The sequence below is a fragment of the Serratia sp. 3ACOL1 genome, from assembly GCF_003668775.1.
In the GTDB taxonomy this organism is placed as follows: Bacteria; Pseudomonadota; Gammaproteobacteria; order Enterobacterales; family Enterobacteriaceae; genus Chania; species Chania fonticola.
The window spans coordinates 4,149,506-4,207,176 of the sequence record NZ_CP033055.1 but is presented as its reverse complement, the minus strand read 5'-3'; the positions used below and the strand labels follow the sequence as shown (position 1 = coordinate 4,207,176).

Genomic DNA, 57,671 nt, shown 5'->3' with positions numbered 1-57,671 from the left:
GGTGGCCATTCTGCTGACGGTTTTGGCCTTTAACCTGATGGGGGACGGCTTGCGTGATGCTCTCGACCCCAAACTCAAGCAGTAACAGAGGAAGAGAGAATGGCGTTATTAAATGTAGACAAGCTTTCGGTGCACTTCGGTGACGAAGGTGCGCCGTTCCGCGCGGTAGACCGAATCAGCTACAGCGTAGAACAGGGGCAGGTGGTTGGCATCGTCGGCGAATCCGGCTCCGGTAAATCCGTCAGTTCGCTGGCGATCATGGGGTTGATCGATTTCCCTGGCAAGGTGATGGCTGACAAGCTGGAGTTCAACGGCCAGGATCTGCGGAAAATCTCGGAAAAAGAGCGCCGCCAACTGGTGGGCTCCGAAGTGGCGATGATCTTCCAGGATCCGATGACCAGCCTGAACCCGTGCTATACCGTCGGTTTCCAGATTATGGAAGCGCTGAAGGTGCATCAGGGCGGTAACCGCCGCACTCGTCGCCAACGCGCTATCGATCTGCTCAATCAGGTAGGCATTCCCGATCCGGCCTCGCGGCTGGACGTTTACCCTCATCAGCTTTCCGGCGGGATGAGCCAGCGTGTGATGATCGCCATGGCGATCGCCTGCCGGCCCAAGCTGCTGATTGCGGATGAACCGACGACCGCGCTCGACGTGACCATTCAGGCCCAGATCATTGAGCTGCTGCTCGAGCTGCAACAGCGCGAAAATATGGCACTGCTGCTGATCACTCACGATCTGGCGCTGGTGGCGGAAGCGGCACATCACATCATCGTGATGTATGCCGGGCAGGTAGTAGAATCCGGCAAGGCGGTAGAAATTTTCCGTTCGCCGCGCCACCCGTACACCCAGGCGCTGCTGCGCGCGTTACCGGAGTTTGCTACCGACAAGGCGCGTTTGGCCTCGCTGCCTGGCGTGGTGCCAGGCAAGTACGATCGGCCACAAGGCTGCTTGCTGAACCCGCGTTGCCCGTATGCTACACAACACTGTCGCGAAGAAGAGCCGGAACTGCGCAGCATTCCCGGCCGTCAGGTTAAATGTCACACACCGCTGGATGATGCGGGGAGGCCGACCGTATGAGCCAGAACCACCCTTTATTACAGGCCATTGACCTGAAAAAACACTACCCGGTCAAGAAGGGGCTGTTTGCCCCGGAACGACTGGTGAAGGCGCTGGACGGGGTTTCCTTTACCCTTGAGCGTGGTAAAACCCTGGCAGTGGTTGGGGAGTCTGGCTGTGGTAAGTCCACGCTGGGCCGCCTGCTGACCATGATCGAAATCCCTACCGGCGGTGAGCTGTACTATCAGGGGCAAGATCTGCTTAAGCCGGACGTGACGGCAGAGAAGCTGCGCCGCCAGAAGATCCAGATCGTGTTCCAGAATCCTTACGGATCGCTTAACCCTCGTAAGAAGGTGGGGCAGATCCTCGAGGAGCCGCTGTTGATCAACACCTCGTTGAGCAGCGCCGAACGGCGTGAGAAAGCGCTGGAGATGATGGCGAAGGTCGGCCTGAAAACCGAACATTACGACCGTTACCCGCATATGTTCTCCGGCGGCCAGCGGCAGCGTATAGCCATTGCGCGTGGGCTGATGCTCAACCCGGACGTGGTGATTGCCGATGAGCCAGTCTCTGCGCTGGACGTGTCCGTGCGTGCGCAGGTGCTGAACCTGATGATGGATCTGCAACAGGATCTGGGGCTGTCTTACGTGTTTATCTCCCACGATCTGTCGGTGGTGGAGCACATTGCTGATGAAGTGATGGTGATGTACCTCGGCCGCTGCGTGGAGAAGGGCAGTAAAGACGCCATCTTCAATAACCCGCGTCATCCGTACACTCAGGCACTGCTGTCCGCTACGCCGCGCCTGAACCCGGATATGCGCCGGGAGCGCATCAAGCTGACCGGTGAACTGCCAAGCCCGATGAACCCACCACCGGGCTGTGCATTCAACGCCCGCTGCCGCCGTGCCTTTGGCACCTGCACCCAGCTGCAACCGCAGCTTAAGCAGTATGGTGACCAGCAGGTGGCGTGTTTTGCCGTCGACCAGGATGAAGCTGCGGGGTCTTGAGACCACTAACCGGGCTCGCAACGTAGATACTCTGCATGTTGCGCCCGGTTACCTCAGCAACATTGCCACTCTATCTTCAATCAGACGCCGGTAGCGATACCGGCGTTTTTTATTGTGGTGCTCCAGGCTCACCGCGTAGGGGCGCTGCATGTGCCCGTTAACCTCTAGGCGCGAAGTGGTGTTAAGCACACACCGGCAGCACGGGTAATGTCGGTCAGTGTTTTGATAGTCGGATTACCTTCAGCAGACAACGCCCGGTAAATATTTTGGCGGGCAAGGCCTGAGCGACCGCCATTGGTATCAATCTGATGTGACACATCCAATAATTATGTAGAACATGAGGTTGGCTATGCTGCTTCCATTGCGTACTTATCGTTGGTTTGGTAATAATAGTCTCTTTCGGACAATGCAGTTACGCCAGAATTCAGGGAGTGAATGGCATGAAAGACATTATTGTGTTACTCGTTGTCGGTATTGTGTGTTTTCTGTTGATTGTTGCCAGGTTACGTAGTGGGATCACTTTAAAAAATACGCCCTTTTATTGTTTATGTGTATCCTTTATTTCAATCTTAGAGATAACCGATGCCATTTATGTCCCTTATTCATACCGTCATAATGCTTTATATAATAATGATGAATGGTTCCCCTACGATTATTATTATATTGCTACATGGGGAGTGGCATTGGCGACAGCGTTTTTCTTATTGGTCCACTCATTTTTAACGCGTAAGTCGTCGCGCTAACACCAATACTATATTTTTCGCACTTGGCATTGCTAACAATATGATTAATATTGAAATAACCTTGAGTGTGAGTGGCGTGAACCAACAAGAGTTCCCATGTTTACGATCCCCCAATGCAGATTTCAAAAGCATGCTAGCTCAATGTTTACCAAGGTAGGTAATGATGATTATCGAATATGAGGGTAATTTACATGATCGCCTAACAAAAATTATGGACCTGGAAGATCAGGGCGAGCTGCGGGTAACGAAGCTTATCGCCGCGGGGGCGGGTTATTACAAGTTGCAGGATCAGTATTATGGCGGAAAAGGTGTCTTTTTTAACCCCAATAGCGAAAACCGTTTCTCATTGCCCGATAAGTCTAAATGGCCGATGTAGCTGGCTGAGTCGCCTCATACCGCATGTAGTGAGTTCTATCAGAATGAGGAATTCATTGACCGTTCGGATTTTACAACGAACTGTATGGTGGAAATCTCGGTGCAAAAGCCGCTGAAGGTTTTTGACGAAACTCGGCTGGCTCCACATTTGAGGATCTCCGTCGGGGATTTGATGGGGCCAAGATCTGTCTACATTTTCACCCAAAAACTGTCGAAAGCGCTGGCTGATCATGCAGACGGACTAGAGTATTTGTCCCGGCATAATGGGCAGCCCTGTGTGGTACTTTGGTCCGATAAACTCGATGGGGGTGGGATATTGTTAACGACATCAGTGACTAGACTGAGTAAGTATGAACATCAGGGAAAAACCGCCAGGCAGATCCTCAAGTCCGAATGTAACTTACGGATCACAGGATAAATCAGGGGAAGCAGTGCCAAGTATGACTGGCACCGCATTAAACTGAGTTGTTGGTTCCGAAGTTGTCCGCCAGAATGCGCAGATGCGCCATTTCTTGCTCTGTAGCGCCCCGCCGTAATATATCCAGCACTGTAGTCTTTTCTGCGCAACCGGGTATCTCAATTTTTCGGGTGAAGAAGTTGCATTTACGTACGCTGCTTACATTATGCGTGATCCGTGCCAGTAACTCCTGTAAGCCTTTCAACATCCCATTATCACTAAATCTTTCATCGATAGAAAACTGAAATACTGGATACAATTTTTCGGCACCCCACTCTAATACAATGAGTTTATTGTGTTTTCCGTATTTATGAATAGTGGGAACCGATAACCCCAGTAGTCCTTTGACGGTCGTGGATTTATGGACACCGCCGTATTTTTCCAGGCTATTTAAAAATGCCAGCCTAGCTTCGGCATATTCTTCCTGCTCGTTTTTTTCCACGTCGGTGTTGTTTATCACCGACTGGGTGAGCGCCAGAATTTTCAGTTCTGACCAAAATTCACCATCGGACAGAGTGAGTAGTGACAGCAGCTTCTCTCCCTCTACGCTAGTGAGTGCGTCGACAAATTTTTTGCCGACGTTTTCTAGGCGTGTCTGGATCAGTGCTTTTTCGGTGTGCTCGGGGTTGAACCGGTGAGCACGAGTGCTTTTGTTCATGGTCATTGTCGTCATGATGACCTCGCCCCAAGTTTTTAAGATTTACATAATGTGATGATAGATTAAATCTTAAATACGAGCAAGTTTTGAACATTCACAAAGCGGATGATAAATTGACGGTAAATCTAGCCAAACAAAGAAGAGCCTCTAGTCGCAAAACATAAAGGCTCCCTTCACCAGTTACTGGGGATAAGGCACCCAGTCCCCACCATTAAGCCGAATATACGCCTTGCCCTGATACTGCATCACGATGGCATTGTCATTCTCAGAGATCACCGCCGTTTGCGGCAGGCCCTGCGTCAGCACTTGCCAGTCGACGCTTGGCGCAGTAAACACCTTGCCGTCCACCAACCGCGAGACCAGCTCGGACAGCGCCAGATAGCTGCTTGGCGTTTTAATGTCTACCGGGCTGCCCTGATGCGGGGCCTGCATACCAACCAGTTTTATACCCACCGGCGTATGGGTAATGTTCAGGCTTGGGATATCCCGCAGGCCAGACATCTGCATTTTGTCGCCCGTCAGCGCCGCACCGTGCTCCGGCACGATCACCACCATCACCTTACGCCCGGATTTCTGTAGCTCATCGAGGAAGGTGTTCAACTGATCGAAGAGTTGCTGTGCCCGGGGCTGGTAATCGGCGGTCTTTTTGCCACCCACAAAGCGGTTGCCGTCATGCAGTGGGATCAGGTTAAAGAAGGTCGCGGTGCGAGCATCACCTTCTTTTTTCTGTAGATCGAGCCAACGGTTGAGCAGTTGCAGATCGTTGTAGATCGGTTCACCGTCGAATGAAGCCAGCTCATTGCCGATCCCAGCCTGCGACATCAGCGGAGCCTGCATATCACCTTGCTCACGCAGCTCTTTCAGGAAGTCACCAAACACGCCGGAGTGGTCCAGCATCAGCTGCTCTTTGAAGCCTAGTTTAGCCAGGTTATCAAACAGGTAGCACTGCTGATTGGCGGGCTGATACAGATCGTGATGCGAAGGCTGGCCGCAGCTGGCGCGTAACAGGCGGATGGCCGCTGGGCCGCTGTACGCGGTGGCTGAGTTAAAGTTGGTGAACATAATATCCATCTTGGCCCACAGCGGATGGTTGCGCAGATTGACGGCGTCCAGATCGGCCCAGGCTAGCGAACAGATGTTGATGAACAGCACGTCAAACGGCTGGGCATCGGCGGGTAAGGCGGACGGGAAGGTGGTCGCTCGGGCTTTTTCCTGCTGGTAGAACTGTTCCAGGTAGGCCGTGAGGTTGGCATTGGTCGGTGGGCCATTGGCCGCAGGCAGATTGCCGCCTGGTGTCGTCGCCGTGGCCGGTGTTGACGGGGTATCCGTCACCGCTGCGGTGTTGGTGGCAGGCAGCAAGGAGACCGCCGGGCCAGCAATATTGACCACGTTCAACCACACCAGTGCTGCCACGGTAAACACCGTGATGCGTATCCATTGAGCCAGAAACAGGTAGGCAATCAGCAGCACGAAGGCGGCGCCAATCATCTGCCAGTTGATAAAGCGGTTAGTCAACTCCAGCAGGTAATCCGCGCTGAAACCGGTGAGCTGCGAGCCCTGGCTAAGGATGCTGTTAATCCCCGGCAGCCAGGTGTCGTGGTAGAACAAACCGATACCGATAGGAATGGCGATCAGGTGACGCCAGCGGTGCAAGCGCGGCGACGGGATCGGCATCAGTAAAAAGGCCATAAACACCAGGTTGGGCAGCGCATGGAAGTTCAGATAGCCGAACCACAGCAGGCCGAACTTGGCCAGGAAATAGAAGTTCCAGCCGCCAAGACCGCGCCAGTATCGCCATAAGGTATTGTCAGGTTGCGTTATTTTATCGTCACTCATGGTTATTTTTTACGCTTGATTTGAGAGGTGGAACCTGTGCGCACCCATAGCCCTGCCGACTTTAAATAGCGCGGTGATAACAACAAATTCTGCCAAGATCGCTGCCAGTTGGGGAAACGGCGATGCAGCAGGTATCCCGTAGGGATAAACACTATGGCGCACAGGATCACCAGTTGCACGATATCGTCGAGTGCGTTCATGGCTGTTCCTCCTGCCCGAGGCTCATCAGAGTGAAGGGAATGGGTTCCCGGCGTTCGGTCTGGTGCTCCGTTTCTACGGCGTGGGTTGTGACAGCGGCCGATTGCAGCTTGCTGGTGGGGAGCGAAAACTCGATATGCTGCCGCAACAACCTGATTTTATCGATAATATCCACATCCTGATGCCACACCACCCGATTACTGAACGCCTCGCTCACTGGCAGGCGGAAGACGAATTTCAATGCGGTATCCAGATCGTTAATCCGGCAGGTGGAAAGGAACAGGAACAGCCGATTCTGCGCCACGGTCATGATGTCGCCAAAACGCCGCAAATGGCACAGTGTCATCGATTGGCGGGCGCTCAACCCCGGTGCGGGGCGTAGGGCGACCATCACCCCTTTGCCATCTTCCGGCAACAACGTATTTTCCATCAGCGAAGTCACCGCCCGGTTGAAATCCTCCAACGGCAGGTAGCCTTTCAGTTGCAGTGGCCGCAGCCCGGCGAGCAGGTTATCGATATCCGCCGGGACATGGCGCGACAGCCGCTGGCCCTGGATACCTTCCAGCATGGTCAAAAAATTGGAAAGCGGTGCCACGTGGGGCACGATCAGATTGGCACCGCAGGCCAGCAGCAGGCGTTCGTCGCTGTAGCGCAAGCTGGCGCTCATCTCGCGCACCACAATCTTCAGCCCGTCGCCTCGGCTGCGGCGCAGGCTATGGATCTGATGGGCTAGTTCGTCAATTTCGTCACTTTGATACAGGGCGAAGATCAGCGTGGCGGCGATGGTCAACATGCCACGCTGCATCAACTTGGTATTGTTCTCAAACAGTTGCCAACTGGCCGATAGCGGCGGGGCGCCCTCGAGAATGCGTTGTTCCGCCAGGCACAGGCTCTCGTCGTTGCGTTCCGGGGTAGGGGAGGGCTGGTCGCTGTCGTCCGCTCCTTCCCAGCCTTCCGGGCCTTCGGTCAGAGTGAACAACTGGTTGGCATTGATACCGTTTTCCGTGCTCCACCAGTGCACCAGATACTGTGCACTGCCTTGCAGCCCCTGCAGGCTGGCCAGGCCGTTGAGAATGCGGTGTTCGGCGGCTAGCTGGCCTTTGAGTTTACTCACGCCGCTGCCGTGGCTGAGTATCACCAGCGTACACTGCTGTTGGTGTAACCATTGGCCGAGTTGAGCGGCCCATTTGCGCAATTCATCGCTGGTGAAGGTTTGCCACAGGCTGGCGTGGGCCAACAGGATCAGTAAACGGTTGCTGGGCTTTAGCTCGCGCATCAGATCGTCGGCCAAATGCAGCAGCGCCGCTTTTTTTTCTGGCAGGCTATATAAAGGGAGCTTTTTAATCGCAGGGGAAAGAGGCGTTGCCAATAAGGTGTCCGCCTGATTACCGCTACAAATCACGGCCAACTGGGCATCTTCTTCCTGGGCAGCGATGATCTGCCGGCAAAACAGGTTGGCATCGCTCTGGCGATCGATATTCACCCAGTAAAAACCTGGGGATTGCATAGCCGACAACTCTTGCCAAATCCGTCGGATACCTAATGAAAAAGAGTGCGCCATAGATTTATTCTACTTTCGTTGGAAGTGGCGTAGACCAAACCCGAGCTGGTCACATTAAAAGCGTAATGTCTGAGTTAGCATAGCAAATCTAGTCATAATAAGGATATTATCCGTTAAGATTCATCTTATTGGCCCAATTTTTTCCGAACGTTGCTATAGTCATTTAACATTAGCCTATTTTATGAGGCGGCAAGATGAATAATGATGCGCTAAGAGGGCTTCGTGAGAAAGCACCAGTAGAACCTCAGGACGACTTGCAGGCTTTGAGCCGCGCTTTTTCGTTGCCTAAGTTAAACTACATTGATATTTCGCGCCAGGAACGGCTAGCACAAATGATGGCCCGCTGGCCGCTGTTGGCGGAGCTAGCCAACAAGACGGGGAGTGCTTGATTCATGCCGATCATTGCACTGCAAGGGATTCGGGGCGGTATTGGCACCACGTCAATCACTGCGGCGTTAGCCTGGGCGCTACAGCAACTGGGCGAGTCGGTACTGGCAATTGATCTGTCACCGGACAACCTGCTGCGATTACACTTTAATATGCCCTTCGAACTGAACCGGGGCTGGGCTCGTGCAGAGCTGGATGGCACCGGTTGGCCGCAAGGGGCAATGCGTTACGGCAAAAAACTCGATTTTCTGCCGTTTGGCCGGTTAAGCGCGGCCGAACGGGTAAAAATACGGCAGCAACAGAGTGATAGCCCACAACGTTGGCATGATTTTCTGGCTCAGTTGCGTGCCTCTGGGCAGTATCGCTGGATCCTGCTGGATATCCCGGCGGGTGACGGTCCCCAGATTGAACAGCAGCTGGCGCTGGCCGACCAGGTTTTCCTGTTGCTCGGCCCCGATGCCAACTGCCATGCGCGCCTGCATCAGCAGCCGTTGCCTACGGGGTGCCACCTGCTGATTAATCACTACTCCTCGGCCAGCCCGTTGCAACAAGATTTGCATCAGTTGTGGCTGCAAACGCTGGCAGGTATGTTGCCGCTGGTGATCCATCGTGATGAAGCGCTGGCGGAAGCAATGGCGGTCAAGCAGCCGCTGGGAGAGTATCGGCCGGAAAGCCTGGCGGCCGACGAAGTGCTGACGCTGGCCAACTGGTGTCTGCTCAACCTGCAGGACGCCGAGGGATGAGCAGGATATTGAGCCTGCTGCTGGTGCCTCCCGTTCACCGGGCGGTGCAACAACGCTACCGCGCTTATCGCCATGCGGGGGCCCCGGCATTTACCGCTGGCCTCACGACCCTGATGGTGGCCATCGGCTGGCTGTTGCTGCGGTTTGAGTCCCCTAGTTGGCAAAAGGTGCAGGCAGGCCAAAGCTATTGGTTCCCCCATATTTCCCCCCATCGCCCACGCCCGGCAGACGTGCTGCGTTATTTGTTGCAGGGTTTTTGGCTGCTGGTGACCCATAGCGGCCCGGCCCCGATGGGGCGCTCCTACTTTGCCGGCTGGCACCGTTTGCAACTGCGCTATGCCAACTGGTTGCAGAGTTTACCGCAGCGTTTACAAGGGGCCGGTATGGAGGAACAGACGGTACAGCGCCTCAACCGGATGAATCACCGGGTACGGCGGGTGCTGTTTATTATTGCTGGCCTATTGGCCGGGCTGCTGGCTCTGCTGTGTATTTCTCAGCCCTTTGAACTGCCCGCCCAGTTTATTTTTGTGCTGCTGCTGTGGTGTATTGCCATGGTGGTGCGGCGTATTCCTGGCCGGTTACCCAGCCTGATGCTGATTGTGCTGTCGTTGACCGTTTCCTGCCGTTATTTATGGTGGCGCTATACCTCAACGCTGAACTGGGACGATCCGCTCAGCCTGACCTGCGGCCTGCTGTTGCTGGCGGCGGAAACCTATGCCTGGGTAGTGCTGGTGCTGGGATACTTCCAAACCGTGTGGCCGTTGAACCGCCAGCCGGTGCCGATGCCTGCCGACAGCAGCACCTGGCCGACCGTCGATCTGATGGTGCCCACCTATAACGAAGATCTGGGCGTGGTGAAACCCACCATCTATGCGGCGCTGGGCATCGACTGGCCGAAAGATAAAATCAATATCTATATTCTCGACGACGGTAACCGCCCAGAGTTTAAAGCCTTTGCTGCAGAGGTCGGGGTGAAGTACATCGCCCGGCCGACCCATGAACACGCCAAAGCGGGCAATATCAACAATGCGCTCAAGCATGCTAGCGGTGATTTTGTTGCCATCTTCGACTGCGATCACGTCCCCACGCGTTCTTTCCTGCAGTTGACCATGGGCTGGTTCTTTAAAGACAAGAAGCTGGCGATGCTGCAAACGCCGCACCACTTCTTCTCGCCCGATCCGTTTGAGCGCAACCTGGGGCGTTTTCGTCAGACGCCGAACGAAGGCACCTTGTTCTATGGGCTGGTGCAGGACGGCAATGATATGTGGGATGCCACTTTCTTCTGCGGCTCCTGCGCCATCTTGCGCCGTACGGCATTAGATGAGATCGGCGGTATCGCGGTGGAAACGGTGACCGAAGATGCTCATACCTCGCTGCGTCTGCACCGCCTTGGCCACACCTCGGCCTATATCCGTATTCCGCAGGCCGCCGGGCTGGCAACGGAAAGCCTGTCTGCCCATATCGGCCAACGTATTCGTTGGGCGCGCGGCATGGTGCAGATCTTCCGGTTGGATAACCCGTTACTGGGCAAAGGGCTGAAGTTTGCCCAGCGCCTGTGCTATGCCAACGCCATGCTGCACTTCCTGTCCGGTATTCCGCGCCTGATCTTCCTGACCGCACCGCTGGCGTTTTTGTTGATGCATGCTTACATCATCTTTGCGCCAGCCTTGGCGATTGCGCTGTATGTCCTGCCCCACATGATCCACGCCAGCCTGACCAACTCACGTATTCAGGGCAAATACCGCCACTCCTTCTGGAGTGAAATCTACGAAACCGTGCTGGCCTGGTATATCGCCCGGCCGACCACCGTGGCCTTGTTCAACCCGCATAAAGGCAAGTTCAACGTCACTGCCAAAGGCGGGCTAGTTACGCAAGAGCATGTCGATTGGGTGATCACCCGGCCTTACCTGCTGTTGGTGACACTCAATCTGGCAGGCCTGGGTTTTGGCGTGTGGCGCTTTTTCTACGGCCCGGCGGACGAGATGATGACGGTGGTTATCAGCCTGATTTGGGTGATCTACAACATGACCATCCTCGGTGGAGCGGTGGCCGTGGCGGTGGAGGCCAGACAGGTACGGCAGTCGCATCGCGTGGAGATCGCCATGCCTGCGGCGGTAGCCCGGGCTGACGGACATCTGTTCCCCTGTACGCTGCGTGATTACTCCGACGGTGGTGTGGGTATCGAAATGCGCGTACCGGATCAGTTGCAAGAGCATGACCAGATTGCGCTGCTGCTTAAACGTGGCCAGCAGGAGTTCAGCTTCCCTTGCGTGGTGACGCGATCCCATGGCCGCTCGGTGGGGGTCCGTTTGGTCGAACTCTCAACCCGCCAACATATCGAATTTATTCAATGCACCTTCGCCCGGGCCGATACCTGGGCACTGTGGCAAGACGCATTCCCGGAAGACCGGCCGGTGGACAGCCTGCGGGACGTACTGATGCTAGGTTTTCACGGCTACCGGCGCATGGCGGACTATGCGCCGCCAACGATGCGCAAGATCCTGGTCGGCCTGACCTCGCTGGCCACCTGGATCCTGTCATTTATTCCGCATGGCGTAGGAAGAGGCCGCGCTCCAACGGCCCCAGAGACGGTGGCATAGGCAACCGCCCGTTCGCATGCCCTGCGAACCGGCCCAAAAGATGATGATACGATGACGAGAAAAATAAACTGGTTTACCGCGCTGGCCTTAGGCATCAGTAGCTTATCTCAGGCGGAAACGGCCCCCACTCCAGCGGCTGGCGTGACTCCGCCTGCGAGCACCGTGGCCGAAGCTCCGGTCACCGTACCTATGGGAGTGGCGGTGCCGCAAGCACCCGATGCGCCGGTGCGTGATGTAAAACTGCCGTTTACCGAGGTGGCTCCACCGCCTGGCACCTTTATCCTGCGTGGCACTCGCCCTGAAGGCCAGATCGAGTTTGGCGTGCGCAGCGACGAAGTGGTTTCGCAGGCGCTGTTGGATCTGGAGTTTACCCCTTCACCGTCGCTGATCCCGGTGGAGTCGCACGTCAAGATCTACCTCAACGATGAGTTGATGGGTGTCACCACCATTACCAAAGAGCAGTTGGGTAAGCCTAATCGTGTCCAGTTGCCGATCGATCCGCGCTATATCACCGATTTTAACCGCATTCGCCTGGTGTTTGTCGGCCATTACCAGAACATCTGTGAGAACCCGGCCAACAGCACGCTGTGGCTGGACGTCAGCAAATCCAGTTCGCTGAGCCTGCGTTACCAGACGCTGCCGGTGAAAAATGAGCTTTCCCACTTCCCGGAACCCTTCTTTGACAGCCGCGACGATCGGCCATTAACGCTGCCGATGGTGTTTGCTGGCCAACCCGATCTGGAACAACAACGGGCGGCGGGGATCCTGGCCTCCTGGTTCGGCACCCAGGCGCAGTGGCGCGGTCAGTCCTTCCCGACGCTGTTTAACCGTTTACCGAGCCAGCACGCTATCGTGTTTGCCACCAATAAACAGCGCCCGGATTTCCTGAAGGATTACCCGGAGGTCAACGGGCCGACGGTGGAGATGATTAGCCACCCGGATAACCCCTATGTGAAGCTGTTGTTGGTACAGGGCCGTGATGATAACGACCTGATCACGGCGGTGAAGGGCATCGCGCAGGGTAATATCCTGTTCCGTGGCCAGAATCTGAGCGTGGATAAGGTTGAGCAGTTGGCCGTTCGCCAGCCGTACGATGCGCCAAACTGGGTGCGTACCGATCGGGCGATGAAGTTCAGCGAACTGCAGCAATATGCCGAGCAGTTGCAGACTAACGGCGTCGAACCCGGGCCGATCTCACTGTCGATGAACCTGCCGCCGGATCTGTTCCTGATCCACAGCAGCGGCATCGATATGCAGCTGAAATACCGCTACACCTCGCCGCGTATTGAGGATGGTTCTCGCCTGAGCATCAGCCTGAACAATCAGTTTGTGCAGTCCTATGCCCTGGTGCCGGAGCATGAGAAGGGCGCACAGCTGTTGCGTTTGCCGCTGGCTCAGGGATTGCTCGATTCCGACAAGGCGGTCAATATTCCGGTGCTGAAGTTGGGGGCGACCAACCAGTTGCGCTTTGACTTCGATTACACCACGCTGCTGGCCAGCGGTGCCGAAGGGCGTTGCGAAACCTATTCTTTGGTGCCGAACCATGCGGTGATCGACGGCAATTCCACCATCGATTTCTCCGGTTATCGCCACTTTATCACCATGCCCGATCTGCGCGCCTTCGCCAACGCCGGTTTCCCTTTCAGCCGTCTGGCAGATCTGTCGCAAACGCTGGTTCTGGTGAACAAACAGCCGCAGCCTGCCCAGGTGAGCGCCTTGCTCAACGCCATGGGTAACATGGGGGCGCAAACCGGCTATCCAGCGCTGGCTTTCTCGCTGTCCGATGACTGGTCGCAGGCCAAGGAAAAAGACGCCGATATCCTGCTGATCGGCACCATTCCGCCGGAGCTGCGTAATGACAAGAAAATCAACCTGCTGGTAGAAGCGACGCTGAGCTGGGTGAAAATGCCGATGCGCCAACTGCCGCTGCCGAGCATGGATGTACAGCAGGATGACGCTACGCCAGACAGCAAAACCACCATCAGCTCGGAAGGGGCGATGGCGGCGGTGGTCGGTGTGCAGTCCCCGTTCCACGATCAACGCAGCATTGTGGCCCTGCTGGCAGACAGCCCACGGGGTTATGAACTGTTGAATAATGCACAGCTAGACAGCGGCAAGCGTGCGGCGATGTTTGGTTCGGTGGCCGTGATCCGTGAGTCCGGTGTCGATAGCTTGCGCGTGGGGGATGTTTACTACGTTGGCCATCTGCCATGGTGGGAACGTATCTGGTATGCGTTGTCGACGCATCCGCTGTTGCTGGGCGCGATAGCCGCGCTGGTGGTGGTGATGGCGGCCCTGTTGCTGCGGCGTGGTCTGAAGGCCTTTAGCCGTCGTCGTCTGTCACCGGAAGATCGGGATTAATTGCCATGATGGGGATCTGCCTGCGCCGCCTGCTGCCTGGCCTGATGCTGCTGTGTGCGTTCAACACGGCGGCAACCTGTGATTGGCCTGCCTGGCAGCAGTACCAACAGTTTTATCTCAGCGAGGAAGGGCGGGTGATCGATCCCAGCAGCCCGAAGCGCATCACCACGTCCGAAGGGCAGAGCTATGGGATGTTCTTCGCGCTAGTGGCCAACGATCGGCCTGCCTTCGATAAGCTGTTGGCATGGACGGAGAACAATCTCGCCTCTGGTGACCTGAGTGCACATCTGCCCGCCTGGCTCTGGGGGCAGGACGATAACAAAGCCTGGAAGGTGCTGGACAGCAACTCGGCTGCCGATGCGGATCTGTGGATCGCTTACAATCTGCTAGAGGCGGGGCGGCTGTGGCAAAGCCGCCGCTATCAAACATTGGGCACGCTGTTGTTACAACGGATTGGCCGTGAAGAGGTGGCGAATATCCCCGGTTTGGGTCTGATGCTGCTGCCGGGCAAGATGGGTTTTGTGGCCGAGGATCGCTGGCGCTTGAATCCCAGCTATTTACCGCCGCAGTTGCTGGCCCGCTTTGCCCAATTGAACGGGCCGTGGCGAGCGATGCAGAAAACCAGCCAGCGGTTGCTGCTGGAAACGGCTCCGCAAGGATTTTCCCCAGATTGGGCCGAGTGGCAATCTGGCAAAGGTTGGCAGCCCGATCCCGTCAAACCCAATATCGGCAGCTATGACGCCATTCGTGTCTATCTCTGGGCTGGGATGTTGGCGGACGACGATCCCCATAAAGCGGCGCTGGTGAAGCAGTTCCAACCGATGATGCGCCTCACCGCCCAGCTTGGCGCGGTGCCGGAGAAGGTCGATACCGCCAGCGGGAAAACCAACGGTACGGGCCCGGTAGGCTTCTCCGCCGCACTGTTGCCGCTGCTGGCTGCACAACCCGATGCCCTGGCGGTGCAACGCCAACGTATTCAGGATAACCCTCTGGGTAATGATGCTTATTTCAGCGCCTCTTTGCTGCTGTTCGGCCAGGGATGGGATCAGCAACGCTATCGTTTCAATCGTCAGGGTGAACTTCAACCCGCCTGGGGTAGCCAATGCGCAACTTCACACTAGGCTGGCTAAGCCTGTTTCCTTTAAGCCTGGCTCTGTTGCCACAGGCGCAGAGTGCCGAGAGCGTTGCCCCGGAGCAATGGCTGCTGGAGCAGGTGCGCATCGGCGAAGCCAGCAACAAAGATGAGCTGGTGCGTCAATCGCTGTATCGGCTTGAGCTGATGGACCCGAATAACCCTGACGTGATAGCGGCGCGTATGCGCCTGGCCCTGCGGCAGGGTAATCAGGTTTTGGCGCAGCAACAGCTGGATAAGCTGAAGGGGGTGGCACCGCAATCGCCGGTGTTCCGCCAGGCAGAAATGAACATGCTACTGACCCAGCCGGAAACCCGCCAGAAGCTGCAACAGGCACGCCTGATGGCGGCCGCAGGGCGCTTGCCAGAGGCAAAAGCTCAGTACGATGAACTGTTCCACGGTAATCTGCCAACGCTCGATCTGGCGGTGGAGTATTGGCGTCTGGTGGCCAGGCTACCCGGCCAGGAATTAGCAGCGACACAGCAACTACAGGCGCTGGATCGGCAATATCCCGGCAACATCACGCTGCGCATGGCGCTGGCGCGGATGCTGTTCAGCCAGGATCGCGACGCTCAGGCCTATGAGTTGTTACAGCAAGTGGCGGCCGATCCCGCAGGCCGCAGCTCTGCGGCGGATTTGTGGTTGGAACAGGTCAAAGCGTTGCCGGTCAGCCCGCAGAGCGTGGCAGCGTTGAACCGCTTCCTCGGCGTGTTTGAAAGCGGTGAGCAGGCGCTTGGCGCACAGCAGGAACTGGCCCGCCAGCGGACGCTGTTGGCCGATCCGGCCTATCGCGCGCGCATGACCGGGCTGGCGCAGGTGAATAAAGGCGGCGGTCGTGCGGCAATCCCGGAACTGAAAAAAGCGTTATCGAGTGCGCCTAATGATGCCGAAGTGCTTGGCGCACTTGGCCTGGCCTATTCCCGTGCCGGCAACCGGCAGCAGGCCTTGAGCCTGTTCCAGCAGGCGCAGAAGGCGGACAAGGATAACTACGACAGCAGCAAATGGCAGAGCCTGATCAAAACCACCCGTTACTGGCTGGCGATCGATGCGGGCGACAAGGCGTTAAAGGCCAATAACCTGCCGTTGGCACAGCAACAGTACCAGCAGGCACGGCAGATTGATAACGGCGACAGCGATGCGTTGATCGGCCTGGGCGACGTTGCCGTAGCCCGTAAGGATGATGCTGCCGCCGAGCGCTATTATCAGCAGGCTCTGCGTCTGGATCCGGCCAGCGGTAGCGCGGTGCGGGGCTTGGTGAATATCTACCAGCGGCAGTCGCCACAAAAAGCGCTGGCCTACCTTAATGGTCTGCCTCGCGGGCAGCAGAACAAGCTGCGCAGCACCCTCGACGGGCTGCAACTGGATATGCTCAAACAGCAGGCCGACGAACTGGCACAGCGCCAGCAGTGGCCAGAGGCGGCGGAAAAGTACCGGCAGGCGCACCAGAAGGATCCTGATGACGTCTGGCTGACCTATCACTATGCGCAAACGTTGCGTCAGGCCGGGCAACCGCAGCAGGCCGACGTGCTGATGCGTCAACTGGCCGCGAAGAAGTCCGGCGATCCGCAGCAGGTTTACGCCTATGCGCTGTACCTGGCTGGCAGCGATCGTGATAACCAGGCGTTGGCCCAGTTGAATACATTGCCCAAAGCGCAGTGGAACGACGGGATGCGTGAAATGGCCCAGCGCTTGCAGATGCAGGCCACGCTCGATCATGCCGAACGGCTCCGAACAGCCGGTGATGAACCCGCAGCAATCGCCTATCTGCGCCAGCAGCCCCCGGCAACGCGCATCGACCTGACCTTGGCAGACTGGGCACTGGAGCGGGGAGCATATGACGAGGCACTGGCGGATTATCAGCGGGTGCGTGCGCGTGAGCCGAATAATCCGGATGCACGGTTGGGCGAAATCGAAGCCTATGTGGCGCAAGGTCAGCTGAGCGAGGCACGCCAACGGCTGCAAACGGCACCAGCGCAACCGGATGAGTCGATCAATGGCCAGCGCCGTGTTGCTAATGCCTGGACGGCAGTGGGTGAACCGCAGAAAGCGACCGATATTTTCAAACAGTTAAAAGTGGCCGCCCAGCAAGAGCCGCCGGGGCAGGCTAAAGCCTTGGTATATCGTGATGCCGCCAGGCTGGAGCAAAAGCAGTTGCAACCTCAACCGGCGCAGCAGGATTATCGCCAGGCGATGGTGGCCAGCGGTATTGCGCCAACGGTACCTGAGGATAATGACGGTTATACCCGTCTGACCCGCAATAACGCGACGGATGACTGGCTAAAACGCGGCATTCGCTCCGATGCCGCCGATCTCTATCGCCAACAGGACGTCAGGGTCACGCTCGATCACGACTACTGGCGTTCGAGCGGCACCGGTGGCATCTCGGATTATCAGGCGCATGACACCATGTTGCAGGTGGATATGCCGCTGTATGACGGCCGGGCGTTCCTGCGTTCCGACACCGTCCAACTGAATGCGGGCAGTTTCTCGACCGATAATAACGGCAAGTACTTCGAAACCTTTGGCACCTGTAACACACAGGGTTGCCGCGGTGACGAACGGCAAAAAACCACCGGCACCAGCGTGGCGGCCGGTTGGGCCAACGACCATTGGCAAACCGATATCGGCACCACCCCGATGGGATTTGAAGTGGTGGACTGGGTCGGCGGCGTGGCCTATAGCGGCGACTGGAACCATATCGGTTGGACGCTGGGCGCCTCGCGGCGGCCGATTACCAGCTCGCTGTTGGCCTTCGGCGGGACGCGCGATCCGAACACCGGCACTACCTGGGGTGGCGTGCGTGCTACCGGTATCAACCTGAGTGCCAGCTACGATCGCGGTGAAGCCAACGGCGTGTGGGCCGATCTCAGTGCTCATCAGCTTACCGGCCAGAATGTCGAGGATAACCAGCGCCAGCGCTTGATGGCCGGTTATTACTATAAGGTGATAAACGAAGATAACCGCCGCGCCACCGTTGGGCTGAGTACCATGCTCTGGCACTATCAGAAGGACTTGAGCGGTTACTCTCTTGGGCAGGGGGGTTATTACAGCCCGCAGCAATATGTTTCGCTGGCGGTGCCGGTGAACTATCGCCAGCGCACGGAAAACTGGTCGTGGGAAGTGGGGGGCTCGGTGTCGATTTCGCACTCGAAAACCAACGATGAAAAACGCTATCCCCTGCAAGGACTGATCCCAGATTCTCTGCCAGACAAGGACGCGGTGGAAAGCGGTGGCTCCTCCTCCGGCGTAGGTTATACGCTGCGAGCCCTGATCGAGCGCCGCCTCAGTTCCCATTGGACGCTGGGGGCCGGCATCGATATTCAACAGGCTAAAGACTATACCCCGAGCCATGCGTTGATTTATCTGCGTTATTCGCTCGCCGGTTGGCAGGGCGATCTCGATCTGCCACCGCAGCCGCTGACGCCGTACGCCGACTTCAAGTAACGTGAAATTGGTCGATTCGTGGTGTCGCCCACAGGGTAGTTTTGCTACCCTGTGGCTATTCCGGCTAGGATAATACCGAAACCCGCGCTTTTCCTGCTGCCACCAAGCGGTTGGTAAGGTAAACACGTGGGGCAATCGAGTATACTCAAGCCGCTTACCCAGCAAGCAATATTTCCCCTTACCCAGCCCCTCCTTGCAGGAACTGATACGGCGCTGCGGTCAGGCACAAGAGTTAGGTTTTAGCACATTCACTCCCTTCGCCCTGTGGGAGAGGGTCAGGGTGAGGGGCGTCATTGATTAATCTAGGAGTGCAGGTTTTTGCGGGTCAGGCGTTCATTAACGATTAAGCAGATGGCGGCGGTGTCTGGTGTGGCACTGGTGACGATCTGTATCTTCATCGTGATCCAGCTATTCCACTTTGTGCAGCAGCGCAGAGATGACTATGCCCAGCAGTTGGAGAATGTGGCCCAGGCCGTGCGTCAGCCGCTGGCAGAAGCCGTGCTGCGGATGGATGTGCCGGAAACCAAACGCGTGCTCAACTCTCTGCAGCCGGTGGGGATCCTCACCCGAGCGGATATCGTCCTGCCTAACGAGTTTCAGGCGCTGCATGCCAATTTCCCGCCGGAACGCCCGGTCCCTGCGCTAGTGGCGCGTATCTTTGAGCTGCCGGTACAGATTTCGGTGCCGCTCTATTCGCTTGAACGGGTGCCTGCCAATCCTCAGCCGCTGGCCTATCTGGTGTTGCAAGCCGATTCGTACCGCATGTATCAGTTTATCCTCAGCACGCTATCGACCATGTTGTCGACCTATCTGCTGTTGGCGCTGATCCTGTCGATCGCCGTTAGCTGGTGCATGAACCGGCTGCTGGTTTATCCATTGCGAGCCATGGCGCGCGAACTGGAAAATGTCCCTCAGGAAGATCTCCCTTACCACCAACTGATGTTGCCAGCCCAACATCAGGACGATGAATTAGGCTTGCTGGTGCGCAATTATAATCGCAACCAGCAAACGCTGGCCAAGGCGCATACCGCCATGAGCCGCCTGAGTACCCATAACTCGATGACCGAATTACCCAATCCGGTGCTGTTTGCCGCGCTGCTTGAACAGCATATTGCTGCCAGTATGCGGCCAGCGCGCTTTAATCTGTTGGTCGTGGGGATCGAAACCCTGCATGAAGCCTCCGGCGCGCTGAACCCATCCATGCGTGAAGCACTGTTGCTGACGCTGGCGAAAAAACTGCGTCAGGTTATCGGTGTGGACTGCGTGCTGGCACAGCTGAGCAATGCCGAGTTTGCCATCCTGGCGAAAAATATTGAGCAGCCCATTCACGCCATGCAGTTGGCCAGAAGAGTGATGGTGGCCATCAATGCACCGCTGAACCTGCAACAGAAGATGCCGCTGCGGCCAAGCGCCAGTATCGGTATTGCCCATTATCCCAATTCGGGGGAAAGCGCGGAGCAACTGCTGCGTAGTGCCACCTCGGCCATGATGTCGGCGCATCGTGAGGGTAAAAATCAGATCCTGTTCTTCGAGCCCTGCCTGACCGAAAAAACCCAAAAGCGTCTGACGCAGGAAAGCGAGATCCTGCTGGGCATTGAGCAACGTCAGTTTGCACTATTCCTGCAACCGCAGTGGGATATGCAAACCAATCAGGTGACCGGCGCGGAAGCTCTGCTGCGTTGGCAACTGCCCGACGGACAGATTATTCTCCCGGCGGATGTGATCCCGCTGGCGGAGGAGTTGGACGTGATCGTGCCATTGGGTAACTGGGTGCTGGAAGAGTCATGTCGTATTCTGGCCGCGTGGCAATCCCAGGGCATCACGTTGCCGTTGGCGGTAAATATTTCGCCGATCCAGCTGCAGCATAAAGACTTTGTGCCTCAGTTGAAACGGCTGCTGGACGAACACCAGATCGACCCGCATAAGCTGCTGCTGGAAATCACTGAGACGGTGCGTATCCACGACCTTGATGGGGCGTTGGAACTGCTACGGGAATTGCATGATTTAGGTGTGTCGATCGCCTTGGATGACTTTGGCATGGGCTATGCCAGCCTGAATTACCTCAATCGTTTGAAATCCTTGCCAATTGATCTGATTAAAATCGACAAAAGCTTTATTGATGGGCTGCCGGAGGACGATGCGATGGTGCGGATCGTCAGCTCGATTTCCGAGGTGCTTCATCTGCCGGTAATGGCGGAAGGGGTGGAAACCACGGCGCAGCGAGACTGGCTGTTACAGCACGGCATTCGCACTGGCCAGGGCTTCCTGTTTGCCAAGCCTTTACCCCGCAAGGAGTTTGAAGCGCGGTTTGCCTCCGTTGCCAAAGCGTGACCTGTTTTACCAAGCGCTGATTTTTTATCCTCCCTCCTGGTACTTTTCAGGCGGGAGAGGCCGCTTTATTTCCCTGTCAAAAACTAGTTTCTACCGCTACCTATTCTGAGTTAATGCAAAGAAAAGCTTCCGTAACGCTGGAACTTGTACACTGACTGACGCGTTTCAGCTCTTAAATTCACACCAATATGCCTGTACTACGGCAACAATTTATTTCCATGTTGTTATGGGGGTGTTATTTTCCGCGCAAGCGATAAACAGGACGGACGAGTGATTGCCCGCCTGCCGCGTTGTCCCCCCCAAAGGATGTGCTAATGAAAACAACTATATTTAAGAGCCTCTATTTTCAGGTGTTAACAGCGATTACGCTGGGGATCCTGCTTGGCCATTTCTACCCTGAACTCGGTGCCCAGATGAAACCCCTGGGCGATGGATTTGTTAAATTAATCAAAATGATTATCGCTCCGGTGATCTTCTGTACCGTGGTGACCGGTATCGCGGGCATGGAGAGCATGAAGGCCGTGGGCCGTACCGGGGCGATAGCCCTGCTGTACTTTGAAATCGTCAGTACCATTGCGTTGCTGATCGGCCTGGTGATCGTGAACGTGGTGCAACCCGGTGCCGGGATGAACGTCGATCCGGGAACGCTGGATGCTAAAGCGGTGGCGGTCTATGCCGAGAAGGCTTCTGAGCAGGGGCTCGTGCCTTTCCTGTTGGATATTATCCCGGGAAGCGTGGTGGGTGCCTTTGCCAGCGGCAACATCTTGCAGGTGCTGCTGTTTGCGGTGCTGTTCGGTTTTGCCCTGCATCGCCTGGGTGAGAAAGGCCAGGTGATCTTTAACGTCATCGACAGCTTCTCCCGCGTGATCTTCGGCATCATCAACATGATCATGCGCCTGGCACCGCTGGGGGCCTTTGGTGCCATGGCGTTCACTATCGGTAAATACGGTGTGGGCACCCTGCTGCAACTGGGCCAACTGATTGTCTGCTTCTATGTCACCTGCTTACTGTTTGTGGTGGTGGTGTTGGGCTCGATTGCTCGCTACAACGGCTTCAGCATCTTCAAATTTATTCGCTATATCAAAGAAGAGCTGTTGATCGTACTGGGGACCTCGTCTTCCGAATCGGTGCTGCCACGCATGCTCGATAAAATGGAAAATCTGGGGTGCAAGAAATCGGTAGTGGGTCTGGTGATCCCGACGGGCTACTCGTTCAACCTTGACGGCACTTCGATCTATCTGACGATGGCGGCGGTGTTTATCGCCCAGGCCACCAACACCCATATGGACATCATGCATCAGGTGACCTTGTTGGTGGTGCTGCTGCTCTCCTCTAAAGGGGCAGCAGGGGTGACCGGCAGTGGTTTTATCGTACTGGCAGCGACCATTTCGGCGGTAGGGCATTTACCGCTGGCCGGTCTGGCCCTGATCCTCGGTATCGACCGCTTTATGTCCGAAGCCCGCGCCTTGACCAACCTGGTTGGTAACGGCGTGGCGACGATAGTGGTGGCCAAATGGTGTAACCAACTGGATGAAAAGCAGCTGCAAGACGTGCTGAATAACAGAACAGATAAGGTTTCTACTGACAAACAGCTGCCTTCTGCCTGAGTTTTTTCCTGCCTTCAACATCGGCTGCCATGGCAGCTGATGTCATTTCCCCTTGCTTCTTGTTCATTTTTTCTCCATAACACCCTACAGCTATTATTTTTCACTGTGATGAGTGACATCCGCCAAGGCGCGCGGTCTAACAGAATGGTACACTTTGCGCTTTCCGCCCTACGGTGAAACTCAGGGTGTGATCGTTGCTGTGCCACGCACAGTTCAGGCCGTACTCGTTAACATCGTGGCGAGACGATGCCTTATATTCCAATGAACGGAATATCCGTATTTGCATAAAAAATTGGCTAGTCATTAAGTAGGGGTTCACATGCAGGGCACCAGAATTCGTCTTTTAGTGGGTGGGCTGCTGTTGGTTGCGGCCAACGGCAGCGTGCACGCTGAAGCGCTACAACCTGATCCTGCCTGGCAGCAGGGGCAGCTGAATAACGGTTTTTCTTGGCAGATCCTTGATACACCACAGCGCCCGAGCGATCGCGTTGAGTTAAGGTTGATGGTCAATACCGGATCGCTGGTGGAATCTGCCCAGCAGATCGGTTTTGCCCATTTGCTGCCGCGTATTGCGATTACGCGCAGCGAGAGTTTTACCCAGCCTCAGCTCCAGTCGCTGTGGCAACAGAGCGTGGACAGTGAACGGCCATTGCCGCCAGCCATTAGCTCTTATGATTTCACCATCTACAACCTGAGCCTGCCCAATAATCGCCCCGATCTGTTGAAAGAGGCGCTGGCCTGGCTGGCAGATACCACGGGTAAGCTGGCTATCGATGAGCCAACGGTAGAAGCGGTGATGAACTCCAATATGGATCCTATCGGTATCTTCCCGCCGGATCCCAAAGACAGCTGGTGGCGTTATCGCCTGAAAGGCTCAACGCTACTGGCACACGATCCGGGCCAACCGGTCAAGCGGCCGGTCAATATCGAACAGCTGCAGAAATTTTACCAGCAATGGTATACCCCGGACGTCATGACGTTGTACGTGGTGGGTAAAGTTGATAGCCGTAGCCTGACCGAACAGATCAACAAGGCGTTCTCGCCTCTCCAAGGCAAGCGCGAAGCGCCGGCAACCATGCCAACCCTGACTCCACTGCCGCCGCAGCCGGTCAGTCTGATCAGCGATCAGGTGAAGCAGGATACGCTGTCGATCATGTGGGATACGCCATGGCATCCGATTCGCGATTCGCAAAGCCTGAGCCGTTACTGGCGCAGTGATATGGCCCGTGAAGCCCTGTTCTGGCACATTCAGCAGGTGCTGCAAAAGAGCGAGCAGAAAAACATCAAGCTGGGCTTCGACTGCCGGGTGCAGTATCAACGCGCCCAGTGTGCGATCCATCTGAATTCACCGAATGATAATCTGAACAACGGCCTGGCCTTTATTGCCCGCGAATTGGCTAATGTGCGTAACAACGGCCTGTCTCAGGATGAGTTCAATGCCTTGCTGGCACAGAAAACCGATCAGTTGAGCAAACTGTTTGCCACCTATGCCCGCACCGACACCGATGTGCTGATGAGCCAGCGTCTGCGTTCACAGCAAAGTGGCGTGGTGGATATCGCTCCGGAGCAATACCAGAAGCTGCGTCAGGCCTTCTTGTCGTCACTGACGCTGGAATCGCTGAATCAGGAACTGAAGCTGCAACTGTCGCAGGATGCCACCTTGGTGCTGTTACAGCCGAAGGGGGAGCCGGAGATGAATATGAAGCAGCTCCAGGAAACCTATAACGGGATCATGGCGCCAGCACCGGCCGTGGTGAGCGAAGAGCCAAAACCGGTGGATGCGGCTACCGCAGCACCGGAAGCCAGTGCACAGTAATCATTGCCCCTCACCCCAACCCTCTCCCACAGGGAGAGGGAGCTGCCCGGAGAGCCTAGTTAGGCCGTGCAGCTTCGGAGAGTTGGGAGTAAAAAGAAAGGCAGGTATTACGCAGAGAAATCAACGAAACCAAGGTGAGTCAGCCGGTGCTCAGAAGGAACACGACATTATCAGCCTAACTCGATCGGTCCCCTTGTATGTTTAAAGACACTTTAATTACCCATCCAAAGGCGGGTAGACTTTAACCGAGTTGTACCTGATGCCACAGCCCGTTTCTCCCACGGGGAGAGGGAGCTGCCCGGAGAGCCTGGTTAGGCCGTGCAGCTTCGGAGAGTTGGGAGTAAAAAGAAAGGCAGGTATTACGCAGAGAAATCAACGAAACCAAGGTGAGTCAGCCGGTGCTCAGAAGGAACACGACATTATCAGCCTAACTCGATCGGTCCCCTCTCCCTGTGGGAGAGGGTTAGGGTGAGGGGCCTAGTTGCGATACAGTACCTTGATGATGTGATAGCCGAACTGGGTTTTCACCGGGCCATAGGGCTTGAGCAACGGGATGCTGAACACTGCCTTATCGAAGGCAGCGACCATCGTCCCCTTATTAAATTCACCCAGGGAGCCGCCGTTGCGCTTTGACGGGCAGCTTGAGTATTTGCGCGCCAGCGTGTCAAAGCTGACGCCGCGCTTGAGTTTGGCCAACAGCTCGTTGGCTAGTGTTTCGTTATCCACCAGGATGTGTAGCGCGCTAGCGGTCTTTGCCATCTTAATAATCCAATCAGTCGTGCAGAATTTTTCGCCATTATACCTGCTTTACCCTATGAATTTCGAGTTGTAGCTAGGCGACGGGTATAAATCTGAGCGGCGCTTTCTGCTACAATCCTTCTCCCCTGCACTCCAATATTGAGCAATAAAGCGCCATGCGATTAAACCCCAGCCAACAACAAGCCGTCGAATTCGTTACCGGGCCTTGCCTGGTACTGGCCGGTGCCGGTTCCGGCAAAACGCGTGTGATCACCAATAAAATCGCCCACCTGATCCACCAATGTGGCTATCAGGCCCGGCATATTGCCGCCGTAACCTTTACCAACAAGGCGGCGCGTGAGATGAAAGAGCGTGTGGCGCAAACCATGGGGCGCAAAGAGTCGCGTGGCCTGATGATCTCCACCTTCCATACGCTGGGGCTGGAAGTGATAAAACGCGAATATGCCGCGTTGGGGATGAAGTCCAACTTCTCGCTGTTTGACGATCAAGACCAGCTCGCGTTGTTGAAAGAACTGACCGAGAAGTGGCTGGAAAACGACAAGACGCTGGTGGCACAGCTGATCTCGACCATTTCCAACTGGAAGAACGATCTGGTGGATCCGCAGCGGGCAATGGGGCTGGCGCGCTCAGAGAAGGACAAGCTGTTCGCCCACTGCTACGGGTTGTATCACGACCATATGAGAGCCTGTAACGTACTGGATTTTGACGATCTGATCCTGCTGCCCACCTTGTTGCTACAGCGTAATGAGGAGGTGCGTGAGCGCTGGCAGAACCGTATCCGCTATCTGCTGGTGGATGAATATCAGGACACCAACACCAGCCAGTACGAACTGGTGAAACTGCTGGTGGGTAACCGCGCACGCTTTACCGTGGTGGGGGATGACGATCAGTCGATCTACTCCTGGCGCGGTGCGCGTCCGCAGAACCTGGTACTGCTAAAGGAAGATTTTCCGGCGTTGCAGGTGATCAAGCTTGAGCAGAACTACCGTTCCAGCGAACGTATTCTGAAGGCCGCCAATATCCTGATTGCCAACAACCCGCACGTCTTTGAAAAACGCCTGTTCTCGGAACTGGGCTACGGCGAAGAGTTGAAGGTGGTCACGGCCAACAATGAAGATCACGAGGCCGAGCGGGTGGTGGGGGAACTGATCGCCCATCACTTTGTGAAGAAAACCAATTACGGCGACTATGCGATACTCTATCGCGGAAACCACCAGTCGCGTGTGTTTGAAAAAATGCTGATGCAGAACCGCATTCCGTACAAGATTTCTGGCGGCACGTCGTTCTTCTCGCGCCCGGAAATCAAGGATTTGCTGGCCTATCTGCGGGTTTTGACCAACCAGGAAGACGACAGCGCCTTCCTGCGTATCGTTAATACGCCGAAGCGGGAAATCGGCCCGGCGACGCTGCAAAAGTTGGGGGAGTGGGCCAATCAGCGTAACAAGAGCCTGTTCCACGCCAGCTTCGATCTTGGACTGGGCCAGTATCTGACAGGCCGGGGGCTGGAGTCTTTACAGCGTTTCACCCACTGGATGGAAGGTATCATCCAGATGGTAGAGCGTGAGCCGGTGGCAGCGGTGCGCGATCTGATCCGCGGCATCGACTATGAAAGTTGGTTGTTTGAAACCTCGCCCAGCCCGAAAGCGGCCGAAATGCGTATGAAAAACGTCAACACGCTGTTTGGCTGGATGACCGAGATGCTGGAAGGCAACGATCTGGACGAACCGATGACGCTGACCCAGGTGGTCACGCGCTTTACGTTGCGTGACATGATGGAGCGTGGCGAAAGCGATGAAGAGCTGGATCAGGTACAGCTGATGACCCTGCATGCTTCCAAGGGGCTGGAATTCCCCTATGTGTTCCTGGTGGGGATGGAAGAGGGGTTATTGCCGCATCAGAGCAGCATTGACGAGGATAATGTCGATGAAGAACGGCGTTTGGCCTATGTGGGGATCACCCGCGCCCAGAAGGAGCTGATTTTCACCCTGTGTCGCGAACGTCGCCAATACGGTGAGTTGGTGCGGCCTGAACCCAGCCGTTTCCTGTTGGAACTGCCGCAGGACGATCTGGCCTGGGAGACTGAACGCAAAGTAGTTAGCCCGCAGGAGCGTATGGAGAAAGGCCAGAGCCATTTGGCCAGCGTGAAGGCGATGTTGGCCAAGGCCAAGGGCGGTAGCTGAGGTTCGGGGCGCGAAAACGCCCTGTTGCTATTACTCATTACGTAAAGTATCTACGTAGGCCTGATAGACATAGCTTTTACCTCTCACTCGACCTGTAGTTTCCACCAGTATCCCCGCATTCTCTAGTGCTTTAAATTAACCATTCTCCAGATGTAACCAGACCGGACATAGCCGATAGTCTAGCTAAAGCCAATTCAGCTCGATTATTGAGTTCCTGATAGGATTTGGCAACAATGGGCGGAGCAGTTGGTGGTAAAGGCGCAGGTACGAAGGCATTGACTGTTTCCTGATGACTCTGAGGTGTCACAAATCGACCAGAAATACGCTTCATTAAAACCCCCTTTAATAAGATTGTGCGTTATTAAACTATTCTTTAATAACATAGGGAGTCATTAAAAGTCTCTTTAATTAGCCTTGTTACCACGCTACCTCTTAGGACGAAGCCAGCCATTGAGTTGCGCTTTCACATAAAACGGTTAAAGAGACTGTTGCAGAAAAGGGGGGAATTCTCTTAGGACTGCTCTTCCAAAAACAGCGGCCAGTGGGCATAGCTCTGCCAGTGGCTTTCCTGATCCAGCGCCTCTGCGCGCAGCGGATGTCGCTCTAACCAGCCGTGCGGCAAAATCACATGCAACTCTTCATCGTTGGCACGCAGGCGTACCGCGGGCAGGGTATCGTCACGGCGGCGGCTGGCAAAGATGATGGCCAGACGCAACAGACGACACATGCGCTGTGCCACGCGGGGCGGCACGGCGTTTTGTTGGCTCAGTAGCGGCAGATCGAGGGCATTGCTCTGGTTTTGCAGCAGGGTGGCTAACAGTTTTTTCTGCGCCGGGGTAAAGCCGGGTAAATCAAGATGGCTGACCAGATAGGCGGCGTGTTGAGGAGCCTGTTTGAAATCGACGCTCAGGCCGATTTCGTGGATCAGGCAGGCCGCATGCAGTAGCTCACGACATCGCGTATCCAATTGCCATTCGTTGGTGGTTTGCAAACAGAAGTTCGCGGCTAACTGGCTGACGCGTTCGGCCTGCTCGATATCCAATAGGTAACGGCGTTGCAGGTTACGTAACGTACGGCTGCGGATATCCTGCTCGACCGGCAGATGCAGCATGCCATACACCAGCCCTTCGCGCAGAGCGCCACCGGCCAGCGTCATGCTTTCAATGCCTAACTCCTGGAAAATGGCCAGCAGTATCGACAGGCCGCTTGGGAACACCAAGGCACGTTCCAGCGTCAGCCCTTCGATTTCCAGCTCTTCCAGCTTGCCACACTGAATGGCGCGTTGTTTCAACTGCCGCAGCTTGGGCAGGGTAATACGTTCGTCCATCCCCTGCGCCACCATGATTTCCTGTAGCGCTTGCACGGTACCGGAGGCGCCGACGCAAATCTGCCAGCCATGTTGACGAAGTTGTGGGGCGATCGGCCGCACCATTTCACGCGCGGCCTGTTCGGCGGCTTCGAAGTTATCCCGCTCCAGATTACGATCGCTGAAGAAGCGTTCGAGCCAGGTGACACAGCCCATTGAAAGGCTATACAGCTGCGCGGCCTGCGCCCCTGTACCTACGACCAACTCCGTGCTGCCACCCCCGATATCGACCACCAGACGCCGATCCGGGCCGCCTGTGGTATGGGCAACGCCGTGGTAAATCAGGCGGGCTTCTTCTTCGCCGCTGATGACCTGAACGGGGCAGCCAAGGATAGTTTCGGCGGTTTGCAAGAACTCGGCTGCGTTATTAGCCAGGCGCAGCGTTGCGGTGGCGACGACCCGAATTTGATCGCGCGGGATATCCTGCAGGCGTTCCGAGAACAGCCGCAGACATTGCCAGCCGCGCTGCATAGCTTCCTGTGACAGGTGATTGTGCTGATCCAGCCCGGCCGCCAGGCGCACTTTGCGCTTGATGCGAGCCAGCGTCTGGATACTGCCAGCCACCTCACGTACCACCAACATATGGAAACTGTTGGAACCCAGATCGATGGCGGCATAGAGGGTGCTGGAACCTGGCATAGTCGTCTATTAGCCCGAACGTTTACGGTTGTTACGTGGCGCACCACCACGACGTGGCGCGGAAGAGTTACGGCGTGGGCCGTTGTTGCCTCGTGGGCGCACCAGGCGCTTCGGTGCTGGCAGATCGCTCAGCAGCGCATCGCTGTTGTACTTGCTCACAGGAATGCTGTGGCCGGTATAAGTCTCGATGGCTGGCAGGTTAAGCGCGTACTCTTCACAGGCCAGGCTGATGGAGTGACCGCTTTCGCCCGCGCGGCCAGTACGGCCAATGCGGTGCACGTAGTCTTCGCAGTCGTCCGGCAGATCGTAGTTGAAGACGTGAGTCACCAACGGGATATGCAGGCCGCGTGCGGCGACATCGGTGGCGACCAGGATATCCAGGTTACCCTTGGTGAAATCGTCCAGAATACGCAGGCGTTTTTTCTGCGCCACGTCGCCGGTCAGCAGGCCAACGCGGTGACCGTCGGCAGCCAGATGGCCCCAGATGTCTTCACAGCGGTGCTTGGTGTTGGCGAAGATGATGCAGCGGTCCGGCCACTCTTCCTCGATCAGCGTCTGCAGCAGGCGCATCTTTTCTTCGTTGGAAGGGTAGAACAGCTCTTCCTGAATGCGGTGGCCGGTTTTCTGTTCCGGTTCAACTTCCACATATTCGGCATTGTTCATCTGCTCAAAGGCCAGCTCGCGTACGCGATAGGACAGGGTGGCAGAGAACAACATGTTCAGGCGTTGATCGACCGCAGGCATACGGCGGAACAGCCAGCGGATATCTTTGATAAAGCCCAGATCGTACATGCGGTCGGCTTCATCGAGCACCACAACCTGGATAGCACCCAGATCGATATAATTTTGTTTGGCGTAGTCGATTAAACGGCCGGTGGTTCCCACCAGAATATCTACGCCGCTTTCCAGCACTTTCAGCTGTTTGTCATAGCCATCGCCGCCGTAGGCCAGGCCAAGCTTCAACCCGGTAGACTGCGACAGAGCTTCTGCATCGGAATGGATCTGCACCGCCAGTTCACGCGTAGGCGCCATGATCAAGGCGCGCGGCTGGTTGGTCTGGCGACCTTCTTTCGCCGGGTGGGACAGCAAATAGTGAAAAGTAGACGCTAAAAATGCCAGCGTCTTTCCGGTACCGGTTTGCGCCTGACCTGCAACGTCGCGCCCACTGAGGGTGAGCGGCAATGCTAACGCCTGGATGGGCGTGCAGTTGTGAAACCCTTTTTTCTCAAGGGCTTCAAGGACTAACGGGTGCAGGGCGAAGTCGGAAAACTTCTGTTCGGTCAAGTGTGTTTTGCTCATAGTGTGGTAGAATATCAGCTAACTATTGCTTTACGAAAGCATATCCGTTGAAATAAAAACGGTGAAATAAAATCACCTGAGTTGGTTTGATGCTACACCAACAAGGTAGACCCAATCCTGTGGAGTAGAACATGAGCGATAAAATTATTCACCTGACTGACGACAGCTTCGATTCCGATGTGCTGAAAGCCGAAGGGCCAATCCTGGTCGATTTCTGGGCTGAATGGTGTGGTCCGTGCAAGATGATTGCTCCGATCCTCGACGAGATTGCCGAAGAGTTCGCCGGCAAGTTGACCATTACCAAACTGAACATCGATCAAAACCCGGCTACCGCGCCTAAATACGGCATCCGCGGCATCCCGACGCTGTTGTTGTTCAAGAACGGTGAAGTGGCAGCGACCAAGGTCGGCGCGCTGTCCAAGGGCCAGCTCAAAGAGTTCCTGGACGCGAATCTGTAATTAGGGCGGGAAGCCCCGTGACGGGCGTCTGGAGGGGGATTTTCATTCACCGCTAGACGCCTGCCAAGAAGCGTGTTAAGTTTAACCATACTGCATTCTGAACTTGCCATAAGTATTAAATCTAAAGAGTCTGAATCTAAGCATTACTCTACGTTGAACCATCGGCACTAGCATTTTACTGTGAACCGAGCCCGTGTTTTGACGATCAAGCGGTTTTACAAAAAATCAGTTTTAAGGCACCTTCGATCTTAAACCGTCAGCGTGTGCGCCCCAGCTAAGCCATTTCTTACTGCGGCAGCCCAGCAGCCCGGCGATCGAACGTCCAGTAACAGGCACGCATACCCTATGAATTTCACGTTGTAGCTTGAAAGGTAATGGGTATAACACGCTGCCATACCATTCACGATACTAGTTCGAGACACACCCCGAGTTTAAGAACCCCCACTATGAATCTTACCGAATTAAAGAATACGCCGGTTTCTGAGCTGATTACTCTCGGCGAAAATATGGGGCTGGAAAACCTGGCCCGCCTGCGCAAACAGGACATTATCTTCTCTATACTCAAGCAACATGCGAAAAGCGGAGAAGATATCTTCGGTGATGGCGTGCTGGAGATATTGCAGGATGGATTTGGTTTCCTCCGTTCCGGAGACAGTTCCTACCTCGCAGGCCCCGACGATATCTACGTTTCTCCCAGCCAAATCCGCCGCTTCAACCTCCGCACAGGTGACACCATTTCCGGTAAGATTCGTCCGCCAAAAGAAGGCGAGCGCTATTTTGCCCTGTTGAAAGTTAACGAAGTCAACTACGACAAACCGGAAAACGCCCGTAACAAGATCCTGTTCGAAAACCTGACGCCGCTGCACGCCAACTCACGTTTGCGTATGGAGCGCGGCAACGGCTCTACCGAAGATCTGACGGCTCGCGTACTGGATCTGGCAGCGCCAATCGGTCGTGGCCAGCGTGGCCTGATTGTGGCACCGCCGAAAGCCGGTAAAACCATGCTGCTGCAAAACATTGCGCAGAGCATCGCATACAACCATCCAGACTGCGTGCTGATGGTGTTGCTGATCGACGAACGTCCGGAAGAAGTGACCGAGATGCAACGTCTGGTAAAAGGCGAAGTTATCGCTTCTACCTTCGACGAACCTGCATCCCGCCACGTACAGGTTGCCGAAATGGTGATCGAGAAGGCCAAGCGCCTGGTCGAACACAAAAAAGACGTGATCATCCTGCTGGACTCCATCACCCGTCTGGCGCGTGCCTACAACACCGTAGTACCTGCCTCAGGCAAAGTGCTGACCGGTGGTGTGGATGCTAACGCCCTGCATCGTCCGAAGCGTTTCTTCGGTGCGGCTCGTAACGTTGAGGAAGGCGGCAGCCTGACCATCATCGCTACCGCACTGGTCGATACCGGTTCGAAGATGGACGAAGTGATCTACGAAGAGTTTAAAGGTACGGGTAACATGGAACTGCATCTGGCGCGTAAAATCGCCGAGAAACGCGTGTTCCCAGCTATCGATTACAACCGTTCCGGTACGCGTAAAGAAGAGTTGCTCACCACCTCTGAAGAACTGCAGAAGATGTGGATCCTGCGCAAGATCATTCACCCAATGGGTGAGATCGACGCGATGGAGTTCCTCATTAACAAGTTGGCGATGACCAAAACCAACGATGAATTCTTCGACATGATGAAACGCTCATAAATAAGTAAAATATTCGAGGAACGCCACGCCTAGTCGTGGCGTTTTTTGCTTTTGGCGGATACGATAAGTAACAGTAAAGGAAAGTAAGTTATTCTTGTGACTTATTGAGAACTTATCTTATTTGCGCCTGTTTTTTGCGTTAATGCGTTGAAGCAAGACACGTTTTGGGCATTGATAAGTGTCTATGTCATAGGAAATGACTGAAAGGTCGCTTGGTCATGTGGCGCGGTTTTTTACCCATGTTAAGCTGCCTCATCTTCTTCAGAGATTTGTTAACCGTGAACTTACTCACTATGAGTACTGAAATTCTTTTTGTTTTTCTGTTTTCTCTGGCTTTTTTATTTGTTGCTCGCAAGGCAGCAAAACCTATTGGTTTGGTTGATAAGCCTAATTACCGCAAACGTCATCAGGGGCTGATCCCGTTGGTGGGTGGGATTTCTGTTTACGCTGGCATCTGCTTTGCCTTCCTGATCACCGACCAGACGATTGCGCACAGCAAACTCTATCTCACCTGCGCCGGTGTCCTGGTATTCGTCGGGGCACTGGACGATCGCTTCGATATTAGCGTCAAGATCCGCGCCACCATTCAGGCACTGGTCGGCATCGCCATGATGGTGTTTGCCGGCCTTTATCTGCGCAGCCTCGGCTATGTGTTTGGTGGCTGGGAAATGCAGTTGGGGCCGTTTGGCTATTTGGTGACGCTGTTTGCCGTTTGGGCGGCGATTAACGCCTTTAACATGGTCGATGGTATCGACGGCCTGCTCGGCGGTCTCTCTTGCGTGTCGTTCGGCGCGATGGGGATCCTGCTTTATCAAGGCGGCCATAGCGAGCTTGCCTTCTGGTGCTTCGCGATGCTGGCGGCCATTGTTCCCTATATTCTGCTCAACCTCGGCATCCTTGGCCGTCGCTATAAGGTCTTTATGGGCGACGCCGGCAGTACGCTGATCGGTTTTACCGCCATCTGGCTGTTGGTGCAAAGCTCACAAGGGCCAAACCATCCGATCAAACCGGTCACCGCGCTGTGGATTATCGCCATCCCGCTGATGGATATGATTGCCATCATGTATCGCCGTCTGCGTAAGGGCATGAGCCCGTTCTCGCCAGACCGTCAACACATCCACCATTTGATTATGCGAGCGGGCTTTACGCCTCGTCAGGCTTTTGTGCTCATCACCTTGGCCGCAGCGCTGTTGGCGGCGGTTGGCGTGATAGGCGAACGTCTGACTTTCATACCTGAATGGGTTATGTTGGCATTATTCTTGCTTGCATTCTTCTTGTATGGCTATTGCATTAAACGTGCATGGCGGGTCGCGCGTTATATCAAACGTCTCAAGCGCCGCCTGCGGAATGCAACGAACAATAAGCAAGTACCTTAACCTGAGGCTTTAGGGCAGTGATGAATCCTGAAACAACGTCTGACAAGAATACCCCGGTGGTCGATAACGAACTCGATATCCGCGGTCTATGCTGCACCCTGTGGCGCGGCAAAAAATGGATTATCGGTTTCGCGGTGTTGTTTGCTGCCGTTGCGCTGATCGTTTCCTACCTGGTGAAACAGGAGTGGAGCGCCACGGCGATCACCGATAAGCCAACGGTGAATGCGCTGGGGGGATATTACTCTCAGCAGCAGTTCCTGCGTAACCTGGATCAGCGGACGCTGCCTGCGGTTGCCAGCGATCAGCCAGGCATCGCCGATGAAGCCTATAATGAATTTATCATGCAGTTGGCCGCCTATGACACGCGCCGTGATTTCTGGTTGCAAAGCGATTACTACAAGCAGCGCCAGGAAGGGGATGCCCGTGCCGATGCGGCGTTGCTTGATGACCTGATTAACAATATCCAGTTCACGCCGCGCGACGACAAAAAAGTGCTGAATGACAGTGTGAAACTGACCGCCGAAACTGCGCCAGACTCCAACCATCTGCTACGTCAGTATGTTGCCTTTGCCAGCCACCGTGCGGCACAGCATCTGAATGAAGAGATCCAGGGAGCCTGGGCGGCGCGTACCACCTCGATGAGTGCACAGGTCAAGCGCCAGGAAGCGGTAGCCGATGCGGTTTATCAGCGTGAGCTCAAGACCGTGCAGCAGGCGCTGAAAATCGCCGAGCAGCAGGGGATTAGCCGTACGCAGACCGATACGCCAGCCGAACAGCTGCCAGACTCCGATCTGTTCCTGCTGGGTAAACCTATGCTGCAGGCGCGCCTGGAGGGTTTACAGGCTTCCGGCCCGGCTTACGATGTGAGTTACGATCAGAACCGGGCCATGTTAGCAACCTTGAACGTCGGCCCGACGTTGGATGCCAAATTCCAGACCTACCGCTATTTACGTACGCCGGAAGAGCCGGTGAAACGTGATAGCCCACGCCGGGTATTCTGGCTGATTATGTGGGGCGCAATCGGTGGCCTGATTGGTGCGGGCGTTGCCTTGGTACGCCGGCCACGTAGTTAATTAATAATATAATAATTTCGCTGTTGGGCACTGAGTGCCCAACTTTGCAGGTTCGCCTGCACTTCACCGACCAAAAGAGATTCGCTGTGAAAGTGTTGACTGTTTTTGGCACCAGACCGGAAGCCATCAAAATGGCACCTCTGGTACATGCTCTGGCTCAGGATGATGCCTTTGAGTCAAGAGTCTGCGTTACGGCACAGCATCGCGAGATGCTGGATCAGGTACTGCGTTTGTTTGAAATCGTACCGGATTACGACCTGAATATTATGAAACCGGGCCAGGGGCTGAGTGAAATCACCTGCCGCATTCTGGAAGGGATCAAAGGCGTACTGGAGGACTTCAAGCCGGACGTGGTGTTGGTTCACGGTGACACGACGACCACCATGGCGACCAGCCTGGCAGCGTTTTATCAGCGTATCCCGGTGGGGCATGTGGAAGCGGGCCTGCGTACCGGTAATCTCTATTCTCCGTGGCCTGAAGAGGCCAACCGCAAGTTGACGGGGCATTTGGCGATGTATCACTTCTCGCCAACCGAAAATTCACGGCAGAACCTGTTACGTGAATCGCTGCGGGACGACCATATTTTCGTCACGGGCAATACCGTGATCGATGCGTTGCTGTGGGTGCGCGACCGCATCATGCACAACCCAGAGCTGCGTAGCAGCCTTGACCAGCGTTATCCTTTCCTGGATGCCAATAAAAAGCTGATCCTGGTGACTGGGCACCGCCGCGAAAGCTTCGGTGGTGGGTTCGAGCGCATCTGTAGCGCCTTGGCCGAGATTGCCCTTCAGCATCCTGAAGTGCAGGTGGTCTATCCGGTGCACCTCAATCCGAACGTCAGCGAGCCGGTCAACCGTATTTTGAAGGGGATCGATAACATCATTCTGATCGATCCGCAGGATTACCTGCCGTTTGTCTATCTGATGACGCGATCTTATCTGATCCTGACCGACTCGGGCGGCATTCAGGAAGAGGCGCCATCGCTGGGTAAACCGGTGTTGGTGATGCGTGATACCACCGAGCGGCCAGAAGCGGTAGATGCCGGTACGGTACAGCTGGTGGGAACGGACGTAGCTAAAATTGTTGATGCGGTAACCCGGTTATTGACAGACGAAGGCGAATACCACGCCATGAGCCGGGCGCATAACCCATACGGTGACGGGCATGCCTGCCAACGTATCCTCGAAGCTTTAAAGAATCATCAGGTGACACTATGAGTTTTAACACTATTTCAGTTATTGGCCTGGGCTATATTGGTTTGCCAACGGCGGCGGCGTTTGCTTCCCGCAAGAAAAAAGTGGTGGGCGTAGATGTTAACCAGCACGCGGTAGATACCATTAACCGCGGTGCCATTCACATCGTCGAACCTGATTTGGATCGCGTAGTAAAAGAAGCGGTAGAAGGCGGCTATCTGCAGGCGGTGACTAAACCGCTGGCGGCCGATGCGTTCCTGATCGCCGTACCAACGCCGTTCAAAGGGGATCACGAACCCGATCTGGCCTATGTTGAAGCTGCCGCCAAGTCATTGGCACCGGTACTGAAAAAGGGCGACCTGGTGATCTTGGAGTCTACTTCACCGGTGGGCGCTACCGAACAGATGTCACTCTGGTTGGCAGAGGCGCGTAGCGATCTGAGCTTCCCGCAGGATGCCGGTGAGCAGGCCGACGTGAACATTGCCTACTGTCCTGAGCGCGTGCTGCCCGGGCAGGTGATGGTTGAGCTGATCCAGAATGACCGCGTGATTGGCGGGATGACGCCAAAATGCTCCGAGCGCGCCAGCGCGCTGTACAAGATTTTCCTCGAAGGTGAGTGTGTGATCACCAACTCGCGCACCGCCGAGATGTGCAAACTGACGGAAAACAGCTTCCGCGACGTTAACATCGCGTTTGCCAACGAGCTTTCGCTGATCTGTGCCGAGCAGGGTATTAACGTGTGGGAACTGATCCGCCTGGCTAATCGCCATCCGCGCGTCAACATTCTGCAACCTGGTCCTGGCGTGGGCGGGCATTGTATCGCCGTTGATCCTTGGTTCATCGTGGCGCAGAACCCGCAACAGGCTCGTCTGATCCATACTGCGCGCCTGGTCAACGACGGCAAACCGCTCTGGGTGGTCGATCAAGTCAAGGCAGCTGTGGCAGATTGCCTGGCGGCCACCAACAAGCGCGCTTCTGAAGTGAAAATTGCCTGCTTCGGTCTGGCGTTCAAACCTAATATCGACGACCTGCGTGAGAGCCCGGCGGTTGAAGTAGCCCACCTGATTGCCGATTGGCACGTGGGTGAAACCCTGGCTGTCGAGCCTAACGTTGAGCAATTGCCGAAGTCACTGGCGGGCCACGTTACGCTGAAAAAACTGCCTGAAGCCCTACAGCAGGCGGATGTGATCGTGATGCTGGTCGATCATAAAGAATTCAAGGCCATCAGGCCGGAAGAGATTAAGCAGTCCTGGATCGTGGACACCAAAGGAGTCTGGCGTTGAAACGTATTTTGGTCACCGGCGGGGCCGGATTTATCGGCTCTGCCGTGGTAAGACATATCATCGAGGGGACCCGCGATAGCGTGGTGGTGGTTGATAAGCTCACCTATGCCGGTAACCTGGAGTCGCTGGCGGGCGTGGCGGACAACGAGCGCTATGCTTTCGAGCAGGTAGATATCTGCGACCGTGCCGCACTGGACCGCGTATTTGCGCAGTACCAGCCGGATTTCGTGATGCATCTGGCGGCAGAAAGCCACGTTGACCGCTCGATCGACGGCCCGGCAGCCTTTATCGAAACCAACATAGTGGGTACTTACACCATGCTGGAGGCCGCCCGTCATTATTGGCAGGCGCTGGCGGCAGAGAAAAAGCAGGCTTTCCGCTTCCATCATATCTCTACCGATGAAGTGTACGGTGACCTGCACGGCACCGACGATCTGTTTACCGAAACTACGCCTTACGCGCCAAGCAGCCCGTATTCTGCTTCCAAGGCCTCGAGCGACCACTTGGTGCGCGCCTGGCTGCGTACCTACGGTTTCCCTACCGTCGTGACCAATTGCTCCAACAACTACGGCCCTTACCACTTCCCAGAGAAGCTGGTGCCGCTGGTGATCCTTAATGCCATTTCTGGCAAACCGCTGCCGGTTTACGGCGACGGAGCGCAGGTGCGTGACTGGCTGTTTGTGGAGGACCATGCGCGGGCGTTATATCAGGTGGTGACCGAAGGTGTGATTGGGGAAACCTATAACATCGGCGGCCACAACGAGCGCAAAAATATCGAAGTTGTACAGACCATCTGCGATCTGCTGGAAGAGCTGGCACCGCACAAACCGCAGGGCGTGGCGAAATATCGCGATCTGATCACCTACGTCAAAGATCGCCCTGGCCACGATATGCGCTATGCCATCGACGCGGGCAAAATTGAACGTGAACTGGGTTGGCGCCCACAGGAAACCTTTGAAAGCGGCATCCGCAAGACGGTTTCCTGGTATCTGAACAATGAGACCTGGTGGCGCCGAGTGCAAGACGGGTCTTATGCCGGGGAACGTTTAGGCTTAAGCCAGTAATCCCATCCGAACGCACGGAAGGCGATAAGCGCCGTGCGGCTAGCGGAAGTTCAGGAGTGACGATGAAAGGTATTATTCTAGCCGGCGGGTCGGGGACGCGTTTACACCCGATCACCCGCGGCGTCTCCAAGCAGTTGCTGCCCATTTACGATAAACCGATGATTTACTATCCGCTCTCGGTGCTGATGCTGGCCGGGATCCGAGATATTCTGATTATCTCTACGCCTGAAGATCTGCCCTCGTTTCGCCGTTTGCTGGGCAGCGGTGAAGAGTTTGGCATCAACCTCAGCTACGCCGAACAACCGAGCCCGGACGGGTTGGCACAGGCCTTCCTGATTGGCGAAGAGTTTATCGGCGGCGAGCCGTGCTGCCTGGTGCTGGGCGACAATATCTACTTCGGCCAGGGCTTCAGCCCGAAACTGAAAAGCGTGGTCCAGGGTCTGAAAGGTGCCACGGTATTCGGTTACCAGGTCATGGACCCAGAGCGCTTTGGCGTAGTGGAGTTCGACGATAACTTCCGCGCGCTATCGATTGAAGAAAAGCCGCTGAAGCCGAAGTCCAACTGGGCGGTCACCGGTCTCTATTTCTATGACAACCAGGTGGTGGATTTCGCCAAGCAGGTGAAGCCTTCCGAACGCGGCGAGCTGGAAATTACCAGCATCAACCAGATGTATCTGGAGCGTGGCGAACTGAGCGTCGAGCTGCTGGGGCGTGGTTTTGCCTGGCTCGATACCGGCACCCACGACAGCCTGATCGAAGCCAGTACCTTTGTGCAGACGGTAGAGAAGCGCCAGGGGTTCAAGATTGCCTGTCTGGAAGAGATCGCCTGGCGTAACGGCTGGCTGGATGATGATGGCGTAAGACGCTCGGCGCAGGCGTTAGCCAAAACCGGCTATGGCAAATACTTACTGGATTTACTGCATGTCCGTCCACGCCAATATTGAGCCTTTGGGCTGGGAAAGCGAGTATTTCCAACTCACTAGCGCCAAACTGCATTTTGACGATGCGGCTCCTGCGCTTACGGTAGCTGAACTGGATGCGTTTGCGCTGGTTCAGGCCAAGATCCCGGCCCAGCGGCTGGACTTGGCCGATGGTTTGGCTGGCGAGGGATTTCGGCTGGTTGAGGGCGAAGTGGACTTTGCCCTGGCAATTGGCACAGATTGTGCATTGAATTTACCGGCCATTCGCATCGCCCAGCCTGAAGATATTCCACTGTTGCGTTCGGTGGCGGCCAAGGTATTTGCCGCCAGCCGTTTCCGCGCGCCTTGGTATCAGCCGCAGGACAGCGGGCGTTTTTACGCCACCTGGATTGAAAAAGCGGTGCTGGGGACGTTTGACCATCAGTGCCTGCTTGTGCTGGGCAGCGATGGGGAGCCAGAAGGGTTTGTCAGCCTGCGTGATATCGGCCAGCAAGAGGCGCGTATCGGCCTGCTGGCGGCATTCCCAGGTGTACAAGGTAAAGGGACCGGTTCTCGGCTGATGACAGCCGCGATCGCCTGGTGCCAGCAGCAACGGCTGCAGCGCCTGCGGATCGCGACTCAGATAAGTAATATTGCCGCGTTACGGCTCTATCAACGGCACGGTGCCACCCTAGAAAGCACCGCGTATTGGTTCTATAGAGGTTTACATGATCCCATTTAACGCTCCACCGGTTGTTGGCACGGAACTCGATTATATGCAGGCTGCGATGAGCAGCGGCAAACTCTGTGGTGACGGTGGTTTTACCCGTCGCTGCCAGCAGTGGATGGAACAGCATTTCGGCTGTCCGAAAGTGCTGCTGACGCCGTCTTGCACCGCGTCACTGGAAATGGCCGCCATCCTGCTGGATATCCAGCCGGGTGATGAAGTGATCATGCCGAGCTACACCTTCGTGTCCACCGCTAACGCCTTTGTGCTGCGCGGGGCGGTGATGGTGTTTGTCGATCTGCGTCCAGACACCATGAACATCGATGAGACCAAGATCGAAGCGGCGATCACCGATAAAACCCGTGCCATCGTGCCGGTGCATTACGCTGGCGTGGCCTGCGAAATGGACACCATCATGGCGCTGGCGAAGAAGTACAACCTGATGGTGGTGGAAGATGCCGCGCAGGGCGTGATGTCGACCTATAAAGGCAAAGCCCTGGGGACTATCGGCCATATCGGCTGCTTCAGTTTCCATGAGACCAAAAACTACACCGCTGGCGGTGAAGGTGGCGCGACGCTGATTAACGACCCGGCCCTGATCGATCGTGCCGAAGTGATCCGTGAAAAAGGCACCAACCGCAGCCAGTTCTTCCGTGGTCAGGTAGACAAATATACCTGGCGCGATATTGGTTCCAGCTATCTGATGTCAGATCTGCAAGCCGCTTATCTGTGGGCACAGCTGGAGGCCGCCGAGACGATCAACCAGCGCCGCCTGAAGCTGTGGCAGAACTATTACGATGCATTGAAACCGTTAGCGGCTGCGGGGCGTATCGCCTTGCCGGTCATTCCGGCCAACTGCGTGCATAACGCCCATATGTTCTACATCAAGCTGAAAGACGTGCAGGATCGTACCGCGTTTATCGACTACCTGAAAGAAGCCGAAATCATGTCGGTGTTCCACTACATCCCACTGCACGCCTGCCCGGCGGGTGAGAAGTTTGGGCGTTTCTCCGGCGAAGATCGCTTCACCACCAAAGAGAGCGAGCGCCTGGTGCGTCTGCCGCTGTTCTTTAACATGTCAGACGTCAATCAACGTACGGTAATCAATACCATCCTGAGCTTCCTCGCCTGATATGTCTCTGGCAAAAGCATCGATTTGGACCGCGGGCTCCACGCTGATCAAGATCGGCGTGGGGTTGCTGGTGGTAAAAATGCTGGCGGTGGCCTTCGGCCCCAGCGGGGTCGGGCAGGCGGGTAACTTCCGCCAATTGATCACCGTGTTGGGCGTGCTGTCGGGTGCCGGGATTTTTAACGGTATCACCAAGTATGTGGCGGAGTACCATCAGGATCCGCAGCGGTTGCGGATGGCGGTGGGTACCGCATCCAGCATCGTGCTGGGTTTCTCAACCCTGCTGGCGCTGGTGTTCCTGTTTGCTGCCGAGCCGATCAGCCGTGGGCTGTTTGGCCATGCTGACTATGTGAACGTGGTGCGTGCGGTGGCGTTTATCCAGATGGGGATTGCCTACGCCAACCTGTTCCTGGCGATCCTCAAAGGTTATCGCGATGCGATGGGTAACGCGCTGGCGGTGATCGCCGGTAGCCTGATCGGCGTGGTAGCCTTTACGCTATGCTTTAAGCTGGGCGGTTATGAAGGCGCGTTGGCCGGGCTGGCTCTGGTTCCTGCCTTGGTAGTGCTGCCTGCCGGTTTCATGCTGTGGCGGCGCAAGGCGATGCCGCTGCGCTATCTGGCGCTGGCCTGGGATAAGGCGCTAGCCAGCCATCTCGGTAAGTTTACCCTGATGGCGCTGATCACCTCCGTGACCTTGCCGGTCGCCTATGTAATGATGCGTAACCTGCTGGCGGAGCATTACGGCTGGGACGAAGTGGGGATCTGGCAAGGGGTGAGCAGTATCTCTGATGCCTACCTGCAGTTTATTACCGCTTCTTTCACCGTTTATCTGCTGCCAACGCTGTCGCGCCTGCAAGAGAAAAGCGCCATTTCGCGGGAGATCGTGCGCTCGCTGAAGTTTGTGCTGCCTGCGGTCGCCGCTGCCAGCTTTACCGTCTGGCTGCTGCGTGACTTCGCCATCTGGCTGCTGTTCTCTGAGAAGTTCGTTGCCATGCGCGATTTGTTTGCCTGGCAACTGGTGGGGGACGTGCTGAAAGTCGGGGCCTACGTCTTCGGTTACCTGGTGATCGCCAAGGCGTCGCTCCGTTTTTATATTCTGACAGAGGTCAGCCAGTTTGCCTTGCTGACGCTGTTCTCGCACTGGCTGATCCCGCTGCATGGCGCATTAGGGGCGGCACAGGCCTATATGGCAACCTACATCGTGTATTTTGCGCTCTGTAGCTGCGTATTTATTCTTTATCGTAGACGAGTATGACCATACTAATCCACGTACTGGGATCTGATATCCCGCATCATAATCAGACGGTGCTGCGCTTCTTTAATGACGTGCTGGCCGAACGCCTGCCCGCAGAACAAGTGTGTCACTTCATGGTGGCAGCCAAAGACGTGGCCGCGTTGGGCCATTTTCCCAAACTGACCATCGAGGCTTTCCCCGGCAAAAAGAGCCTCGCAGAGGCAGTGATTGCCCGTGCCAAGGCCAACCGTGACACCCGCCTGTTCCTGCATGGCCAGTTTAACGCGGCGCTGTGGCTGGCCTTGCTGAGCGGCAAGATCAAGCCGCGCCAGGTGAGCTGGCATATCTGGGGGGCCGATCTGTATGAAAACGCCACCAGTTGGAAATATCGCCTGTTCTACGTGCTGCGCCGCATTGCCCAAGGGCGGGTTGGCCACGTATTTGCCACCCGAGGCGACCTGATCCACTACCAGCAGCGGCACGCACGCGTTCCGGCCTCGCTGCTGTATTTCCCTACGCGGATGGATCCTGCCTTGACAGGTATCGAAGTCGAAAAGAACCTGGCTGGGCCGATGACCCTCCTGGTAGGCAACTCTGGCGATACCACCAACCGCCATATTGAGGCGTTGCAGGCGATCCATCAGCAATTTGGTGACAAGGTGCGGGTGATTTTGCCGATGGGCTATCCAGCCAATAACGACGCCTATATTGCCCAGGTGCGCGCGGCTGGCCTGAAGTTGTTCTCCGAGCAGAACCTGCAACTGCTGACACAGCAGGTGGCGTTTGACGATTATCTCAATATCCTGCGTGAGTGCGATCTCGGCTACTTCATTTTCGACCGCCAGCAGGGGATCGGTACGCTGTGCCTGTTGATTCAGTTTGGCGTACCTTTTGTCCTCAGCCGCAAGAACCCGTTCTGGCAGGACCTGGCAGAACAGCATCTGCCGGTGCTGTTCTATGGCGACTCGCTGGATGAAGCCGTGGTGCGCGAATCACAGCGCCAACTGGCAACGCTGGATAAACAGTCCATCGCCTTTTTCAATCCGAACTATGTTGATGGCTGGCAGCAGGCATTGGCGTTGGCGGCGGGAGAAAATCCATGACGCTGGCACAGTTTGGCGGGCTGTTTGTCGTCTATCTGATCGGGGCGCTGTTTGTGCTGACCCTGACCTATCAGGAGTTTCGGCGTGTCCGCTTCAACTTTAACGTCTTCTTTTCCTTGCTCTATCTGCTGACGTTTTACTTTGGCTTCCCGCTGACCTGCCTGCTGGTGTTCCAGTTTGACGTGGCCGTGGTGCCGGTTGAGTTCCTGCTGTATGCCATTCTTTCTGCCACCGCCTTCTACGCGATTTACTACGTCAGCTACAAGACGCGGTTGCGTAAGCGTAGCAGCCAGCCGCATAAGCCAGTGTTCACCATGAACCGGGTAGAGACGCATATCACCTGGATATTGCTGGCGCTGGTGGCGATCGGCACCGTGGGCATCTTCTTTATGCAGAACGGTTTCCTACTGTTCAAGCTCAACTCCTACAGCCAAATCTTCTCCAGCGATGTGTCAGGGGTGGCGCTCAAGCGCTTCTTCTACTTCTTCATCCCGGCGATGCTGGTGGTCTATTTCCTGAAGCAGGATCTGCGCGCCTGGTTCTTCTTCCTGGCGGCCACGGTGGCGTTTGGCATTCTGACCTACGTGATTGTGGGCGGTACCCGTGCCAACATCATTATCGCGTTCGCACTGTTCCTGTTTATCGGCATTGTGCGCGGCTGGATCTCGCTGTGGATGTTGGTAGCCGCCGGGGTGTTCGGCATTGTCGGCATGTTCTGGCTGGCGCTGAAACGCTATAGCCTGGATGTCAGCGGCCCGGAAGCGTTCTACACTTTCCTGTATCTGACCCGTGATACCTTCTCGCCGTGGGAGAACCTGGGGCTGCTGCTGCAAAATTACGACAAGATCGATTTCCAGGGGCTGGCCCCGATCGTGCGTGATTTCTATGTCTTTATCCCTGCCTGGTTGTGGCCGGGGCGGCCGGATCTGGTGCTGAATACCGCCAACTACTTTACCTGGGAAGTGCTGGACAACCATTCCGGGCTGGCGATTTCCCCAACGCTGATTGGTTCGCTGGTGGTGATGGGCGGGGTGCTGTTTATCCCGCTGGGCGCCATTGTGGTGGGCCTGATCATCAAATGGTTCGACTGGCTGTATGAGCTGGGCAAAAGCGAACAGAACCGCTTTAAGGCGGCGATTTTGCAAGGGTTCTGCTTTGGTGCGGTGTTTAATATCATCGTGCTGGCGCGTGAGGGGGTAGATTCCTTTGTCTCACGCGTGGTGTTCTTCTGCATCATTTTTGGTGCCTGCCTGGTATTGGCAAAATTACTGTACTGGCTGTTTGATGCTGCCGGGCTTATCAAGACTCGAATTATGCGCAAGCGCGCGTTGGCTCCCGTAGCCAACTCCCTTGTGCCAAGGTAATAGTGACAATGGAAGCAAACATTTCGGTTCCCAAGTATGAGCTGCGCGGTTTCAGCCTGTGGGGCTTTCGCAACATGGCGCAGTGTATGGATTTTCTGTTCGACGGTGGCAGGGTCAAGCAAGGCACCCTGGTGGCGATGAACGCCGAGAAAATCCTCAATGCGGAAACCGATCCGGCGCTGCATGCCCTGTTGGATGAGGCTGAGTACAAATATGCCGATGGCATCAGCATGGTGCGCTCCATCCGCCGCAAGTATCCTGGCGCGGAGGTGTCGCGCGTGGCCGGGGCCGATCTGTGGGAAGCCATGATGCAGCGCGCGGGTCAGGAAGGCACGCCGGTGTTTCTGGTTGGCGGTAAGCCTTCGGTGCTGGCAGAGACCGAGCAGAAGCTGCGTAGTCAGTGGAATGTGAATCTGGTAGGCAGCCAGGATGGCTACTTCAAACCGGAACAGCGGGATGCCTTGTTTGAACGCATTCGTGCCAGCGGCGCGGCTATCGTGACCGTGGCAATGGGATCGCCCAAGCAGGAAATCCTGATGCGGGATTGCCGCAAGGTGCATCCACAGGCGCTGTATATGGGGGTTGGCGGCACCTATGACGTGTTTACCGGCCATGTGAAGCGCGCGCCCAAGGTGTGGCAGAATCTGGGCCTGGAGTGGCTCTACCGCCTGCTCAGCCAGCCGAGCCGTATACGCCGCCAGCTTCGGCTACTCAAGTTCGTCGGTTATTACTATACCGGCAAGATGTGATCCTTCGGCTGGAGCAGCCCCTCCGTTGCTCCAGCGTCTGTCTTGCGCAAATAATCTCCCTATCGGCCATAACGTGGTCAAAGCTATAACCTCGGTTAATCATTCCCTCGTCACTTATTCCATAAGGTTTTAATTTGCGGTTTGCTTATGGCGGCAAAATGCGAAACCATAGCGCCCGAAAATTTCCCCAGGCCGCAGCGGCACTTCTCCGCAATTAAATGGTGCGGATGACTGCTTAAGTTCCGTTTTGCCCGGTGGGGGATGAATGACACTCAACTTGTCTAAAACAATAATGACCGGCACCGATCGGCAGGCAAACAACATCATAAAAAATATGACTGAGGATTTATGGCAAGCAAAGAAAAGCCACCGGGTTTACATCGCGGGTTAGAAGCGCGACATATAGAGCTGATCGCCCTGGGTGGCACGATCGGCGTAGGTCTGTTTATGGGATCGGCCAGTACGTTGAAATGGGCAGGGCCTTCGGTGCTGCTGGCCTATATCATCGCCGGCCTGTTTGTATTCTTCATCATGCGTTCAATGGGGGAGATGCTGTTCCTGGAGCCGGTGGCGGGCTCTTTCGCCGTCTATGCGCACAAATACATGAACCCCTTTTTCGGCTATCTCACCGCCTGGGGCTACTGGTTTATGTGGCTTGCCGTGGGAATATCGGAAATCACGGCTATTGGCGTCTATGTACAGTTCTGGTTCCCAGAGATACCGCAGTGGCTGCCTGCGTTAATTGCGGTCGCGATGGTCGCGTTAGCCAACCTGGCCGCGGTGCGCCTGTACGGTGAGCTGGAGTTCTGGTTTGCCATGATCAAGGTCACCACCATTATCGTGATGATCCTGGTGGGCTTGGGGGTGATCTTCTTCGGCTTCGGTAACGGCGGGCAGCCGACGGGCTTTGCCAACCTGACGGCTCATGGCGGCTTCTTTGCCGGTGGCTGGAAAGGCTTCCTGTTTGCCCTGTGTATCGTGGTGGCTTCTTACCAAGGGGTTGAACTGGTCGGCATTACCGCCGGGGAAGCCAAAAACCCGCAGGTGACGCTCAAACGTGCGATCAACAACATCCTGTGGCGCATCCTGATTTTCTATGTCGGTGCCATCTTCGTGATTGTCACCATCTTCCCTTGGAACGGTATCGGCACCGCAGGCAGTCCGTTTGTGCTGACCTTTGCCAAGATTGGTATCGTTGCCGCCGCAGGTATCATCAACTTTGTGGTGTTGACCGCCGCGCTCTCCGGCTGCAACAGCGGCATGTATAGTGGCGGCCGCATGCTGTATGCCCTGGCCAAGAACCGCCAACTGCCTGCGGCATTGACCAGGCTTTCTGCCAGCGGCGTACCGGTCAACTGTATTGCCATTACCATTATCTGCCTGTTGGTGGGATCGGCGCTGAACTACGTTATTCCCAATCCTCAGCAGGTGTTCGTCTATGTCTATAGCGCCAGCGTGCTGCCGGGCATGATGCCGTGGTTTGTGGTGCTGATCAGCCAGATCTACTTCCGCCGTGCCCATAAAGAAGCGATGAAGACTCACAGCTTCAAGTCATTTATGTTCCCTTACATGAACTACCTGACCATCGCTTTCCTGATTTGTGTGCTGGTTGGCATGGGGATCAATCCGGATACGCGGATTTCGTTGGTGGTGGGGATGATTTTCCTGGCTGCGGTGAGCCTGTGCTACTTTGTATTCGGTATGCACAAAGTCCATCATCAGCCTGAAAAGCGGACAGAAAGTCAGCGCTAAGCTTAAGAAAAGGGCCTTGCCGGGCCCTTTCTGCTGCAAGAGTGAGCAAAGGGTCAGCGAACTCAACATTTCTGAGAAAAAGCACTAGACAGGATGGGCATAAAACCGTAGTATCCCCACCCGCAACGGCGCTACGCGCCCGTAGCTCAGCTGGATAGAGCGCTGCCCTCCGGAGGCAGAGGTCTCAGGTTCGAATCCTGTCGGGCGCGCCATTAATTTTGTGCGCAGGAGCTGCGGTGGTATGATTACCGCGTGAAGTAAGCAGTAGATAAAGTAGTTATGGTGGCTATAGCTCAGTTGGTAGAGCCCTGGATTGTGATTCCAGTTGTCGTGGGTTCGAGCCCCATTAGCCACCCCACTTTACCTAGGGTAAAGTAAAAGAATTGAAAGCTGTTTTGTGACAGTGCGAAGGTGGCGGAATTGGTAGACGCGCTAGCTTCAGGTGTTAGTGTTCTTACGGACGTGAGGGTTCAAGTCCCTCTCTTCGCACCACACACAAAATGTCTGATAAATTTAATATTTACATAGACATAGGCTGGAAAGTTCGGTAGTATCAGCAACAAGAAATCGGCGAGTAGCGCAGCTTGGTAGCGCAACTGGTTTGGGACCAGTGGGTCGGAGGTTCGAATCCTCTCTCGCCGACCAATTTCAAGAAAGCCCGCTTTAAAAGCGGGCTTTTTTACGTCTATTGTAGGGGCGCTGCATGCCGCGCCCGTTCAGCAACCCGTTCAGCAATGAGCGGGTTTTTTGCTTTTTATACTGGCGGAAAGGGTGGGCGTCCGATACCTGAGATATCGTGCTGGCCCCTCACCCTAACCCTCTCCCACAGGGAGAGGGAACCGATCGAGCTCGTTGATTTCTCTGCATATTACCCGGACTTTCTTCTTATCACTTTCCGAAGCGGTACGATCGAGTTCGTTGATTCTCTGTGTAATACCTTGCCTTTCTCCTTCTTACATCACTTTCCGAAGCCGCACGAGCTAATCAAGGGCTCAGGGCAGCCCCCTCGCCCTTTGGGAGAGGGTTGGGGTGAGGGGAAGCAGACAACTTTAGAGCTGGCCTTACAAGGGAATGATCAGAAGGAAGCAGAGATAAGCGCTGGAAAAATGGCAGGGTGCAAAAATGGAGGATAAACAACGCAACGACTTCTGGAGCATATCGGCATCATGCCGTTCTTGCCCCAGATAACAGTCGTTTTATTTCAAGCAGGCGTTACGTCGGCAATCAGAGATTGATGGTGCCGAATGAGAAGTCTACGTTGTTGAAAGCGGTGATGATTTTGTTGATCAGTTTCATAGTGGCAGTTCCCAGAGAGTGATTAATAGTGTGATCCACGTCACACAAACAGGCTACACCTGGCCGGCAAATCGATCAAGTATTTCGTGACTCACCTCACAAAAATATTAAACCGGTGTTTTATTTTACCGTGAGTCGTTTTATCGAGCGGCTTTATCTTGGCAAACCCTACGAAATTTCAACCTGTCTCCTTTTGTCCTTTATGGGCATGCCTGTTGTCGTCAGTTTGAGACATTTAACCTAATGATTTTAATCAATAAAAAAGACTTCTCATTAACCCGTCGTTTTAAGGCGACAGGATCCGTAGAGGGGTAAATAGCGGCGAACAGGCGGGGAAAATCAGAGGGGTTAATGAAGATAATTTTAAATCGTTTAAATTCAATATGATGATTTTATTTTTTGCTTGTTGGCACTCAGTAGTCAAAAGTTGGCACGCCAAGTGCAATATCTCTATCGTAGATGCTCATTCCACTTCTTATGTTCGCCTTAGGCCTCATAAACCCAGGAATGATGCAGAGCCGATTTTAGGGTGCCTATTGCCCACCTGAACGATGAAAGGGTTGCTTGCAACGGCTTCATCACACTCCGGGCAAAACGTTGAGTGAGGCACCACCCCAGTTGTCCTAGACCTGATTGCTTCTTTTATACACTTGTCTCGCGGCAAGTGTTTTTTTTTGCCCCAAGGAAAGTTTCAGGCAAAAAAAGGGCCCAGCACGGCATGCTGAGCCCTGACAAGCCAACCGGGGAGGTTACTCGCCGTTTTGCTTGAGCGTTAACATCAGCCCTTCACGGCGCATCTGTGTGGCTTCGTCGCTGCGGTGCAGCTTATCCAACGCATCTGCCAACCAGGCGTAGTCGTAGGCATCTGGCCGCTGTTGCAGTGCTGCATGGAACGCATCACTGGCTTGCTGCCATTCACCGTGCTTCATCAGTAACTGACCCAGCGTGCTGTTAAGCAACGGCGTCGCGCCATGCTGCTTGATCTGTTGGCGTAACGCTTTTTCCAACTGTTCCGGGTTGCCAGACTTGATACGTGGGATCAACAACACCAACCGTTCGTCGTATTGGCGCTTCAGGCCGTCCAGCACAATGCTTTGTGCCAGTTCATGGTCGTTACACTCAATAAGATGTTCCACCATCGCTACCTGTAGCGGGATTTCGTGGCGGATTTTACGGCTCTGATCTTTCCACCAGCGCTTCAACCCTTCACTGCCTTCATCGGCCATGGCCTGGTTCATCAGGCCGATATAGGCCTGCTGCTGTAAAGCCTGTAGCTCTTCTTCGCTGTGCAGGTTGATTTTGCTCATTGAAGGCAGAATTTCCAGCAGTGAGGCATAAGCTCCGGTGCGCAGATAGGCCTGCTCCGCCAGCCGCAGCACTTCCGGGTGACGCGGTGCCTGGTTCAGCAAGCTATCGACGCCGTGCCGTGCCGCATGGTCTTCACCCTGAGCCAACTGAATACGCACGCGGGTAATGTCTACCGGCAACTGATCGGTATCGGCGGCCTCTGCGGCACGCTCCAGATACTGATTGGTGCGGAAGCCATCGCCACGTTGCTGCGCAGCTTCCGCCGCCAGCAGGTAGTTCACCACCGGTTGCTCGGCATGATCGGCATTGCGGGTCAGCAGTTTCTCTACCTGCTTGTAATCCCCTTCCGCCAGTTTGATCAGCGCCGCTTTGGTTTGCTTACGGGCGCGGCTGCGTTTGCGGCCAAGGAACCAGCCACGGGTGCGCGCGCCAGTGCGGAAGACGCGGCGCAGGATCCATTCGATGACAAACAGCGCCAGGAACAGCAGCACCGCCATAATCACCAGACCGGTGACGCTGGTTTCGACGTTGTAATTGTCGGTCTGGATCAGCACATAGCCTTGGTGCCCGGCCAGCATCGGCCCCAGCACCAGGCTGGCAATCAGCACCAGAAACAGGAATAACACGCGTAACATGGCTTATCCCTCCTGGTGAGTGGCAGGGGCCTGGGCCAACAGATTACGCACCCGGGTCTGCATCAGTTTTTCCAGCATCGGCTGGCTTTTCAGCTGGCCCGGTACGTCCATGGAGATCGATTGCTGGCTCAGGTTGTCCAACTCTTCCAGGAACGCCTTGGTAGCCGGATCGGTGGTATCGAAGTAGGCGCGTACCCAGGTCGAAACCGTTTCCAGCGACTGTTTATACACTTCGTTCTGATGACGAGGGATAGCCTGTGCGGCAACCAGCAGGCGCGAACGGATATTCTCACGCAGGTAGACATCCTGATTCGGCGCCAGCAGCGGTTCGGCACTGCTATCGCGACGGCGGACGGTAATAAAGTCCGCCATAAAGTTGTGCCAGCTCTTGGTCAGGTTTTGACGCCATTCGCTCAACGAACTGGACAGCTCGCCGTCGTCTTCATCCATTGGCCGTTCGTCACGGTTGTTATCCGCCAGACGCAGGTCGTCGACCTGATTGGACAGCTGGTTGACCTTCAGGATGATGCCGTCAAAATCTATCTGCGCCACGGCGGAGAGGGTGCCGACATCTTCGGTGATGGCGCGGCGAATATCGATCAGGCTCGGATCGTTCATTTCTGCCAGGCTGGCGTCGGCGCTTTTCAGCAGCGCAGCCGCGGTGGTGACATCCTGATCGCTCCACAGTTTGCGGCCTGCCATTTTCACCAGGAAGTCCGCCTGTGCCAGCAGCCAGGTTTTGGCATCGCTGCCGGAAATGGTGGCAACCTTATCTTGCAGTTCATTGAGCTGACGCACCAGCGAGGTTTGCTCGCGATCGGTGGCCTCCAGCGTCTTACCCTGCTGTTGCAGCAAGCCTTCCAGCGCGCTCTTTTCCTGCTGCTGGCTCTGCTTAAGCTCTGCCAACTGTTGCTGCAAGGCCTGGTTGGCGGCGATCAATGTCTGCGCCTGCTGGTGCGTGTGATAATAGCCGCCAGCACCCAGAGCGATGACCAGCACGATGGCAATCGCACCCAATACCGGGCCGGTGTTCTTACCTTTCCGGTGGTCAGCGGCTGGCTGCTGGGGGCTCTCAACCGCTGGGTTTGATTCTTCAACCGCGGCGGATGGAGTGTTTTGTTCCGTCATAGTGGCACATCCCATAGTCAGGTTATTGTAGCGCGCGGATCAGCGCGTCATTATCTGCGTTTTCAGCTACCCGAATCGTGCTCCAACCCAGCTCCTGGGCAAGGGTAGCAAGACGTTCACTGACGACTATCAGGCGGCAACGTAACAGCCACGAAGAGCGATAGTAATCAGGAACTAAAGTATAGAGCTGTTGTAACATTTCGCCGCTGGTCACTACCAGCGTATTGATACCGGCACGTTGCCAGTGGGCGCTTTGCTCACTGCCATCATAATGCACCGGGCTGCGTTGATAACATTCATAATAGCTTACCGCTGCCCCTCGCTCAGCCAGCGTCTCGCCTAGCAGCTCGCGGCCGCCATTGCCCCGCATGATCAACGCCCGTTTACCGGAGAGCTGTTGCAACGCGGGCAGCAGCAAAAGCATTTCGCTGATTTCACGTTCACGCGGATAGTCTACCGGCAGGCTGCTGATACGATGCATTGCCAGCGCGGTGGTGCGGCCAATAGCATAATAGGACAACTGGCCAGGCCATTGAAGCCCGGCACGATTGATGACCGAACTGGCATAGCTGACGGCGTGCTGCGACAGGGCAAACACCAGATCGCCCGCCTGCAACTCTGCCAGCCCCTGAGGTAAGCGGACAAGATCGTTACCGGGGGCGAAGTCGATCAGCGGCGCGTGAAAGGCAACCCGGCCAAGTGCGCGCAGGCGGCTCACCAGTTGCTCCCCGGCGGGAGAAGGGCGGGTTACCAGAATAGTCATGCAGGAGGATTTCCCTGATAAACGTCATGCAGGATCTCACGGGCACCGGCAGCCAACAGTTCTTCTGCCAGTTCTACACCCATTTGCTCAGCTTGTGCCGATGGGCCACGGCGTTCACCGCAGACCATCTGGCTGCCGTCGGGGGCACCTACCAGCGCACGTAACCACAGTTCATCACCTACCAGTTCGGCATAGCTGCCGATGGGAACCTGGCAGCCCCCTTCCAGCCGGGTGTTCATCGCCCGTTCGGCGCGGACACGAATTTCGGTTTCGCGATGGTTGAGAGGGGCCAGCAAAGCGCGGGTGACGTCATCGTCAAGGCGGCATTCGATACCGACCGCGCCCTGGCCGACGGCAGGCAAGGATTCTTCCGCGCTCAGCGGGCAGCGTATCCGCTGTTCCAGGCCCAGACGTTTTAACCCGGCCACGGCCAGAATAATGGCGTCGTAATCGCCGTTATCCAGCTTACCCAACCTTGTGCCGACGTTGCCCCGTAAATCGCGCACGATCAGGTCCGGACGACGGCGACGCAGCTGGCATTGACGGCGCAGGCTGGAGGTGCCGACCACGCTGCCTTGCGGCAGTTGATCGAGCGAGGCAAAGTGATTGGAGACGAAAGCGTCACGCGGGTCGTCACGTTCACAGATGGTGACCAGCCCCAAGCCTGCGGGGAAGTCGACGGGGACGTCTTTCATCGAGTGCACGGCAATGTCTGCCCGGCCTTCCAGCAGAGCCAGCTCCAGTTCTTTGACGAACAGGCCCTTACCGCCAACCTTGGCCAGCGGCGTATCCAGAATGATGTCGCCGCGCGTGACCATAGGCACCAGTTCCACCTGCAGGCCCGGATGGCTCGCCATCAGACGCTGCTGAACATAGTGTGCTTGCCATAGGGCAAGTGGGCTCTGACGGGTGGCAATTCGAATAATTTTGTCTAACATGCTGGTTACCGTTTTTATAATTCGCCGTCCATCCTACCACTGAGGATCAAAACTGTCAGTGCAAGAAGCCACAGGCGGAGAAAGGACAACGGAATCAAAGGGGCGTGAGGGAAAGTTGGCGGCAGTTCACACTGCGGGTAAATCATTTATAGAAGCGCTAGGATAAGTGTGTCGCTTTACCTCCTTTACGGTCAATCAGCAAGGTGTTAGATTGATCACGTTTCCAGCAATAAGTCGTCAAAAATTCTTCTAAACTAAAGACGCAGCGGGAATACGGGTTTTTTTCAAGCATCGGGATAATCAGGCGAGACGTCTTGTACCTCTACATCGAGACACTGAAACAAAGACTGGATGCGATCAACCAACTACGTGTCGATCGTGCCCTGGCGGCCATGAAGCCCGCGTTCCAACGGGTCTACAGTCTGCTGCCTACCTTATTGCACCACCATCATCCACTGATGCCGGGCTACCTCAACGGTAACGTTCCCCATGGCATCTGTATCTACACACCTGATGAAACTCAACAAGCTTATCTCAATGATTTAGAAGACAAATGGGGCAGCCCGTTTGAAAAAATGGCCACGGGCGAACTGCCGATTACGGCGCTTTATTCCATGGGCAGCACCTCCTCGATCGGCCAGAGCTGCACCTCGGATCTGGATATCTGGGTTTGCCACCAATCCTGGTTAGACAACGAAGAGCGCAGCCGCCTGCAGCAAAAATGCAGCCTGCTGGAGAAATGGGCGGCCTCGATGGGGGTGGAAGTCAGCTTCTTCCTGATCGACGAAAACCGCTTCCGCCATAATGAAAGCGGCAGCCTGGGCGGTGAAGACTGCGGCTCAACCCAACATATTCTGTTGCTCGATGAGTTCTACCGCACGGCCGTGCGCCTGGCAGGGAAACGTATCCTGTGGAACATGGTGCCGGGCGAAGAGGAAGCGCATTACGATGAATATGTGCTTTCGCTCTATTCCCAGGGGGTATTAACCCCAAATGAATGGCTGGATCTCGGCGGATTGAGCACGCTCTCTGCCGAAGAGTACTTCGGTGCCAGCCTATGGCAGCTGTATAAGAGCATCGATTCGCCCTACAAGGCGGTGCTGAAAACGCTGCTGCTCGAAGCCTATTCATGGGAATACCCGAAAACTCAGTTGCTGGCGATGGGGATCAAACATCGTCTGCACCAGGGGGAGATCGTCTGCTTCGGCCTTGATGCCTATTGCATGATGCTGGAACGCGTCACCCACTACCTGACTGAAATCAACGATACCACCCGCCTTGACCTGGTTCGCCGCTGCTTCTATCTGAAGGTCTGCGAGAAGCTGTCGCAGTCCAACAACGCCACTATCGGTTGGCGGCGGGAAATCCTCAGCCAACTGGTCAGTGAGTGGGGCTGGGACGAAGAGCGGTTGGAGATCCTCGATAACCGGGCTAACTGGAAGATCGAACGGGTGCGCGAAGCCCATAACGAACTGCTGGATGCGATGATGCAAAGCTATCGCAACCTGATCCGTTTTGCTCGCCGCAACAATCTCAGCGTCAGTGCCAGCCCGCAGGATATCGGGGTGTTGACCCGCAAACTGTACGCGGCCTTTGAGGCACTGCCGGGTAAGGTGACGCTGGTGAACCCGCAAATTTCACCAGACCTGTCAGAAAACGACCTGACCTTTATTCACGTGCCGATTGGCCGCGCCAACCGCACCGGCTGGTACCTGTATAACCAGGCACCGGAGATGAGCTCGATCGTCAGCCATCAACCGCTGGAATATAACCGCTATCTCAACAAGCTGGTGGCCTGGGCCTATTTCAATGGCCTGCTCACTTCACGCACCCGCTTGCATATCAAGAGCGGCAATATCTGCGATACCGCCAAGCTGCAGGAACTAGTTACCGACGTTTCTCACCATTTCCCGCTGCGCTTGGCCGCTCCGACGCCGAAAGCGCTCTACAGCCCGTGCGAAATCCGCCATCTGGCGATTATCGTCAACCTGGAAAACGACCCGACGGCGGCCTTCCGTAATCAGGTGGTGCATTTCGATTTCCGCAAGCTGGACGTGTTCAGCTTTGGCCAGCAGCAACAATGCCTGGTTGGCAGTATCGATCTGCTGTATCGCAACTCATGGAACGAAGTGCGCACCTTGCATTTCAGCGGTGAGCAGTCGGTGCTTGAAGCGTTGAAGACCATTCTGGGCAAGATGCATCAGGATGCTGCACCGCCGGAATCGGTGGAGGTGTTCTGTTACAGCCAGCACCTGCGTGGCCTGATCCGTACCCGCATTCAACAGCTGGTTTCCGAGTGTATCGAGCTGCGTCTTTCCAGCACTCGCCTGGAGCCGGGCCGGTTTAAAGCGGTGCGTGTGGCCGGGCAAACCTGGGGCCTGTTCTTCGAACGCCTGAGCGTGTCGGTGCAGAAGCTGGAAAACGCCGTGGAGTTCTACGGGGCAATCTCCAACAACAAACTGCATGGCCTGTCGATCAAGGTGGAAACCGATCAGGTGCATTTGCCACCGGTGGTTGACGGTTTTGCCAGTGAGGGGATTATCCAGTTCTTCTTTGAAGACACTACGGATGATAAAGGCTTCAACATTTACATTCTGGATGAGTCGAACCGGGTTGAGGTGTATCACCATTGTGAAGGGAGCAAAGAGGAGTTGGTGCGCGATGTCAGCCGCTTCTATTCCTCCTCACACGATCGCTTTACCTACGGCTCCAGCTTTATCAACTTCAACCTGCCGCAGTTCTATCAGATTGTGCATCTCGATGGCCGTACCCAGGTGATCCCATTCCGCAGCAATGCGCTGTCGAACCTGTGTATCACGGTCGCCGACGGCAATGCCGCACAGCCTTTGAAGCAACAGTTCCAGCTGCATTAATGCTTGAGGGCGCAGTTGCTTGCGCCCCTCTGCAAAACTCAACTAAAGCTGACAGTCTCGCCGGACTGTGTGCTGGCCGCTTCACTCAGCAACTCATAAAATTCCCGGCCGCTGCGATCGCACTGCCAGCTCTCGTCACGATAGGTAAAGTGATAGCCACCGGCCTTGGTGGCCAGCCACACCTGGTGCAACGGCTCCTGACGGTTGATCACAATCTTGCTGCCGTTTTCGAAGCTTAGCGTCATCACCCCGCCGTTGGTTTCGTAATCGATATCCGCATCACCGTCAAAATCGTCCAGGGTCTGTTCAATATTCAGCATCAGTTGGTCGGCCAACTGGTGAAACTCGCTATCGTTCATATTCGATTCCTATTGCTTTTCATGATCCACCTGCGATTATAGTGAGCTTGGACGCATGAATTACAGGCATTAATGCAAATGAAAAAACAACTACGCTATGCGCTGATGGCCGTTTTGCTGGTCGGGCTCTCTGGCTGTGGCCTGAAGGGCCCGCTGTATTTTCCACCGAAGGACAAACCGGCAGAGCAACCGGTAACCAGTGCTGGTACCGTTAGCAAGAACCAACAAGAACCCGCTGGCACTCAGCAGCAACCGTCGATGAGCAATCAGTAATGAGCCTTTATGGTGGTTGATGCCACCATAAATATCAGACGGTACGTCGTCCAGATAGCGGAGTATGATATGCAGTTCTCCAAAATGCACGGTTTAGGCAACGACTTTATGGTGGTCGATGCCGTTACACAGAACGTCTATTTTTCACCTGAGCTGATCCGCCGCCTGGCCGACCGGCATTTGGGCGTGGGTTTTGACCAGATGCTGGTGGTAGAACCGCCGTACGATCCCGAACTCGATTTCCATTACCGCATTTTCAATGCTGACGGTAGTGAAGTGGCCCAGTGTGGCAACGGCGCCCGCTGTTTTGCCCGCTTTGTGCGCTTGAAAGGCTTGACCAATAAACGTGATATCCGTGTCAGCACCCAGACCGGGCGCATGATCCTGAGCGTCACCGATGATGACCTGGTGTGCGTCAATATGGGTGAAC

47 protein-coding genes and 4 tRNA genes (2 of these 51 running past the window's edge) are annotated in these 57,671 nt (G+C 55.6%); 38 read left to right on the top strand and 13 right to left on the bottom strand.

All coding sequences use genetic code 11. The features are described from left to right. From dppC to D9980_RS27335, 6 genes are all read left to right on the top strand, one after another. Positions 1 to 85: the 3' end of a dipeptide ABC transporter permease DppC gene (gene dppC, locus D9980_RS18995; RefSeq protein WP_121608125.1), read on the top strand. The gene continues 818 nt to the left of window position 1, outside the view; the window shows 85 of its 903 coding nt (coding positions 819-903); the start codon falls outside the window, past its left edge; it ends in the stop codon at positions 83 to 85. Between the two features lie 14 nt (positions 86 to 99). Beyond that, positions 100 to 1,080 (top strand): dipeptide ABC transporter ATP-binding protein, encoded by a 981-nt coding sequence (gene dppD, locus D9980_RS18990; protein ID WP_021181581.1) that lies wholly within the window; start codon positions 100 to 102, stop codon positions 1,078 to 1,080. Next, complete coding sequence (dppF, locus tag D9980_RS18985; protein WP_121608124.1) at positions 1,077 to 2,066, top strand: dipeptide ABC transporter ATP-binding subunit DppF; 990 nt, start codon at positions 1,077 to 1,079, stop codon at positions 2,064 to 2,066. Before dppD ends, dppF begins: the two co-directional genes overlap by 4 nt. Positions 2,067 to 2,506: 440 nt before the next feature. After that, entirely contained in the window at positions 2,507 to 2,809 is a 303-nt protein-coding gene (locus D9980_RS26725; protein WP_162304289.1) for a hypothetical protein, read from the top strand. Positions 2,810 to 2,969: 160 nt separating this feature from the next. After that, positions 2,970 to 3,185: a hypothetical protein gene (locus tag D9980_RS18975; protein WP_162304288.1), complete on the top strand. Its 216-nt coding sequence runs from the start codon at positions 2,970 to 2,972 to the stop codon at positions 3,183 to 3,185. After that, complete coding sequence (locus D9980_RS27335; protein ID WP_121608122.1) at positions 3,186 to 3,602, top strand: RES family NAD+ phosphorylase; 417 nt, start codon at positions 3,186 to 3,188, stop codon at positions 3,600 to 3,602. Between the two features lie 37 nt (positions 3,603 to 3,639). Here D9980_RS27335 and D9980_RS18965 read toward each other — a convergent pair whose 3' ends face one another. From D9980_RS18965 to bcsE, 4 genes are all read right to left on the bottom strand, one after another. Then, positions 3,640 to 4,314, bottom strand: coding sequence for a hypothetical protein (locus D9980_RS18965; RefSeq protein ID WP_121608121.1), 675 nt, complete (start codon positions 4,312 to 4,314; stop codon positions 3,640 to 3,642). A 165-nt stretch (positions 4,315 to 4,479) separates the two neighbouring features. Continuing rightward, positions 4,480 to 6,135 (bottom strand): cellulose biosynthesis protein BcsG, encoded by a 1,656-nt coding sequence (gene bcsG, locus D9980_RS18960; protein WP_121608120.1) that lies wholly within the window; start codon positions 6,133 to 6,135, stop codon positions 4,480 to 4,482. 2 nt (positions 6,136 to 6,137) lie between these two features. Next, entirely contained in the window at positions 6,138 to 6,335 is a 198-nt protein-coding gene (bcsF, locus tag D9980_RS18955; protein ID WP_037411860.1) for a cellulose biosynthesis protein BcsF, read from the bottom strand. Continuing rightward, positions 6,332 to 7,894, bottom strand: coding sequence for a cellulose biosynthesis protein BcsE (gene bcsE, locus D9980_RS18950; RefSeq protein WP_121608119.1), 1,563 nt, complete (start codon positions 7,892 to 7,894; stop codon positions 6,332 to 6,334). Before bcsE ends, bcsF begins: the two co-directional genes overlap by 4 nt. A gap of 194 nt (positions 7,895 to 8,088) precedes the next feature. Between bcsE and bcsR the strand changes: the two genes are divergently transcribed. The 9 genes from bcsR (at position 8,089) to D9980_RS18905 (ending at position 24,315) form a co-directional block, all read left to right on the top strand. Further along, the gene (gene bcsR, locus D9980_RS18945) at positions 8,089 to 8,283 is read left to right on the top strand and encodes a cellulose biosynthesis protein BcsR (RefSeq protein WP_121608118.1); all 195 of its coding nucleotides are present in this window, start codon (positions 8,089 to 8,091) and stop codon (positions 8,281 to 8,283) included. A 3-nt stretch (positions 8,284 to 8,286) separates the two neighbouring features. Then, positions 8,287 to 9,024: a cellulose biosynthesis protein BcsQ gene (gene bcsQ / locus D9980_RS18940; RefSeq protein WP_121608117.1), complete on the top strand. Its 738-nt coding sequence runs from the start codon at positions 8,287 to 8,289 to the stop codon at positions 9,022 to 9,024. Next, positions 9,021 to 11,624, top strand: coding sequence for a UDP-forming cellulose synthase catalytic subunit (gene bcsA / locus D9980_RS18935; RefSeq protein ID WP_121608116.1), 2,604 nt, complete (start codon positions 9,021 to 9,023; stop codon positions 11,622 to 11,624). Before bcsQ ends, bcsA begins: the two co-directional genes overlap by 4 nt. Positions 11,625 to 11,675: 51 nt before the next feature. Next, positions 11,676 to 13,985, top strand: a complete 2,310-nt coding sequence (gene bcsB, locus D9980_RS18930; RefSeq protein WP_121608115.1) for a cellulose biosynthesis cyclic di-GMP-binding regulatory protein BcsB — start codon at positions 11,676 to 11,678, stop codon at positions 13,983 to 13,985. An 8-nt stretch (positions 13,986 to 13,993) separates the two neighbouring features. After that, a complete protein-coding gene (gene bcsZ, locus D9980_RS18925; protein ID WP_121609048.1) occupies positions 13,994 to 15,106 on the top strand; it encodes a cellulose synthase complex periplasmic endoglucanase BcsZ in 1,113 nt (370 codons plus the stop codon). Then, positions 15,088 to 18,561: a cellulose synthase complex outer membrane protein BcsC gene (bcsC, locus tag D9980_RS18920; protein ID WP_121608114.1), complete on the top strand. Its 3,474-nt coding sequence runs from the start codon at positions 15,088 to 15,090 to the stop codon at positions 18,559 to 18,561. Before bcsZ ends, bcsC begins: the two co-directional genes overlap by 19 nt. Before the next feature lie 318 nt (positions 18,562 to 18,879). Continuing rightward, positions 18,880 to 20,892, top strand: a complete 2,013-nt coding sequence (hmsP, locus tag D9980_RS18915) for a biofilm formation regulator HmsP (protein WP_121608113.1) — start codon at positions 18,880 to 18,882, stop codon at positions 20,890 to 20,892. A gap of 314 nt (positions 20,893 to 21,206) precedes the next feature. After that, a complete protein-coding gene (locus D9980_RS18910) occupies positions 21,207 to 22,499 on the top strand; it encodes a dicarboxylate/amino acid:cation symporter (RefSeq protein WP_121608112.1) in 1,293 nt (430 codons plus the stop codon). 319 nt (positions 22,500 to 22,818) lie between these two features. After that, a complete protein-coding gene (locus D9980_RS18905; RefSeq protein ID WP_121608111.1) occupies positions 22,819 to 24,315 on the top strand; it encodes a pitrilysin family protein in 1,497 nt (498 codons plus the stop codon). Between the two features lie 477 nt (positions 24,316 to 24,792). Here the strand turns inward: D9980_RS18905 and ppiC are convergent, their stop codons facing one another. Then, positions 24,793 to 25,074, bottom strand: coding sequence for a peptidylprolyl isomerase PpiC (ppiC, locus tag D9980_RS18900; RefSeq protein ID WP_021181563.1), 282 nt, complete (start codon positions 25,072 to 25,074; stop codon positions 24,793 to 24,795). Between the two features lie 155 nt (positions 25,075 to 25,229). Between ppiC and rep the strand changes: the two genes are divergently transcribed. After that, complete coding sequence (gene rep / locus D9980_RS18895) at positions 25,230 to 27,254, top strand: DNA helicase Rep (RefSeq protein WP_121608110.1); 2,025 nt, start codon at positions 25,230 to 25,232, stop codon at positions 27,252 to 27,254. 130 nt (positions 27,255 to 27,384) lie between these two features. On the opposite strand, the gene D9980_RS18890 is transcribed toward rep, so the two are convergent. The 3 genes from D9980_RS18890 to rhlB all read right to left on the bottom strand — a co-directional run bounded on the left by D9980_RS18890 (position 27,385) and on the right by rhlB (position 30,558). Further along, entirely contained in the window at positions 27,385 to 27,585 is a 201-nt protein-coding gene (locus D9980_RS18890) for a hypothetical protein (RefSeq protein ID WP_202913964.1), read from the bottom strand. 180 nt (positions 27,586 to 27,765) lie between these two features. Further along, the gene (gene ppx, locus D9980_RS18885; protein WP_024484190.1) at positions 27,766 to 29,259 is read right to left on the bottom strand and encodes an exopolyphosphatase; all 1,494 of its coding nucleotides are present in this window, start codon (positions 29,257 to 29,259) and stop codon (positions 27,766 to 27,768) included. A gap of 9 nt (positions 29,260 to 29,268) precedes the next feature. Then, the gene (gene rhlB / locus D9980_RS18880; protein WP_024484189.1) at positions 29,269 to 30,558 is read right to left on the bottom strand and encodes an ATP-dependent RNA helicase RhlB; all 1,290 of its coding nucleotides are present in this window, start codon (positions 30,556 to 30,558) and stop codon (positions 29,269 to 29,271) included. Between the two features lie 131 nt (positions 30,559 to 30,689). Between rhlB and trxA the strand changes: the two genes are divergently transcribed. The 19 genes from trxA (at position 30,690) to D9980_RS18785 (ending at position 48,313) form a co-directional block, all read left to right on the top strand. Then, on the top strand, positions 30,690 to 31,016 hold the full coding sequence (gene trxA / locus D9980_RS18875; RefSeq protein ID WP_024484188.1) for a thioredoxin TrxA: 327 nt from the start codon (positions 30,690 to 30,692) through the stop codon (positions 31,014 to 31,016). A 446-nt stretch (positions 31,017 to 31,462) separates the two neighbouring features. Continuing rightward, the gene (gene rho / locus D9980_RS18870) at positions 31,463 to 32,722 is read left to right on the top strand and encodes a transcription termination factor Rho (RefSeq protein WP_021181558.1); all 1,260 of its coding nucleotides are present in this window, start codon (positions 31,463 to 31,465) and stop codon (positions 32,720 to 32,722) included. Positions 32,723 to 33,000: 278 nt separating this feature from the next. Continuing rightward, positions 33,001 to 34,098 carry a UDP-N-acetylglucosamine--undecaprenyl-phosphate N-acetylglucosaminephosphotransferase gene (wecA, locus tag D9980_RS18865; RefSeq protein WP_024484187.1) on the top strand — a complete coding sequence of 366 codons (1,098 nt, stop codon included), beginning with the start codon at positions 33,001 to 33,003 and terminating at the stop codon, positions 34,096 to 34,098. Between the two features lie 20 nt (positions 34,099 to 34,118). Continuing rightward, positions 34,119 to 35,171, top strand: a complete 1,053-nt coding sequence (gene wzzE, locus D9980_RS18860; protein WP_021181556.1) for an ECA polysaccharide chain length modulation protein — start codon at positions 34,119 to 34,121, stop codon at positions 35,169 to 35,171. A gap of 86 nt (positions 35,172 to 35,257) precedes the next feature. After that, entirely contained in the window at positions 35,258 to 36,388 is a 1,131-nt protein-coding gene (gene wecB / locus D9980_RS18855; protein ID WP_024484185.1) for a non-hydrolyzing UDP-N-acetylglucosamine 2-epimerase, read from the top strand. Next, the gene (gene wecC, locus D9980_RS18850) at positions 36,385 to 37,647 is read left to right on the top strand and encodes a UDP-N-acetyl-D-mannosamine dehydrogenase (RefSeq protein ID WP_121608109.1); all 1,263 of its coding nucleotides are present in this window, start codon (positions 36,385 to 36,387) and stop codon (positions 37,645 to 37,647) included. The genes wecB and wecC overlap by 4 nt, the downstream gene beginning before the upstream one ends. Then, positions 37,644 to 38,711 carry a dTDP-glucose 4,6-dehydratase gene (gene rffG, locus D9980_RS18845; RefSeq protein WP_121608108.1) on the top strand — a complete coding sequence of 356 codons (1,068 nt, stop codon included), beginning with the start codon at positions 37,644 to 37,646 and terminating at the stop codon, positions 38,709 to 38,711. Before wecC ends, rffG begins: the two co-directional genes overlap by 4 nt. 62 nt (positions 38,712 to 38,773) lie before the next feature. Beyond that, the gene (gene rfbA, locus D9980_RS18840) at positions 38,774 to 39,655 is read left to right on the top strand and encodes a glucose-1-phosphate thymidylyltransferase RfbA (RefSeq protein WP_059199113.1); all 882 of its coding nucleotides are present in this window, start codon (positions 38,774 to 38,776) and stop codon (positions 39,653 to 39,655) included. Continuing rightward, on the top strand, positions 39,633 to 40,352 hold the full coding sequence (gene rffC, locus D9980_RS18835; RefSeq protein WP_121608107.1) for a dTDP-4-amino-4,6-dideoxy-D-galactose acyltransferase: 720 nt from the start codon (positions 39,633 to 39,635) through the stop codon (positions 40,350 to 40,352). Before rfbA ends, rffC begins: the two co-directional genes overlap by 23 nt. After that, positions 40,339 to 41,469 carry a dTDP-4-amino-4,6-dideoxygalactose transaminase gene (rffA, locus tag D9980_RS18830; protein ID WP_024484180.1) on the top strand — a complete coding sequence of 377 codons (1,131 nt, stop codon included), beginning with the start codon at positions 40,339 to 40,341 and terminating at the stop codon, positions 41,467 to 41,469. The genes rffC and rffA overlap by 14 nt, the downstream gene beginning before the upstream one ends. Position 41,470: 1 nt before the next feature. Beyond that, positions 41,471 to 42,721, top strand: a complete 1,251-nt coding sequence (gene wzxE / locus D9980_RS18825) for a lipid III flippase WzxE (protein WP_121608106.1) — start codon at positions 41,471 to 41,473, stop codon at positions 42,719 to 42,721. Next, on the top strand, positions 42,718 to 43,803 hold the full coding sequence (locus D9980_RS18820) for a TDP-N-acetylfucosamine:lipid II N-acetylfucosaminyltransferase (RefSeq protein WP_121608105.1): 1,086 nt from the start codon (positions 42,718 to 42,720) through the stop codon (positions 43,801 to 43,803). The genes wzxE and D9980_RS18820 overlap by 4 nt, the downstream gene beginning before the upstream one ends. After that, positions 43,800 to 45,167 (top strand): ECA oligosaccharide polymerase, encoded by a 1,368-nt coding sequence (gene wzyE, locus D9980_RS18815; protein ID WP_024484177.1) that lies wholly within the window; start codon positions 43,800 to 43,802, stop codon positions 45,165 to 45,167. Before D9980_RS18820 ends, wzyE begins: the two co-directional genes overlap by 4 nt. 8 nt (positions 45,168 to 45,175) lie before the next feature. After that, positions 45,176 to 45,916, top strand: coding sequence for a lipopolysaccharide N-acetylmannosaminouronosyltransferase (wecG, locus tag D9980_RS18810; protein WP_021807753.1), 741 nt, complete (start codon positions 45,176 to 45,178; stop codon positions 45,914 to 45,916). A gap of 348 nt (positions 45,917 to 46,264) precedes the next feature. Further along, on the top strand, positions 46,265 to 47,668 hold the full coding sequence (locus D9980_RS18805; protein ID WP_024484175.1) for an amino acid permease: 1,404 nt from the start codon (positions 46,265 to 46,267) through the stop codon (positions 47,666 to 47,668). Positions 47,669 to 47,803: 135 nt separating this feature from the next. Next, positions 47,804 to 47,880: transfer RNA gene (locus tag D9980_RS18800), tRNA-Arg, on the top strand. A 70-nt stretch (positions 47,881 to 47,950) separates the two neighbouring features. After that, positions 47,951 to 48,026 (top strand) — tRNA-His (locus D9980_RS18795). A 47-nt stretch (positions 48,027 to 48,073) separates the two neighbouring features. Next, positions 48,074 to 48,160: transfer RNA gene (locus D9980_RS18790), tRNA-Leu, on the top strand. Positions 48,161 to 48,236: 76 nt separating this feature from the next. Continuing rightward, positions 48,237 to 48,313: transfer RNA gene (locus D9980_RS18785), tRNA-Pro, on the top strand. Positions 48,314 to 49,713: 1,400 nt separating this feature from the next. Here D9980_RS18785 and hemY read toward each other — a convergent pair. From hemY to hemC, 4 genes are read right to left on the bottom strand one after another with little or no spacing between them, the layout of a single operon-like run. After that, positions 49,714 to 50,907 carry a protoheme IX biogenesis protein HemY gene (gene hemY / locus D9980_RS18775; protein WP_121608103.1) on the bottom strand — a complete coding sequence of 398 codons (1,194 nt, stop codon included), beginning with the start codon at positions 50,905 to 50,907 and terminating at the stop codon, positions 49,714 to 49,716. A 3-nt stretch (positions 50,908 to 50,910) separates the two neighbouring features. Further along, positions 50,911 to 52,035 (bottom strand): uroporphyrinogen-III C-methyltransferase, encoded by a 1,125-nt coding sequence (hemX, locus tag D9980_RS18770; protein ID WP_024529530.1) that lies wholly within the window; start codon positions 52,033 to 52,035, stop codon positions 50,911 to 50,913. Between the two features lie 22 nt (positions 52,036 to 52,057). Then, positions 52,058 to 52,798 carry a uroporphyrinogen-III synthase gene (gene hemD / locus D9980_RS18765; RefSeq protein WP_024484171.1) on the bottom strand — a complete coding sequence of 247 codons (741 nt, stop codon included), beginning with the start codon at positions 52,796 to 52,798 and terminating at the stop codon, positions 52,058 to 52,060. After that, complete coding sequence (gene hemC / locus D9980_RS18760) at positions 52,795 to 53,736, bottom strand: hydroxymethylbilane synthase (RefSeq protein ID WP_024484170.1); 942 nt, start codon at positions 53,734 to 53,736, stop codon at positions 52,795 to 52,797. Before hemC ends, hemD begins: the two co-directional genes overlap by 4 nt. A 314-nt stretch (positions 53,737 to 54,050) precedes the next feature. On the opposite strand from hemC, the gene D9980_RS18755 reads away from it, so the two are divergent. Beyond that, positions 54,051 to 56,609, top strand: a complete 2,559-nt coding sequence (locus tag D9980_RS18755; protein ID WP_024529532.1) for a class I adenylate cyclase — start codon at positions 54,051 to 54,053, stop codon at positions 56,607 to 56,609. A gap of 38 nt (positions 56,610 to 56,647) precedes the next feature. Here the strand turns inward: D9980_RS18755 and cyaY are convergent, their stop codons facing one another. Continuing rightward, positions 56,648 to 56,968 carry an iron donor protein CyaY gene (cyaY, locus tag D9980_RS18750; protein ID WP_024484168.1) on the bottom strand — a complete coding sequence of 107 codons (321 nt, stop codon included), beginning with the start codon at positions 56,966 to 56,968 and terminating at the stop codon, positions 56,648 to 56,650. Between the two features lie 78 nt (positions 56,969 to 57,046). Between cyaY and D9980_RS18745 the strand changes: the two genes are divergently transcribed. Together D9980_RS18745 and dapF are read left to right on the top strand one after the other, a co-directional pair. Further along, positions 57,047 to 57,241, top strand: a complete 195-nt coding sequence (locus D9980_RS18745; RefSeq protein ID WP_284122743.1) for a lipoprotein — start codon at positions 57,047 to 57,049, stop codon at positions 57,239 to 57,241. A 69-nt stretch (positions 57,242 to 57,310) separates the two neighbouring features. Continuing rightward, a protein-coding gene (dapF, locus tag D9980_RS18740; protein ID WP_021181537.1) for a diaminopimelate epimerase crosses the window boundary here: on the top strand, positions 57,311 to 57,671 show its 5' end (the start). Its footprint extends 464 nt past the window's final position; 361 of the gene's 825 nt are visible here — the first part of the coding sequence; it begins with the start codon at positions 57,311 to 57,313; its stop codon lies off the right edge, out of view.

Excerpts from the sequence above, each read along its gene's own strand:
- D9980_RS18965 (WP_121608121.1), bottom strand. The coding sequence starts at position 4,314 with ATGACGACAATGACCATGAACAAAAGCACTCGTGCTCACCGGTTCAAC.
- bcsQ (WP_121608117.1), top strand. The coding sequence starts at position 8,287 with ATGCCGATCATTGCACTGCAAGGGATTCGGGGCGGTATTGGCACCACG.
- trxA (WP_024484188.1), top strand. The coding sequence starts at position 30,690 with ATGAGCGATAAAATTATTCACCTGACTGACGACAGCTTCGATTCCGAT.
- bcsF (WP_037411860.1), bottom strand. The coding sequence starts at position 6,335 with ATGAACGCACTCGACGATATCGTGCAACTGGTGATCCTGTGCGCCATA.
- bcsA (WP_121608116.1), top strand. The coding sequence starts at position 9,021 with ATGAGCAGGATATTGAGCCTGCTGCTGGTGCCTCCCGTTCACCGGGCG.
- wecG (WP_021807753.1), top strand. The coding sequence starts at position 45,176 with ATGGAAGCAAACATTTCGGTTCCCAAGTATGAGCTGCGCGGTTTCAGC.
- hemD (WP_024484171.1), bottom strand. The coding sequence starts at position 52,798 with ATGACTATTCTGGTAACCCGCCCTTCTCCCGCCGGGGAGCAACTGGTG.
- bcsG (WP_121608120.1), bottom strand. The coding sequence starts at position 6,135 with ATGAGTGACGATAAAATAACGCAACCTGACAATACCTTATGGCGATAC.
- rep (WP_121608110.1), top strand. The coding sequence starts at position 25,230 with ATGCGATTAAACCCCAGCCAACAACAAGCCGTCGAATTCGTTACCGGG.
- rfbA (WP_059199113.1), top strand. The coding sequence starts at position 38,774 with ATGAAAGGTATTATTCTAGCCGGCGGGTCGGGGACGCGTTTACACCCG.
- bcsC (WP_121608114.1), top strand. The coding sequence starts at position 15,088 with ATGCGCAACTTCACACTAGGCTGGCTAAGCCTGTTTCCTTTAAGCCTG.
- D9980_RS18820 (WP_121608105.1), top strand. The coding sequence starts at position 42,718 with ATGACCATACTAATCCACGTACTGGGATCTGATATCCCGCATCATAAT.
- bcsE (WP_121608119.1), bottom strand. The coding sequence starts at position 7,894 with ATGGCGCACTCTTTTTCATTAGGTATCCGACGGATTTGGCAAGAGTTG.
- D9980_RS18905 (WP_121608111.1), top strand. The coding sequence starts at position 22,819 with ATGCAGGGCACCAGAATTCGTCTTTTAGTGGGTGGGCTGCTGTTGGTT.
- bcsZ (WP_121609048.1), top strand. The coding sequence starts at position 13,994 with ATGGGGATCTGCCTGCGCCGCCTGCTGCCTGGCCTGATGCTGCTGTGT.
- wzyE (WP_024484177.1), top strand. The coding sequence starts at position 43,800 with ATGACGCTGGCACAGTTTGGCGGGCTGTTTGTCGTCTATCTGATCGGG.
- wzzE (WP_021181556.1), top strand. The coding sequence starts at position 34,119 with ATGAATCCTGAAACAACGTCTGACAAGAATACCCCGGTGGTCGATAAC.
- ppiC (WP_021181563.1), bottom strand. The coding sequence starts at position 25,074 with ATGGCAAAGACCGCTAGCGCGCTACACATCCTGGTGGATAACGAAACA.
- hemY (WP_121608103.1), bottom strand. The coding sequence starts at position 50,907 with ATGTTACGCGTGTTATTCCTGTTTCTGGTGCTGATTGCCAGCCTGGTG.
- hemX (WP_024529530.1), bottom strand. The coding sequence starts at position 52,035 with ATGACGGAACAAAACACTCCATCCGCCGCGGTTGAAGAATCAAACCCA.
- hemC (WP_024484170.1), bottom strand. The coding sequence starts at position 53,736 with ATGTTAGACAAAATTATTCGAATTGCCACCCGTCAGAGCCCACTTGCC.
- ppx (WP_024484190.1), bottom strand. The coding sequence starts at position 29,259 with ATGCCAGGTTCCAGCACCCTCTATGCCGCCATCGATCTGGGTTCCAAC.
- rffC (WP_121608107.1), top strand. The coding sequence starts at position 39,633 with ATGTCCGTCCACGCCAATATTGAGCCTTTGGGCTGGGAAAGCGAGTAT.
- D9980_RS18975 (WP_162304288.1), top strand. The coding sequence starts at position 2,970 with ATGATGATTATCGAATATGAGGGTAATTTACATGATCGCCTAACAAAA.
- rffA (WP_024484180.1), top strand. The coding sequence starts at position 40,339 with ATGATCCCATTTAACGCTCCACCGGTTGTTGGCACGGAACTCGATTAT.
- D9980_RS18890 (WP_202913964.1), bottom strand. The coding sequence starts at position 27,585 with ATGAAGCGTATTTCTGGTCGATTTGTGACACCTCAGAGTCATCAGGAA.
- dppF (WP_121608124.1), top strand. The coding sequence starts at position 1,077 with ATGAGCCAGAACCACCCTTTATTACAGGCCATTGACCTGAAAAAACAC.
- cyaY (WP_024484168.1), bottom strand. The coding sequence starts at position 56,968 with ATGAACGATAGCGAGTTTCACCAGTTGGCCGACCAACTGATGCTGAAT.
- wecC (WP_121608109.1), top strand. The coding sequence starts at position 36,385 with ATGAGTTTTAACACTATTTCAGTTATTGGCCTGGGCTATATTGGTTTG.
- rho (WP_021181558.1), top strand. The coding sequence starts at position 31,463 with ATGAATCTTACCGAATTAAAGAATACGCCGGTTTCTGAGCTGATTACT.
- bcsB (WP_121608115.1), top strand. The coding sequence starts at position 11,676 with ATGACGAGAAAAATAAACTGGTTTACCGCGCTGGCCTTAGGCATCAGT.
- D9980_RS18805 (WP_024484175.1), top strand. The coding sequence starts at position 46,265 with ATGGCAAGCAAAGAAAAGCCACCGGGTTTACATCGCGGGTTAGAAGCG.
- D9980_RS18910 (WP_121608112.1), top strand. The coding sequence starts at position 21,207 with ATGAAAACAACTATATTTAAGAGCCTCTATTTTCAGGTGTTAACAGCG.
- wzxE (WP_121608106.1), top strand. The coding sequence starts at position 41,471 with ATGTCTCTGGCAAAAGCATCGATTTGGACCGCGGGCTCCACGCTGATC.
- D9980_RS18745 (WP_284122743.1), top strand. The coding sequence starts at position 57,047 with ATGAAAAAACAACTACGCTATGCGCTGATGGCCGTTTTGCTGGTCGGG.
- bcsR (WP_121608118.1), top strand. The coding sequence starts at position 8,089 with ATGAATAATGATGCGCTAAGAGGGCTTCGTGAGAAAGCACCAGTAGAA.
- D9980_RS26725 (WP_162304289.1), top strand. The coding sequence starts at position 2,507 with ATGAAAGACATTATTGTGTTACTCGTTGTCGGTATTGTGTGTTTTCTG.
- dppD (WP_021181581.1), top strand. The coding sequence starts at position 100 with ATGGCGTTATTAAATGTAGACAAGCTTTCGGTGCACTTCGGTGACGAA.
- rhlB (WP_024484189.1), bottom strand. The coding sequence starts at position 30,558 with ATGAGCAAAACACACTTGACCGAACAGAAGTTTTCCGACTTCGCCCTG.